This is a genomic window from Gardnerella vaginalis (assembly GCF_040427915.1).
Taxonomy (GTDB): domain Bacteria; phylum Actinomycetota; class Actinomycetes; order Actinomycetales; family Bifidobacteriaceae; genus Bifidobacterium; species Bifidobacterium vaginale_C.
On record NZ_JBETXJ010000002.1, the window covers coordinates 1,153,428 to 1,211,098 of the forward strand.

The window sequence follows — 57,671 nt, forward strand, 5'->3', positions numbered from 1 at the left end:
GTTTTATGTCCGCTATTTTGATCAATCGCACGAAATAGAGTTTGGCATATTCTAAAAATTCTTCGGAATGTTGGAGTATTAGACTTGGTGGTTTTTAATCCAAGTGTAAAGGTCATTTTCATTTGCCTAGCCAGATGCAACTTTGAGAATAAAAAAGTTCCGTATTGGAGATAAGTAATTTATGAAAGTTGGTCAGCTTCGTAATAAGTAGTAAATGAGCGGGTTAGGTCTGATTTTAATATTTTTTCTCATAATATTTGTTGATAAAAAACATGATTAATGGAGAAAAGGCAATTGAAATAGCTAAAAGAGCAGCTGGCAAATATGCTTTTGTGATAAATGCAATTATGGCAATTATTCCCATTAGGTGCATCAGTATGAATGCCATTGTTGCATTTACTTTATCTTTGATTTTCTCGTTTCTTTCATCGTTCACGTTTATTTTGTAGTTGTGGTCTTTTTCCATCATCTTATAGTGCATGATTTTTACGTGTGAAAGTGAGATAATTGCAACAAAAACAGCTGACAGTGCAATTTCTACGGATTCGTTCAGTTTAAGAGTCAGTGCAAGAATTAGTCCGCAAACTCCTATTACATATCCTATGTACCAAAAATTCTGTGTTTTTTGTTTTTTCATTTTTTATCTTCCTCGTAGATAAATATTTCTTCGATTGTTAAATCAAAGTACTTGGCAATTTTGTATGCCAATATGATTGACGGGTTGTATCTTCCATTTTCCAAAGAACCGATTGTCTGTCTTGATACTTCAAGTGCGTCTGCAAGTTCTTCTTGTGTTATGCCTTTTTCTTTTCTGATTTGTTCAAGTCTATTTTTCACATTACATTCTCCTTCCTAATGGAAAGCTAGCTTTACATATAAGATAATCGTTTCGAAAGTAAATGTCAAGTTTGCTTTCCATTGGATTTAATTTCGATAATATTGTTTGCAAAGTTTCATAGTATTCAAGAGAGTAAGAAAAATAGAAGTATAATTTTCTTTCAGATACTATTTCAGATAGTATTGTTCTTATGGGTAACAGTAGTGAGCTTTCTGCAAGTAACAGTGAAAATGAATTAGTAGATTTTACTGAAAAACTTCTTGTGGATGTTAAAGATTTTACTAATAACAACAATAAAGTATTAAGTGTTCCAGTATCTGAATTATTGAATTTTGGATCTGGTTTATCGTCATTAATTCCTGCATGTAATACAGTTACTCAAACAATAACCATTCCTACGGATGGTATTTATAATATTGCTAATAAAGCTGCAGGTGATACTCTAAAATACGCAAAAAATGGGAATCTATGGGGATCTTTAAGAAAATCTGACGGTGGCTCTAGAATGATGCAGATTTCAAAGATGGAGTCTTTGCAAGGTTCTATGAAAACAGTATCTGCGTTTAATCCTGCTCTTTTAATGATGGCTGTGGCTATTTATTCTATTGAAAAAGATATGAAAAAGATTAAAGAGACGCAGGAAAAGATACTTACCTTCATGGAAGTTGAGAATGAGTCACAGATTGAGGCAGATGTTGAGTCATTGATGGGGATTGCTTCTACTTATAAGTGCAGTTGGGATAATGAAATTTCTGTTACGAATAATCATAAGCTTGTTATCGATATTAAGAATCGTGCTAGAAAGAACATTATTGCTTATCAGAAAAAGATTACTGATATTCTTCTGTCAAAGAAGTTTATTGTGTCTAAAAATAACGTAAATTCGACGTTGTCCGATTTAGGAAAAAAGTTTAAATACTACAGATTGTCGTTGTATATTTTCTCTCTATCAACTTTGATGGAAATAATGTTAAGTGAAAATTTTGCGGAAGAGTACATTAGTAATGCAGAAAATGAGATAAAGAAATTGTCTGATGACTACTGTGAGAAATTTGAAAAAAGCTCTTTATATTTAGAAAAACTTGGTAATTCGGAAGTAGAAGTCAACGTTGTGAAAGCTATAGGTACTGCTGGTACGGCTGTTGGTAATTTAATTGGCGGTATTCCTTTAGCTAAATATCGTTCTGTTGGTGAGTCTTTACAAAATAAAGGAAACGGATTACATGAAAATGCTAATGCAATGGGAGTAAAAGCAGTGAAGGAGTTTGCTGTTTTGCGTGATCCGGAAACAAAAGTGTTTCTGGAAAAAATGGAGGATATAACTCAAATCTACAATCGTACTTCGCAAATATGTGTTGATAAAGAAAAAATATATTTGTTGTAAGTTATATATTGTTTCGTGTTGTGAGAAAACGTTGTGTTGATGAGAGTAGAAAAGAAGTTCAAATACCCGCGATTATTTACGCTAGAAGAGAACAGACTAAGCGACTGGAACAATTAGAACAATTGTAAATCGTAAGCGCAATATAGGAATAGAATATATGGATAGAAAAATGTTAGATTCGTCGACGAAAGAGAAAGAAAAGCAGGAACATACTCTTACAGATGAGAAAAATCCTCTATATTGTGAATCACATGAGCAAATATGTGAAAACCTTCACGGTGCAAATAAGGAATTGTCCAAGTATAAGGTTTTGCAGCCGAGTGCGGAAATCTTTTCCATCTTAATGATTATTGGAACTGTTTTTATGGCGTCCAATAAGCTACAGCTTTTTGGATGGATCACTTATTGTTTTGCAATTCTGCTTCTTGTTGTAGTTTCTCTTATTTGGGTTATTGGTGTTATTTGGCAGCGCAATATACACAGCCGTTTTAGTAGTGCAAATGTAGAGCGTAATAAATCTTTTATTGGCTATGGCAAGCAATGGGGAAAGGGTAGACTCTCGCTGATTCTTTGTTGCTTTTTTGTGTTAAGTGGTATTCTAACTGCATTTTTTGAAATAACTGCGTTGCATCTTCCAAATCAGTGGCTTTTGCAGACTTGGGTATATGTTATATGCGCGGCAATGCCAGTTGTTTGGATGATTACGATTGCTCTTGTATGTGTCTTCTATAATCTCTATCTTATCTCACTCGTACGGAAAATAGGTATAAGAATTGTACTTCGTTATCTATCTGTTCTACTTTGCGTATTGATTATCTTAGGTCTTGGATTTTTTGACGTTTTATTTATTGTTGGAAGATATTCTGTGAAACAAAATGATAATGGTACATACACAGAGCACGTGGACGACATGTATGCTCCTTTTGAGTATTATCTTTATAAGTCTGAAGGCCTATTTTTCCTTAAGTATCTTCGACCAATGAAAGATTCAACTGATACTGATCCAAAAATAAGTGAATCTGAGTGGTATCGCAGAATTGATCGTAATAACAGGAAAGATACAAGATTAAAGGTTGAAGAGACAGATAAAAATTCCGATTTGCATGATGCCGCTGCGCGTGATTTAGCATTAGAGAAGGAAAGAAATGCAGCGCTTAAGATATTCGATAAGTATTTTGCTGCGGAAGGCTTTACGTTCAAGGAGAACTATACTGCCAAGGGAGATATGTACTTTGTTTTGAATGAAAGCCGTTCGGACATTACCTATCTGCAGTATAACAGGGACTCTCAGGATGGAAAATGTGGTCTTTATATTCTGTTTAAGGCTTCAAAATCTTCAAATGGAAGCTGGTCGCCGAGTGATGCTCATATGCAGAGCACCTACACGTATGAATATAGCACTGGACTAATTGCAAAGAGCAGTAAGGCAGAGTGGTAGTAGGGCAGAGTGGTTGGATGCTAGAATCGAAGAGTGTCGGAAGATTGCTAGATAGTAGCATCCATAGTTGTGTGCTCTAGTTGTTTATGTTTTGGGGAACAAAATGGTGCAAAAATTGTAAAAAAGTTCCCTACATTATTTGATTTCTCATGGTAAAGGCTTGTTGGTTATTCCGGAAAATAAGGTTCCTGAGTTTAAGAAGTTGCTTGTTGAGTATTATGAGGGTGAAGATTTGCAGGTGATTGCTTTGTTTATGAGGGAATATTGTTGGAGGCATTAAACGCGCGCGATTATGTTGGTTCTTCTGTTTCTTCGAATCTTGCTGTTTATGAAAGAGTATAGTTTGCTAGTAGATGAAGAGATTAGTGTCGATAGTCTAGACAAATTAATAAAAAAATAGGATATTTATTAAGATTATTACAGTAATCAGATTGAATGGTAGATATTGTTTACTTAATAATCTGTTCTATATCATTTGATACAGAGTCGTGTTAACGAAAAGGAGGCTAGTAGTGTTATGAGGAGTAAAACTATTTTTTGTAAAAACATTTTTCAAAGTTGTCTTGTTATGCTTCTGTTGCTAGGTTCTCTCTTTTCTCTTGCGGGATGTGCTGATGATGAGGAGAAGGCGGAGCTTGCGTCGTATCATTGGGAAACGGTAGCGGTGTCTCGGGATGAGTTTCGTATACCAGAAAACTATATGAATAAAGATGAGTTGTATCTCTTTGTGTCACGAGACATTCTTGATTCTCATTATGATTTGTCTAAAGTCACCCTTGGATATAAGCCCATCAAACTAGTTGACTCACAGTTTAATTTGCCTAGTTCAGGGTATAAAGCTCTATTTTTAGTTGGTAAATTTGATTTAAAAGACAAGCCGGGTTCTGATGTTCTTAAAGTACCAGGACTTAATAAAACAGGTAATGTTGCTGTAGGTTATAAGAAGAAATAGTAATATTTTGCACTCAATTTGAAGCGTTTCCCTGATGATGAATTAGTTAATGAAACTTGTAGATTAGAGGGTTTGGAATGAATATGTATGTTGGAGATATATGTTAAATAGGGTTGTATCTCATTATGATTCGTTCGTTGCGAATCATCAACGTACAAAAGGTGCTTTAGTATATTTTATAGTTCTTATGCCGCAGGTGTTATCAGTTTTTATTACTGGTTTGATACAGCTTGCTGGAATGTTGCTGCTTATTTATACGATGGGATCGTTGCATTCTGCTTCGACGCTGCTTGAAGGGTCTGTTGCGTTTAAGTTGGCGTTATCTTTCTTCTTACAATTGCTAAAGATAGTTGTGAGATGCTTCTTATAGCTTTGTTTCGTCAGCTTACTTTCCATCGTTTTGTGCGTTTATCTGTTCAGAATAATGATGATGAAACATTGCAGTCTTCGGCATTAACATATCCAAATCAGATAAGTCAGATAGCTTATGGTGTTGATTTTGTGTTATCAATATTGCAGTTTATTATTCTTTTTGCTATCTGTGTTGTTCAATATCACGAGAATAGTATTGTAGCGGTTTTACTATTAGTTCTCTTATGTGTTGGTAATTTGTTCCTTATACGTTGGATTGGTGTATTGTGGAAGAACTATGTGGATTTAGAAGGTAAACGTCGTAATCTTCTCAGTAAAATTATTGATAAACTTCCTCACGCTTCAAGAGTGTATCGTTATAATCTTGGTATTACGGCGATTAGTGATGTGCGTAAAACAGAAGAACGAGTGTTGTATAAACGCATATTTCCTCAATTATTGAGTAATATTATTGAGCAAGGTGGGTTGACATTATTACTTGCTGGTGTTGTTCTTGTTCATGTAACCATTTTTCCAAATGCGTTGTTTAATGTTGGAATTCTTTTTGCGATTAAATATTTGTATGGTGCCATGCAGAATAATATTGTGAATTGTCGCGTGATTCGGCTTGCTCTTCCAATGGACAAGGATTTAGTGCAATTAGAGCAAAATGCTATGAAGAATACTCGTGCGGATGCTACTAATATTTCTGATTCTGTCGTATTTGATAATAAGTTCGCTCTTTTGGCAAAAGAAACTCGCTCGGCTTTGGATGCGTATGATTCTATTGTTAGCAGTAGTAAAATATTGGTGCCTTGTAATCCTATTATGTCGCAGGGGCTTATTGAAGCTTGGTTTGATATTGCGAGCGATGATACTCGTCGGAAGTACGAAAACTTCTTGCGTTTATTTAACGTGTCGCGTGAGGTTGCGGATAGGTTTTTGCATAATCCTGAAACGTTATCTGTTGGTGAGCGTCAACGCGTGGTGCTTGCTATGGCGTTTGCTCAAGACGTGGAATATTTGGTGTTTGATGACGTGTTTTCTGTGTTAAATCCAGAGCTTCGAGAAACAGTTTCACAAGCCATGCTAAGTTCTCGAGTTCATCATATTGTTTTATTCGCACGTAACCCAGAGTATATTCCTTGCGTGTTTTATGGTAACAACTCTAAGCAAGTCACGCATAGTGTGGTTGAAGAAAATCATTTGCAGAATACTTGTAGTGATAAAACTATGCAAGCGGATTGTGTGGAATCGAAAATTCCTACAGGTGCAGAATCGCGTGGTAAGTTCATTAGAACTGTGCGCGAATTATTCTCAGCGAGTATTATTTGTTTGCCGATAGCAACAGTACTCATAGTTCTTGCTGAGTTAATGTTTGTAGAGAATATTGCTACGAACACCAACTTAAATATTCTTAAGTCTTCTGCATTACTTGCAAGCTTGCTTATTGTCGTTGGCATTATTGCTCTTAATTTTCCTGTATATGCTGTGCCAATTGTGCGGCTTACAAAACTGCATAATCGTTTAATTATGCATTTGCATAAGTATTCAAATATTGATAATAAAGGTGATGTTTTAGGTAGGCTTGGGGATGATTTTTCTGACTTACAGATGAGTATTCCTAGTGCTATTGCACACGTTATTTTTATTATTGTTCAAACAGTAATAGTTCTTGCTATGACAATTGCTGCAGTACCACAGTACGTATACATAATGATTATTATGGTGCCGTTATCTTGTCTAATATGGTACGCTGGTTCGCGATTACTTAATACGGCTGCGGATAAACAAGCACAATATCGCGATAAGTTTTTAGGAGCATTATCGTCGTTATTATCAACGCGAAGCTTACCGCAAGGTGCTATTTTTGATAGTTCGCGCAAGTATCATTATGCTTCGTCAGAAAATAAGTATTGGCAACGTATGTGTCGTTTTATCAATATTTACACAGTGAGAAATTGCATGATGCAAAGTCTCTCTTTAATATTGGAATTTTCAATACTTTATATGCTTACAGTATCATCAATGAATTTTGCTTCTGCTAGTGCTGTGTTGTATTTTGTGGTAATGCTGTCGTCAAGCTTGGAAAATGTGATTGAAACTTTGCAAGATTCAGGTGTTTTGACTCAGACTGCTCAACGAGTTTTCAGTTTGGAAAATTATGAGCGTAAGCAGCAAGCGTATAAGAGGAATGAATTAGCATACCAGAATCTTAGTAAGACCATTGCTGATAGTGGTATTTCTTCGGTTGCTATTATTGGCACTAGTGGTGCTGGTAAATCAGTATTGTTACGAGATTGGTTTGATCATAACAATACTCAGAATTGTATGCTGATTGAAGATTACTTATTTGATGATAACGGTGCTATTGTTGCTCCAGATTTTACGTCGCTCACAAAGTGTATTGGTTCTCAACAGCGAACTGTTATTATGTTGGATGAGACTTTCAAAAGTGTAACTGATGCTGATGGTTGTAGTGAACGTGAAATAATCATGCAAGCTATCAGATGTGCTAAAACGAGGAATAACAAGCTTGTAGTTGTGTTGCACGCGCAAACTAATTGTGATGTATTCGATAAAGTGATTAATTTTGATGAATATTAAAAATCCAAAAGTACTGTTAGTTGCGTTCGTTGAGACGTTACTGATGGTGGATGTGAGAATACAAGAAAATATTAAGCAGCAGGCGGAGCAGATTTTGGAAACTATTGGAATTTCTAGGGCTACTGCTATTGATACGTTTTATTGAGAAAACGTTTAACGCGTTGATGGCTAAAGGTTATGATCAGGCGGCTCAAAGTGATAGTTATCCGATAGATGATGTTTTTGAAGAGCTTGAACGTTGATTGGAAGCTGTGGGGTAAAGCTTGGTTTTAGAAGAATACGCGTAAAAAATTATTACGTTTATTTTTGTGTTGATGAGAAAGGAGAAATTAATGAGCTTAGATGAATTGAGGAATGATATCATCATAAAGCAGAAAAAAGGTTTGCCGTTTATTCTTACGTCCGTCGTAATATGGTTATTGATTACGTTTGTCGCAGCATTGGATATAAATATTGCGATGAAAAATATCTTGGTGTTTTGTTGTTCGATGCCTATGCTTCCGCTGTCATGGCTGATAGGGAAGAAAATTGGCGTGGATATATTTTCAAAGGACAACGAGCTGGGAAATTTAGGGTTTTTATTTACAATGAATCAGATTTTATATCTTCTCATTGTAATATGGGTGTTTAACTCCGTACCTGATAAAATGATTATGGTGTATGCAATGGTATTTGGTGCACATTTACTGCCGTATTCATGGCTGTACAAATCAAAAGCCTACCGGGTTTTCGCAATTATCATTCCTGTTTTATCGCTTGTTTTAGGAAATCTTTTTGGTGGATTTGTTGTTGCAGGAACAGCTGCAGCTGTCGAAATTGCCTTTGTCTTTATTTTGCGAAATGAACTGAATGGTATATAGATAAGTAAATTGAATTCTTTATTGAATATGTTCACAAACGCAATATTGCTCGGAATTATGGGATGCAATCAGTAGTTATATCTATTCCGGCCTACAAGGCGGTTCCATAATGAAAGGCTGGATGGCAAAGGAAAATGAAATGATAGCCTGCTGTTCTGATGAAACAAGACCGGTTATCTTCAAGATAGAACGGATTGATTACGAAGACTAATCCCGGTTAGTAAGGATACTTAAGCTCAAAATTATACCTTAGATACGCACGTTCCAACGACATTCCCATTGCCATCTTCCATCATGCAACGAGCGTTAAGATCAGCTTCTTGATGGATGGTTATCATCAGGGCAGTCTTGAAACATGTGAGACTGTAGTGTTGATGTCAAAGGCTGATTAGCTGGGTGCAAGTTTGCCCTTGTGTAGCAAGGCTTAGCGAGGGCTATCGTTAAAAGGTTTAATGCGAAGTGGCTTTAAGCCGGGTTCTCGCGGTTTTTGAGTGCGATTTTGCTGTTTGAGGGAAGATATCAACGCTCTAGGGTTGAGTGCACAGGATGTTAACGTACTTCGCTTGCGTTGAAAGCACACTGTGCTTTCAACTTTGAGCAAGCTCAGCGAATCGAAGTGCATTCGCGCGCATTATGCAGCTCGAAATCGTCGACTCGCACGCAGGTTAGCTGCGCTCACGTCTTCGCCACGCAGAAGCAGTGCTTCTGCCTTGAGTGGCTCAGCGCTCCGAATTACCTTTTCGCGCTACGCTCTAAGCGAAAAGGCAGGTCGTCGCGCACGGCTATTAGTAGCCGTTCGGCTGATTTGGCATGTAAAGTCCACTGGACTTTACATTTGAGCCAAATCACGCTTTGAAGGAGCTTGAAATGCGTTATGCAATTTCAAGCTCTGTCAAAGCGCCCATTCAAGTCGATTCGCCACTTTGCACCCAGCTGGTGAAGTGGGAAATTGAAGTCATAAAACAAAAATAAGGTAAGATTTCACATATAAGGTGTGGTCGTACCTTATTTTTTGGGTCTATAACCCGATAATTGAGAAAAATGAGCAATCGTAATAGAGGATAGTCTGCATATTTTCATGTGAATTTTATCTTCAAAATCATACATAATTCGCGATAATTACATGAATGCCATGATGAAAGTTGGTGGAAATATCTGGTATATATGTGTTATAACATTTCCGTTACAGTGTATTAACAAGACATCATAAATGCTTTACAATTATGGTGAGAGTTGAGAATGCAACATTCGTTTATGATGTTGCGGATTTAGCTCTATAAGAGGTTTTTTACCTGAAAGAGAAGAGATGATTATTATGAAGGAGCCAACGCTAGAAGAATCTCGTTTGATTAGAGCTGGATGGATGTGTGTTGTCTGGGGTTTCATCTGCTGGGGATGATTCTCTAGTTCTGCATATGATTATATTACCAGATTTCATTACAACAGTATATTAGGTTAGTCTCATTATAGTGTTCTAATTGTAATCTATTTGCGTAATTTAGTATTTGAGAAAATTGATTTGATTGTATGATGCTTTTTAACATTTGTGATTAAATCTGTAGCGTGGAGGCTATGATAGCCTCCACGCCTTGAAACTTTGAGGAGCTCAATAGATGGTGGCTTATCCTTACAATATGCAAAATTTGACTTCAGATTGCGGTATTGCAGTTATCAAATCATTGCTAGAAAATTATCATAGATTTAATGAAAGAAGTTTTAAATCGGTTGTTTCTAGTTTAGATATTGAGCAAGGTTTATCTTTGTTTAATATTGAAGAGGTTTTGAAACAATGAAGATTTTTATAGACAAAGTCTTGGAGTTAAAAAAGACTGCGATGATTTTTATTGTTACTCATGATGCAATGTTCGATAAAATTGCTGATGAAATAATAGATTTGGATGTGATTAAGAAATGAAAAGCAAAAAATGGATATTTGCAGCTACCATAGTAATCCTAGGTCTTATCAGTCTGCTGTATGTAGGGTATAAGACAAATAATGTTCGTTTTGGTATGGTTCGTGATGATTTGCCAACACTAGTTTCAGGAGATTATAAAAATAACGATAACTTATCGTTAAATCCAGGAGTGTATGCTATTTATGCAAAGAGAGGCAAAGGAGAGATACGCTTTGCTGGAAAGCTGTACAAGCTTGATGATGCTCTTTTTGTGCGTGCTCAGAAACAGCCAGGAAATGTTAAAAATGCTGTTATCTACGAAGAGAGTCCTAAAATTTTTATTGGTGAAGATAGTAAGATTTCTGTAAAAGGAGATCGGAAATTTTTAGTTTCATTTGTTAAGAGGTAATCTTATGAAGATATCTCATTTGAAAAAATCATATGGGGGAAAAGTCGTTTTAGATGACATTTCTTTGGAAAGCAGTGCTGGGCAAATTATTGCGTTAGTAGGCAATAATGGTTCAGGAAAAACCACGTTAATGAAGTGCATTGCAAATTTGATAGTTGATTATCAAGGCAATATTGAATTGGATGGTTCACTTTCATTTGCTATTGAGAATCCATCTTTTTATGACGAATTTTCTGTACAGGATAATCTTAGAGTGTTTGCTGCTTTGATGGGGAGAAAAGACTTTAATTGTGATAAATTATTGCATCAGGTGAGTCTCGACGAAGCAAAAAATAAAAAGTTTAAACAATTGTCGCTAGGTATGAAGCAAAAATTAAATATTGCTAGAATATTGCTCTCAAATAGTGAAATTATTCTTCTTGATGAACCTTTCAATGGATTAGATGTTCTTACTATAAAACAGTTAAAAGACACTATCTTGTCATTGCGCTCACAAGGTAAAAGCCTTGTAATTTCAAGTCATATATTAGATGAGTTAGGTGAAATTGCTGATATTGTATGGTATTTAAAAAAAGGGAAAATTCAAAAAATTGTTAATTTTAATGATAATCTAAGAATTTATAATGTGATTGTTGTAAATGATGTGGATATTAGTGAATTGCTTTCTAACAGATATGAGGTTTTTTGTCGTAGCAAAGATAACAAAGAATCAACTTTTAGAATTAAATTGCCTAGAGAGGATATTGCCAAGGTTCTTAAATTGCTGATTGAGCATGGGGTACAAATCGTGGAATACAGTGATATTACGCATGATATTAAAGATTTTATGTTGGAGGAAGATGATGATGAAGTACTATATAAAATCAGAAATTATTAAGTTTAGTCATCAGAAGCTTTTCTTATTGTCTTTTGTTTTGTATTTGGCATGTTGCGTGTTTATAGTATTTCAAGCTAAAAGAGGTGCATTTTTATCACAATATAAATTCTTTTCAACGATAACTATACTATTTTTAAGCCTATATCAGATATTATCAATTGGTGAATGGCAAGAGAAGAAAATTATTCATCATTATCTAGAGTATATTCCTAATAGGATTAAATTATTGTGTTTTATATATGGTGAATACGTAAGCATTTATCTAGTCGTAAATTTGGTATTTTTGTCACTAAATTACTCGTCTCTAGGGATAGTTGTGCATCAACTGCTCGTATATCCGATAATTTTCCTTTTGTATATTGCTATAAATATGAATCTGTTGATATATTTTGAAAAAGTTGGTGTTACGATGATTCTTTCCTTTATATTATTATGGATATTGCCGAATTTGATAAACATAATATTGTCTCAAACATCCGTGTATTCTTTTCAGATATTTTATTATTTATCACCAGACTCGTTCACCGCTCTTACGTCTGCAACTTGTATTATTGCTCTAATGTATATTGTTCTGTTTTTCCTATTGTCGTTATTACAATTTACGAAAAAAGAGTACTGAGTTATGAAAAGTGTAGTATCTCGTATACTTCCAGCTATTGTCATAATGTTATTCGTTAGTTTCATTAGAGTATTCTAATTGTAGTCTATTTGCGTAATTTAGTATTTTTTTTGGGGGGGGGGGGGAATAACCCTATTTCTAGTTGTTACAAGTAAAACTTAGAACACCTTATACATTTTATATGTTATCAAAAATAACAACAACAATTGTATGGCAAAAAATTATTGGATAGAATGAGTATTAAAACTATTTGGTGTGCGACTCCGTGGAGTGAGTGAGGAGGATATTCTCATGTACAAGGTTCTTATGTTCGTGCTGAAGTTGGTTATGTTTACAGCTGTGAATTTTATGTTCCTTTACTTGTCGATGGTGGTATTCGGCCATGATTTTGGTGTGATGTTCAAAACGTATGGAAATGCGCTCGGTCCGCTTATGTTTATGCTTGCTTTGATGACAACGATGTCGTTGCCTAATGAAGGAACTATTTTTGAGGGTAAGCGGCAAAAAGTGTGCTAAAAAACCGAGTTTTCGTTGAAATACCAAGGAAAACTTGCTGTAGTTAAGCTGAAAAGCTTAACATTTAGTATTACTTGACATTGAAAACAAAAGGGGCTTAGGACAATTTTTAGACATTTTGTGCAATCATACCACGATGTTCCATAATTGTCTTTTAAGCCCCATTTTAATTCTGTGGTTGTTGTAAGAATCAATATAAGTATTAAATTTTAGCTAATAGATACCTCTGGATTAATGTTAACTATATTAGATTTATATAGATATGCTTAGATACGTTTAGATATACTTAGATATACTTAGATATACTTAGATATACTTAGATTAGATAGAAAAGTTTAGATATTCAAAAGTAGTTAAACAAATATAAAAAAGAACGGCTTAGAGTGTGTGAAGCCGTTCTTTTTTATTCTTGATTTATTATTTGAGTGACTTATTACTTTACTTAAGAAGCTCGCGAATTGCTTCGATTTGATCGCTATTAACTTGACTTGCAGGCTCGCGAACAAGCGTACTAATAGGCAATCCTTTAAGATTTACAGCAGCTTTAATAGCAGAAATAAACAAGTCGGTAGTGTTGTAAACTGCCATCAAATGGCTGATTCTTTTAGCACATTCAATAAGATGCGCAAAATCGCCAGCCTCATACGCTTTATGCAAAGATGCAAAAGTCTCTGGCTCTACATTAGTAAGTCCACAAATCACGCCATTTCCTCCAGCAATCCTGTTAGGAGTGTAATACTCATCAAAGCCAGAGAAAACAACGAAATCTGGGTTTACGCGTCTAGCGGCTTCAATCATTGCGCGAGTATGGCTTATAGTATCTACCGTATCTTTAATACCAACAATATTCGGGTATTTTTCAGCAAGACTTGCAACTAAGCTTGGTGTTAAATCGCTGCCAGTTCTAGCAGGGAAGTTGTATAGAATAACAGGCAAGCTAGTTGCGTTAGCAATTGCACCAAAGTAGCGTTCTGCGGTTGGTGCAGTTGGTCCAAAGTAGTATGGAGACACGGCTACAACAGCATCTGCTCCGCAACTTTCCGCAAACTTAGTAAAGTCAAGCACTTCGTTAAGATTCGTGTTTCCAACTCCTATAAGAACTGGAACTCTGTGATTAACGTGTTCAATAGCAAACTTAGCAGCTTCCTTTTTTACGCTAAGCGGATATGCATAAAACTCGCCAATGCTGCCAAAAATCAATATGCCATTAATCCCAGCATCAATCAGATGGTCTAAGTGCTTTGCCCATAAGTCGTAGTCAATGCTTCCATCATCTTTGCTTACAGTTATTGATGGGCAAAAAACGCCTTTAAAAGCATGCAAATCGAGCTTTGCACCATTAGAAGTAGTCATAAAATTCATCCTTTTATTTAATTATTTTGTGTATTTAATTATTCTATGTATTGAATTATGGGGTATAAGACTTTAACTGGCAAAATCTTACACCCCATAAGCAATGATTATTCAAATCGACTATTCAAATCGACTATTCAAATAACTCAATTAATTACAGTTTAATACCATACGCCTTCTTTGCATTATTCATGAAGAAATCTTCGTCGTCGCCGAAAAGTTCAACCATTAAGTCAAGATGCTGCTTAAGTGAAGAATTCAACTTAACAACTGGCCAATTGGAGCTAAAGAGTAGGCGATCAGGGCTAAACGTGTCGCGTACAAACTTAACAATATCTGGATTTACTGGATTATCTCCAGAAATCTTAATATAGCTGTGTGGAAGCTTTGCAAACGCACGCAAAGCATTGCAAGAATCATCGTCTAATCCTGGAACATTGCCCAAATGGTTTAGAACAACAGTCACTTCTGGAACTTGCTCAAAAGCTTTAGCCATGTCTCCAAGCTCTTCGCCACGATTGCAAAGCTCAAAAGGCATGCCTTTCTTTGCCATTGCCTTAAGACCACCAATAAATGAAGGCTCTAGGCAGCGTCCGCGTGGTTCGCTTGGAATGTGAAGAGGTTCGCGAATGCCAGTTGCGTGAATTGGCACGCGCATAAATGGATCCAATGTAACCCTAAGCATTTTAGCCAGAATCTTTGGATTAGGATTTTCGCCAATAAGCCTATCTTCTAGCTCGTGGTCTGCAGCATCAACCTCAACGTATACGCCACCGAGGAAGTCAACGCCCAAATCTGCATACTCTTTTTCCAGCTGCTCTAGAGTAAAAGTGTGGTTTAATTTGTCTAAACCATCAAGCCAAGGTAAGACTTGCTTTGTTGGATCCCAAATATGAAAATGGGAATCTAAAATACGAAGTTGAGACATAATAAATTTTCCTTTCTAAAGTCTTTCTAAAGACTTTCAAATAAAGACTTTGTAGTTATTCGCGAATTACTTAGCTTCTACAAGACCAATCTTGGAGCCCCAAAGAGCGTACCAAGCAACATACAAGAAGCCTGGAACGGTGAGTAATACGGCGGCTTCGATTCCAGCAAAATCTTGTACCAAACCGAAAACTAACGGAATGATTGCAGCGCCAACAATGCTCATAACGAGTGCAGAAGAACCAGTCTTTGCTGCTGCTCCATGAATTCCCTTAAGAGTAAGAGAGAAGATTGTTGGGAAGCCGATAGAGATGAACAAGTACGCTACGATGTAGGCGATTACAGAAATCTGACCAAGTCCAAGGAATGCTACAAACATAAGCACTGCGCTCAAAGTCATGTACAATCCAAGAATCTTTCCACCATCAAACTTTGCCATCAAAGGAGTTGTAATAAAGCGGCCAATCGTAAACATTAAGGAAACGATTGCAAGCATAGAGGCAGCAACACCAGTGGTGATTCCAGTACCCCAATGCTTTAAAGCAAAGTCGGAGAACATTGCCATTCCAGCAACCTGAAGTCCAATAAAGATGAACTCTGCAATAATTCCAAGAGTAAAGTATGGTTTGCTCATAAGATGAATGAAGGAAGAATCACCCTTGCTTTCTTGGTCTGCCTCAACGTCTCCTGGAGGAGTAGGGAGCTTGAAGCAGAAGAAGATTGCAATAATCGCAATAAGAACAATGCCAATAACAATGTAAATCAAGCGAGTATCGCCAAGGAACTTTAGCTTAGCAACGTCGAAGCCTGGCTCATTCTTTGCAACAGTCTTGCCTAAAATTTGACCAAGAATAAGAGGTCCAACAATGTTTCCAACTCCGTTGAAGCTCTGTGCCATGTTGATTCTAAAGGATTCGCCCTTCTCATCGCCAAGCTTAGTAATGTAAGGGTTGCAATTCGTTTCCAAAGTTGCTGCGCCCAACGCTATAACAAACATTGCAACTAGGAACATTGCGTAGCTTGCTGTAGCTGTAGCAGGGATTACTGCAAATGCGCCAAGAGCAAAGAGTGCAAGACCGCTTATAACGCCGCCCTTGTATCCAAAACGCTTTGCGATTAAGCCTGCAGGAATTGCCATAACAAAGTATGCGCCAAAATATGCTACCTGCAGCAATGCTTTTTGAGTGTTATTCAGTTCAAGATAATTGCCAAATGGTGAATTCAGTGCATTGACCAAATTCATGGTCAAGCCCCATACAAAGAACAAGGATGTTACCAATACAATGGCAATCATAGCTTTTGAGCTACTTTTGTTATTGTTAACGACCGCGTTGTCGTTCTCGTTTGTAATCATCGTCACTCCAATGTGAGAATAATTTTGAGAATAGTCTATAGAATACTTATGGAATTTTTTTAATATTGTTGTGCTAATGGTGCGTAAGCGTATTAATTCAGATTACGCACCATTAAACAGGTGATTTATTGCACTAGATCTTTAAATCTTAAAGCTGAAGTTTAGAACTTAAGACAAAGCGCGATCAAGATGCACGTAGCCACCATCGATGAACACCCACTGACCTGTGGTGTGCGAAGAGCGATCCGAAAGCAGGAATGCAGCTTCGTTGCCAATTTCTTCCGTGGTAGTCATGCGATTTTCCAGAGGAATCTTGTCGGTAATAACCTTCAAGCGAGCCTGCTGGGCAGCTTCGTCGCCAAATGTCTTGATCCAATCGGCGTATAGTGGAGTCCAGCATTCAGAAACAACAATTGCGTTTACGCGCACGCGATCATGAACAAGAGCTGCAGCCCATTCACGAGTCAAGCCTAAGATTCCGCCCTTTGCAGCAGCGTATGCACTAGTCTTACCCTGACCAGTTAGAGCAGTCTTAGAAGAAATATTCACAACAGCTCCGTGGCTTTCCTTCAAGTACTTTACAGCAGCATGAACAGTCTCGTAGTAGTGAGTGAGGTTTCCGTGAATCGACTTCTCGAAATCGCGCCAAGAAGTGGACTCCAAATCCTTGTTATCATTAACGCCAGCGTTGTTCACAATACCGTCAATATGACCGTACTTCTTGTATGTTTCTTCAACAATTGGGGCAATCTCGTCCGTGTCGTTCAAGTCGAGAATGTAAACATCGTAATTCTTTGTGTATTGCTCAATATCCTTGCGGAATGTTTCTTCTGCAGCGTCCGCTCGGTTGATAACTACTGGAATTGCGCCTTCTTGTGCAAGCTGAAGCGTAATTCCCTTACCAATTCCCTTGAATCCACCTGTTACGATGAAAACCTTGCCTTCCAAATGCAAATCCATAATGAACTCCTTTGTTAAATGATGTGGTTTGCTTTTAGTTAATTTTTAAATTATAAAATTTTATGATTTATTTTTTACAAGTGGCTAACCGTTAATCACTATGCGACTAGCCACTTGTTTTTTATTATTTTTAGCCGCGATAAAGGTACTTTTCGGCTGTTTCCAGCGTCATCTCAGTGCCATTACCTGGGGCAGTTGGTGCAACGTAATTGCCATTCTTGATTTGTGTTGGATGTACAAAGTGTTCGTGCTGATTGTCTACGTATTCAATCATGCGACCCTCCTTTGTTCCAGAAACTGCAACATAATCAAACATTGCAAAGTGGCATACGGCTTCGCACAATCCAACTCCGCCTGCGTGTGGGCAAACTGGCTTGTTAAACTTACGAGCAAGCAAGTATTCGAGAACAACTTCTTGTGGACCTGCAACTCGAGTTGCGTCGATTTGCATGATTCCAAATGCGTTTGCTTGCAAGTATTGCTTGAACATGATTCTGCTTTGCATTTGCTCGCCAGTTGCCACTGGTATTGGGTTGATTGCGCGGGCAATTGTTGCGTGGCCAATAACGTCGTCTGGGCTTGTTGGCTCTTCTACCCAAGCCAAGTCAAAGTCGTGGAAGCGATTAATCCAAGTGATTGCTGTTGGAACATCCCACACTTGGTTTGCATCTACTGCAAGACGAACATCTGGACCGATTGCTTCGCGTGCGAGTGCGAGTCTTCGCAAATCGTCGTCTACATTTTGACCAACCTTAAGCTTAATTTGCTTAAAGCCTTTAACTTGCGATTCTTCCTTAGCGATTGCAACCATTTTCTCGTCACTGTAACCGAGCCAGCCTGCAGCAGTGGAGTAGCCTGGGTATCCGTTTGCAAGCAAGTCAGCAATTCGATCTTCCTTGCCTTTTTGACCATCTTGCAAGAACTCGATTGCTTCTTCTGGTCTTAATGCATCGGTCATGTAGCGGAAGTCAAGGGTAGAAACTAATTCCTCTGGATCCATCTCGGCAAGTAAACGCCACAATGGCTTCCCAGCTCGCTTTGCTTTAATATCCCACAATGCGCTTAAAATCGCGCCAATTGCCATGTGTTCTACGCCTTTTTCAGGACCTAGCCAGCGAAGTTGTGAGTCGTGAACAAAAAGATCCCATGCAAGTCGCATGTTGTCTAGCAATTCTTCCACGTTCCTGCCAATAAGCACTTGAGACATGGAGTCGATTGCTGCGCAAACAACATCGTTTCCGCGACCAATCGTAAATACAAATCCAACGCCTTTAATGCCATCGTCTAGACTTGTTTTGATTTCTACGTATGCTGATGAATAATCTGGATCTTTGTTCATTGCGTCGGACCCAGAAAGCGTTTGCGACGTAGGGAATCTAAAATCATAGGTTTTTACTGATGTGATTGTACTCATAACGATTCATGCTCCTTTGCTTTAACATCGTTGTGACCTACTCCTATATTCTATAACTAAATAATAGAAAAATGTTCTAATCGTTAGGAAATTTTCGTAAATAATTTTTTGCGAATTTTTCCTAATCTCATGTTTTGTGATAAATGTCATATTTCGGATTTTAAGAATATTGAAAAATTGAGCTTTTATCTTTTATAACTGTTAAAAAATGACCACTTTTGGCATCGAGGTTATCTTTTAAATTCTGATTATTCGGCGTGTCGTAAGAAAATTTCTCGACTTTGTGTAGTCTGTAGCGAAATAACATATGATACTATTTCTATTAGGCCTGATAAGTCAAGCAATAATGCGATTTTTCTATTTTTTGAATTTTCGCATTGCTGCGGATTAATGCAAAATTAAGCAAGAAATTTTCTCTGCATTTGTTTGTGGTTTAAGAAAAATCTTGCGGCTTATAAGCATATGAGCATAGGAATTAGGAGAGTGCATATGCCAACTCGTAGTCACGCAACTAGCATTGCTGAAAATGAATCTTCAAAACCTCGAATAACGGAGTTGGCTAAAAAGGCGGGGGTATCGCCTTCTACAATTTCAAAGGTTATTAACGGTAGAACTGGCGTTTCAGACGAGACTCGCAAAAAAGTAGAAGAAGTTCTTTTAAAAAGTGGGCGTGAGTATTCTCTGGTAAGCACTAAGATATCTCCGACAATTGAATTATTAGTAGATTATGTGGCAAATAATGGCACGATTGAGATGATTACTTACGCATCTCGTTGGGCGCAAAGAGAAGGATTAGCTCTTACAGTTGCTCAAACTGATAATGGTAAAAAACGTGATGAGTGTTTGCGTGGAATTGTAGATAGAAATCCTCTTGGTGTTATAGCTCAAATGTCTGATCTTACGCAGAAAGATAAGGAATTTTTGCGTATGCGAAATATTCCGTTGATTATAATTGATCCTGTGTCTCTTTCTAATGGGGAAGATCACACGATTTCAATCGATAATTGGACAGGAGCTTATGAGCTTACAAAACATTTGATTAGTCTGGGGCATAAGAGAATAGGAGTTATAACTGGTCCTCTTAATGTTCAATCTGGTGTTGCGAGATTTGCTGGTTATAACGCTGCAATGGAGCAGTCTGGCTTGACGATTGATAAAGATTTGGTTAAAGAGGGGGATTATCTTCCTGAACGCGGCTATGAAATGGCTTGTAAGATTTTGGATTTGCCTGAAGAAAAGCGTCCTACTGCTATTTTTGCTTGCAACGATATTACAGCTGTAAATGTGTATCGCGCTGCTCGCGAACGCGGTATTAAGTTAGGATCTGAGCTTTCTGTAGCTGGGTTTGATGACGTGTATCCTGCACAGTATTTGATGCCATCTTTAACAACTGTTAATCAGCCTTTTGATTCAATAGCAAAGAATGCCATTAGAATGATTCTTGAGATTAGGGAAGGTAAGGAGATTGAGAATCAACTGGTTCTTCCTGCGCATATTGTTATTCGAGAAAGCACTCAGACTGTTGTCGATTGATAGAAGAGTTGTTAGATATAGAATTTGACTTATGTTTTATGGCTTATGACATAAAACAAATAAATGTGGACGCAGCTTAAATCAAGAGCTTAAATCAAGATAAGTTGCGTCCACAAATATTGCGTATTTATTTATTATTTGATTATTTCAGAAGACTACATCAAGCTTGTGTAAATCTTGCGAATGTCTTCCAAAGTGGCCTTGCGTGGGTTTCCTGGAGTGCAAACATCTGCCAAAGCATCTTGGCTTAAGCCTTCAATATCTGCCTCGCTAGCTCCAACTTCGCTAATCTTAGTAGGATTTCCAAGCTTAACAGTCAAGTCGTGAACTGCTTTTACAGCAGCATTGCGTACCGCTTCGAGGTCATCGGTGTATGCGTTTGGAACGTCGAATGCTGCAGCAATATCGCGATACTTTTCGCCACTATAATCCTTGTTATATTCCATAACAGGAGCGAGCAAAATTCCGTTTGCAACGCCATGAGCAACGCCAAGGCGACCGCCGAGTGGGTGAGCCATGCCGTGAACCAAGCCCAAACCAACGTTGGAGTATGCCATGCCAGTTATATAGCTTGCGTAAGCCATTTGTTCGCCTGCTGGAACATCTCCATCTGCGCTCTTTGCAAGGTTTTGTGCAATCATGCGGATTGTTTGCAAAGATAAGCAATCCGAAAGGCTCCATGCGCCTGGAGTAATGAAACCTTCGATTGCGTGGGTGAGTGCATCCAAGCCAGTTGCAACTTTAAGCGAGCGTGGCATGGAATCGGTTAAGTCTGGGTCTACGAATGCAACGATTGGAATATCGTGAGGGTCTACTGCAACGAACTTGCGAAGCTTAGCAGTATCGGTAACAACATAGTTGATTGTTGTTTCGGATGCGGTTCCTGCCGTTGTTGGTACGCCAAAGATCGGAACAGAAGGATTCTTTGTATCTGCAACGCCTTCTAGAGAAAGAACATCACCAAACTCTGGGTTTGCTACGATAATTCCAATGCCTTTGCATGTATCTTGTGGAGAGCCGCCGCCGAGTCCAATAAGGAAGTCTGCGCCAGATAGCTTGAACTTTTCTACACCGTCTTGAATGCATTCAACAGGTGGATTTGGCTTTACATTGTCGAATACTTCGTATGGAAGACCAGCGGATTCTAATACATCAGTAACTTTCTTAACGGTTCCAGTTTTTACAAGAACTGGATCTGTTACAACAAATGCTTTTTTGAAGCCGTGTGCTTTAGCAACGTTTGGAATCTCTTTGATTGCTCCGCGACCGAAGTAAGCAGTCTGATTGAAAATCATTCTATAGACCATGCGAAAATCTCCTTTGAGTTTCTTGTTGGCTCATGCCAAATTTTGGTAGTCGATTAATATTTTACAATATTGCATGACATTTGGCGAGTGTGTTAAATAAGTATTTTGTTACTAAAATTAACAAATAAACAATTAAAATGAACATAAACTAACTAATTTTATGCATTTTTATTTATTTTAGATATAAATAAGCACATTTATAAAAATTCGAGCACATGATTTGCAATGAATATGTTGAAAGAAAAATATTAATCACGTTAAGAAAAATTCTTTAATTGATTGGTGTTTTAGTTATCTAGTTGATTTATTTTGAATTAAATAATCTATTTGGAATGCAAATTTAGATCTGTAATATTATGCCTGTGAATTTAAGCCTATAATGCTGGTTCTCATACTAAAGTATGACGATTTTATATAAGAGCATTTTTCTATCAAAATTTAATAGCAAATTCCCATTATTTCAATGAAAATATCAGCCTTACGCACTATAGAGAATGCGTTTTTAATCACGTAAATTGTAATTGTAAGGTAATCACAGAAGTATGTGAGGTGCAAAATGAGTGTTGAAAATAGTCAAGATACGCGTTTTACGCAAATGAATTATTCCGCTCAAGAAGGTTTGATTGGCGAGACTGCGGTTGCAGCTTTGCACGTTGTAAAAGATTTTGGCAAGGGCGCAGGCATTGTTCACGCTTTACGAGATGTAAGCGTTAGCTTTGAGCGCGGCAAGTTTACTGCGATTATGGGTCCTTCTGGTTCTGGAAAGTCAACTTTAATGCATTCTTTGGCTGGTCTTGATAGCGTTAATTCTGGAAAAGTTTTGGTTGATGGTCTAGATATTACAGGCATGAGCGATAAGCAGCTTACGCTTATGCGTCGCGAGATGGTTGGATTTATTTTCCAAAGTTTTAATCTTCTTCCAATGTTTAGCGCTGAGCAAAATATTCTTATGCCTCTTACTTTGGCAGGCAAAAAGCCAGATAAGCAATGGTTTAATACTTTGGTTAATACTCTTGGCTTGCAAGATCGCTTAAAGCATAGGCCTGCTGAGCTTTCTGGCGGTCAGCGCCAACGCGTTGCAATTGCTAGAGCTTTAATCTCTAAGCCTTCCGTAGTTTTTGCAGATGAACCTACTGGCAATCTTGATTCTGCTTCCAGCTTGGAAGTTTTGCATTTCTTGAAGAAGTCTGTAACGGAGCTTGGTCAAACTGTGATTATGGTTACTCACGACGCTGTTGCAGCGTCTTATGCAGATCGAGCAATCGTGTTTGCAGATGGTCAAATCGTTGAAGACGTGCAAAATCCTACTGCGGAAGGCATGAGCAAGATGCTTATGGAACGCAGCGAGGCTGGCGTTAATAATCAGCCTAATCAATTGCAATAAAAGGTGGTGAAGTTAGAATGTGGAAAATCGCACTAAAACTTATGCGTAAAAGCGTGCGCATGCTAATTGCCTCTGGAATTGCAATTCTTATAGGCAGCATGTTTATGAGCGCTACTTTGCTTTTTGCAAACAGCGCTGATGACTTGATGGTTCGTAACGCAACAGATGAATTCGGTAGCGCAAATTATGCAATCTCATTTAGGAATCCTAACAGTTCTCCGAGTAGTGAAATTCATTATAAAGACCTTCATTTAGACGAAATATCGAAGATGCCTGGCGTTAATGGCATTCGTAGTGACGATGCGACTGCGCTTGTAAGAGTAGAAAAAGGTGATAAATCAGTTACGAGTATCGCTTGGTCTAATGGTTTGTATGGAAATCTTCCTGTGTATAAATCAACAGAAGGTAGAGATCCGCAAAAAATAGGCGAAATCACTCTTATTAAAAGTATTGCTAAATCAATACATGCAAACATTGGCGATACTATAACTTTGGTTAAAGTAGATGACACTGGCGGAGATAAAGAAAAATCGTACGATGTTCGTGTGGTTGGTCTTGTAGACGATGGAGAGCATTCTCAAATACCATTTTCAAATCGCGGCACGTATCTTGGTGGCATAACGAATGATTTTTGTGCAAAACTCGAAAATCTTAAGAATTCTGACAATGAAGTTGTGCAAAGCAAAGTGTACATGAGTATTGATGAATCTAAAATAAACGATTTATCTCCTAAGATTAATGCTTTGCTTCCAGAGCAATTTTCTCTTATGTCTAGGCACGAAGTTGGTGTAAGAGCTGTTCGAAATATGTCCAACGGCACTAATTTTGTAACCATGTTCTTACTATCGTTTGGTGTTCTAGCATTGCTTATTTCTTCGCTTGTTATTGCAAACACATTCCAAGTTTTGGTTGCTCAACGCAGACGCACTCTTGCACTTTTGCGCGTAATTGGCGCACAGTCGCACCAGCTTTATGCTGCAGTTTTGCTTGAAGCTGCAATACTTGGAGTTATTTCCGCGGCTGTTGGTGTGCTTTGCGCAATCGGATTTATGGGCGCAATTAGTAACGTGAATATTAATTCTGGACCGTTATCTAAGATTCCTTTGATTGTCTCGCTTCCAGCGGTTGTCTGGCCAATAGCAATTGGCATGATTGTAACAGTTCTTGCGTCTATGAGTGCTGCGCGATCTGCTACAAAAGTAACGCCTATGGAAGCGCTACGACCAATGGATTTGATTAAAGATAAGCGTGCAAGCATTATTCGCGCTGTTTTTGGCGTGATATTTATTGTTGTAGGTATTTTAGCTACGGCTTTAAGTGCTACTTCTTTAGCAAGCATGATTGCGGGGAAGTCTCCTACTGCTGGTTCTGATTCTTGGATGACTTTGCTTGGAGCAATGTTTGGATGCGCGCTTGTGTTTATTGGAATTATTATTACTGCAACATTCTGGATGCCGTTTGCTATGAAGGCAACTGGCGCAATCATGGCACTTTGTGGGCCTTCTTCTAAAGTTGCTAACGCAAACGTGCAACGAAACCCTAGAAGAGTTGCAGCAACTGGAACATCTTTGCTTATTGGGGTAACGCTTGTTTCAACAGTAGTAACTGGTGCAATGTGCGGTAAAGCAACTCTTAAAGGTGTTGTTGATGACCGTTACAGTGTTGACATTATTATTCAAGGCAAGAATGTTGATGAATCTTTAGCTGCCGACATTTCAAAGATTAGTGGAATAAAGCATACTGAGTTGCTTCCTGCAGTTCCTATGACTTTTAAGAACGCTAAGGGCAAAACTGAGTACGCTATGGCAGCTGGAGTTGATAATGTAAATCAACTTAGAAATGTAATGCACACTGACCTTGATGGCGTTAATATAAACAAAGATTCTGTGCTTTTGCCTAAGTTTAATAACGAAGGTGGAGAGCCTTTTGATCTTAAAAAAGGAAATCTTAATCTGCAAGCTTACGTAGAAAAGTACAGTTCTGGTGAAGATAGTGTAGAAAATGTTACTCCATTTACTGGCATGAATACAGACTCTAGTAATAACGATAAGAGCATTACTGTAAAGCAAGTTCAGTTTAAGACGTATCGAAATGTTGGTGTGTATTCAAATAATACTGCTTTTGTGAGCAAATCCTACTTCAATAACTACCTTAAGCCTACAACGCATATTTTGCTCATTTCGGTAGACTCTAGCAAAGCTAATCTTGTAGATATTGCTAAAAACATTCGAAATGTTACATCTAGTTATGCGGAGGTTATGGCTACTGGAAGCGTGTTTGAGCGAGCAAAGTGGGAGAGTACTATTGACATAATGATGATGTTGCTTGTTGGCTTAATAGCAGTAGCTGTTGTGATTGCTTTAATAGGCGTTGCAAACACATTAAGCTTGTCTGTTATTGAGCGAACCAAAGAATCTGCAACTTTGCGCGCAATAGGCATGACAAGAGGCCAGGTTAGAAGATCTCTTGCGTTGGAAGCAACGTTGATCTCCCTAACAAGCACTGTTTCTGGCTTGATTGTTGGAACGGTGTTTGGATGGATTGGATCCTACATGGTATTTAGCACAATTGGCAAAGTTCCGTTTGTAATTGATTGGACTATTTACGCGGTTCTTGCTCTAATCGCTTTACTTGCAGCGCTTCTTTCCAGCGTGCTTCCAGCTCGTAGAGCAGTGAAGTCTTCGCCAGTGGTTGCGCTCGCAGAAGAATAAACTGTATGTTGTTATAACATATATTAAATTAATTATAAAAACAGAAATAATGCTGGTGTAGTTGTGCATCAGCATTATTTTTTTCTACATAACGTGCGACACGCAGAAAAAATAATGTGATGTACGTCAAAAAAATAAATAAATTTTATGCATAAAATACAATTGTTTAGATATTATTAATATTGATTAATATTTTTTATCGGGAAAATCGAAAAAATTAAGTATTAAATATTTGTTATAACAACTTAATCGAAAAATTTTTCGATTATTTGACGTTGGAATCTTATTTATTTCTCTGTTATGCTCTTTGGTTGACTGCTGACATAAGCATAAATTAAATATGAGGCCGCTACGAGCAAGGAGTAGAAGAATATGGTAACGGTCAATAAAAAATCTGCCGCAGTGATTGCAGGAATCGTGTTGTTATTAATGCAAAGCCCAATGCCAGCGTGGGCGCAAGAAGCTGTAAGTGGATCAGAACCAAATAATGTTGTCGATGCATCTGATAACAAATTCGGTAAATTAGAAGATTTAGATTTGGGTGCTAAAGATCCAGAGACACAAGACGAATTAATTGGTAGTCGTAAAAGTGCAAAAAATAATTTAAAGATTTATGAAAACAAGTTAAAAGAATTAGAAATAAAAGTTAAGATTTTAAATGAACTTGTAAAAAAAGAATTGGAAGATAGTAATAATAAAACTGATAAAATTGAAGAATTAGAACACAGAATGGAATCTGCTTCTGAATCTGATTTTGATCGTCTTAATGGAGAGAAAATAAAGCTAGAAGCAGAGAGAAAAAATATAGAAAACAATCTTAGTGACAATGATAAGAAGTTGAATTCTGCTGACGAAGATTTGAGAAAATATAATATATATTTACAAAATGCAAGGCAACAAGTAGCAGAATATGAACGAAAACTTAAGGATAATTTTGGTGTAAATATTGATGATCTTGATAAGGAAGAAAATAAGGTTCAAGAAGAAACAATGAAGCCTGATTCTCCTGCACCAGCTCCACGTACAGAGTCAGATACTACAGTTGATGCACCAAATGACTCTACTAAGTCGAAGGAAGAAGTTGAGAAGTCCATTCCAGAAGTAAAATCTCCAGAGACTAAAGTTACTGAAGAAAAGGCTACACAAGAAAAAGATTCTGTGCAGACTAAACCGAAGGATTCTAAAGTTGATTCGCGGTCTTCAGATAATAAATTTGCATCTTCTGAATATAGATCTTCGCAAGTAGAATCATTAGAATCTAAGAAATCTAAAGCGAAGAGTGTTGAAGCTGAATCGACTCCTTCTTCATCTGTAGCAGCACGCCCAGCAGAATCCTCTGTAACACCATTTGCTCCAGTTTCTGAACCAAAAGTTGTTCCACAGAATGCTACATCCAAGGAAACTCCTGCGGCTTCTGTTGAAAACTCACAAAATGCATCTACTGTTTCTACTGCGTCAGATGTTACTGCTGCTTCCACAAATGTGAGCACTCCTGCGGCTTCTGTTGCACCTGCTACACATGCTGCATCTCCTGCACCAGTTGCAGCGCAGCCAGCATCGCCGGTATCTCATCCAGCAGAATCCGAAGCAAATAACGCTTCTAGTAGCGAAAAGGCCGATACTCAAAATAATGAAGAAAATAAAAAAGACGAAAATACAGAAAATGAAGATGTAAAAGAAGATTCAAAAACTGTTGAAGAAGCCGATAAGTTATCTGAAGCTAAAAGCGATAACTCAAAAGCACCATCGAACAACAATAATCTTGTAGTTGCTGGCGCTGTTGTAGGAACAATGGCAATCGGTGGTTCTGCAGCTGCAGGTATTTATATGAGTCGCGGTGGCAAAATTCGCTTTTCTAAATAAAACTTAGGATTGCGGATAATCAAATACAGATAGCTAAAATAGCTTAATGCGAACATAAATAGCACAAATAATATAAATAAAATTAAAATGCGGTTGCAATTCGATCGTTCAATGAAGAATAGATTAATTTTGCAGCCGCATTATTTTATAAGAATAATTAAACAAGACTGTTTTCGTAAGCAAACACAACAGCTTGAACTCTGTCTCTTGCTTTGATTTTTCCTAAAATATGAGCAACATGCGTTTTAACTGTTGGCAAGCTAATAAACAGTTTATTAGCAATCTCTTGGTTAGATAGTCCGTGAGCAATTTCTACAAGAACTTCGCGCTCGCGATCTGTTAAATCATTTAAGCAATAATTGTAAGCGTTTGCGCTTTGCTCGTTTTTAGTAGCAATCTCTTCTTTTGATTTTTCTTCATCGTTAGGCTTAGAGATCATTGACTCAATTAAGCGCTTTGTAGCAGTTGGAGCAATAATTGCGTTTCCTTGATACACAGTCCGTATTGAATTAAGCAATGTTTCTGGCTCTGTGTCTTTAAGCAAAAATCCCGATGCGCCCGTATGAATCGCAGCCATAACATATTCGTCTAAATCAAAAGTAGTTAAAATAATAATGCGCGTATTGGCGTTAGTGTCTTCTTTTAAGATTTTGCGCGTAGCTTCCAAACCGTCCATGTTAGGCATGCGCACGTCCATCAAAATAACGTCTGGATTTTCCTTTGACGCAACTTCTACAATTTCATTGCCATTCGCTGCTTGCGCAACAACTTGCATGTCTTTTTGCGAGTTGATTACCATAGTAAATCCTGCGCGCACAAGCTCCTGATCGTCTGCTATTGCGACTCGAATTACTCCATTGTTTTCCATATTTTCCATAGTATCAACTTACTGTTGCTTATTTAATGTGTTGTGTTGAATTTGTTCATCAAGCGAAGGAGCAGGGCGAACCGCAATCTTAGCTACATTTGCACTATTATTTGATGAATCAACGCTCGAACCTGTTTCTCGCAAAATTCCAAGTAGTTTTCGCATGTACCTAAGTGCTGAGCGACCTTCATCTCCAATGTTTTTAAAAGCTTTACTAATCGCTTCAATTTGTTCTTGCTTTGTCTCTTGCTCTAGTTTTGTTGACTTTAGCTTTTCTGCATTGCTATTTGATTTTTCGTATTCATTTAGCATATCGATTCCACTATTTGCAGCATAAATTACTTTATGCAATGTAACAGCAACTTTTTGCTGAATATTTGAGCTAAGTCGCTGCCGCTCGGCGTTCGCTGCAAGTACTTCTAGCTGTTTTTGTTCTTGTTCTAATTCTGTTCTGCGCGCTTTTAGAATCAGCAAATTATTATCATCGTTTCTGCGGTAATAAGCAAATGTAATAGCAGTAAAACAAATTAACGCAACTATAAAACCAAAAACTAATCCTACGGACGCCGTTTGCATAATATCATAAAAATTGGTTGTGTACGCATTAGATGCAAAAAATCGTATTGGAGTTTCATTTTGTGGAATATTTTTTGATGCAACACCAATTTTTACAGCAAAAATAGCAGATTCGGCGAGCACTACTGCGCTAACCCATTGCCATGCGTGCTTTTTGCCATAGAGCACAGCCGCATAAACAATGGTTGGTATAAAGAAATTAGCAAATAAAATATTAGGCAAGCATATAAGCTGTATTGCAGAAAATACTGCTGCAACAATTGCGCATGTAGTTGGAGCTTTTCTACGAAACATGAATGGCACCATGGTTGTAAGAGTAAATACTCTATAAAGTATTTGTAATGAAAGCGAGCTTGAATATTGCGAAGTCATTCCAGTTCCAACAATAAAATCGTAAGTTGGTATAAAAAGCATTAGAACAGTCCAAGTCGATGCATAAATAACATCGCCAATAAGCCAATGTTGTTCAAACCATTGTGATACTTTCTCAATCCTATTTTGTGAATTATTTGCTGCTGGCAAAACTTTTGATGAGGTTTTATTGCTTGTATTTGCTGGTTTTTCTTTCGTTGATAATGGATTATTAACTTTTATGTTCTTATAAGTAGCGTTAGTAATACTATTTAATGCAAAAGCAGTAGTGTTTGATTGATCTGTACTGTAAGAGTATGGAATAAAAGCAGCAATACTAAATGTTCCATCGTTTTGTATTCCATAATCAAGTGTTCCATGAAGATTTTCAATGCGCTCTTTCATGCCAATTAAGCCATAACCATTTTTATGTGGCACACCACTATTTTGCTCTTGATTAGCTTCAAGCTTGTGTACTTCATTTGTGATTTTTAGTGTTAAGCCTTGTTCGTTCCACTGTTCGTGAATGTTTATTTTAATGCCATTTCCTGCATGCTTTCGAATATTAGTAAGAGATTCTTGAACAACGCGGTATGCAACGGTTTGTGCGTCCGTGTTAAGTCTATTTTGAGAATTTATGCCATCAACGGTATGCCAAAAAATATTTTTAGGAGATGCAATTTTTGCTTGCTCAATAAGAGAAGGTATGTGATTGAAATCCAATTGAGCGGATGGAGCGTCTGTTAAAGCTTCTAGCAGTCGACGCATGTCGTGAACGGCGCGCTCTGCTTCGTTTTTAATAATATGCATTGTTTTTTTAGCAAGAGAAATATCTTGTGTAGCGGCATAACGACCACCGTCTGCTTGAACAATAATAATAGAAAGCGTGTGAGCAACAATATCGTGCATATCCCTAGCGATTCTAGCGCGCTCTGCAGTAATGGCAATATGCTGAGCTTTCTTTCTGTACGCGCGAATAGCGTTATTGTTCTCTTGTAAAAGTTGAATAGTGTGCACGTGAGTGCGCTGCCAGTAGCCAATAATAACCGTAATTGTAGTAATAATAATCGCAAAAATTATAGTAGGAATTGCACAATCAAGTATAATTGAAACGCAATTTTTTATGTTACTACTATTTATATTTTTTACGCTGCAAGAATAACTAGCTTTTGAATGATTGATGCCATATATTGGCCCCATTGCAATATTCCACGATATTGCTGCGCAAGATAATACTGTTGTTATGTAAGCTGCAATAACAAAAGCTTTTGAATGTTCTGGATTTCCGCGAGCAATAGCATTAACAAGTAGCACGAAACCAAAGAAATCAGCAAAAAGTTGAGTAGGGCCAAATATTACTTGTACGATGCATGCAACAATAAAAATAACAGCTGTGTGTTCGGGCCATAGTTTTCGTACTGAAAGTAATGATGCAATAACAATATTTATAAGATAGGTTGTAATTAGCGAACTTTGCGTCAAGAATCCGTCAACATTGCTTATAGTATATCGATTGGTTGAAAGTATAAAAAGAATAAGCGGAATAATGCCCCACAATATATCGTTTAGCGTAAGCTCAGTGCGTAAGCGTTGTATAGCTCTGTTAAACGTGTGAGATATTTTCATAACTACTAGGCTAGTACACGGCACTTTATAGAACAATCGAACTTTAGTATGATTTATATAAGAGTGTGTATTTTTGTATGTGATTTGTTATTGCAATGTTGCATGCGAGTGCAGAAAGGAATGTTTACAATGGCACTGCTAGCAAAGTATTACGTACCAGGATTGTATGTAGAAGAGCGCGCAATCGATGTTCCTTTAGACTGGGAGCAAAACACTCCAGGCGATTCTATTAAAGGGGAGACGATTCGCCTATTTTGCAGAGTTATTTGTGCTCCAGAACATGCGCATGACGATTTGCCTTTGCTAGTGTTTTTGCAAGGAGGCCCAGGGGGACAGTGCCCTCGTCCGCTTTCGCCGTCTAGCGATGGTTGGATTCAAGAGGCAATTAAGCATTTTCGTGTTGTTCTTCCAGATCAGCGTGGCGTTGGGCGCTCTTCTAGAGTAGATGCTTCTACGATTAAGCGCATGGCAGACGACGGAGTGAGCGTAGAGCGGCAAGCATGGTACTTAAAGCGATTCTTAGCAGATTCTATTATTCGCGATTTTGAGCATTTGCGCTTAACTGAGTTTAATGCAAAGCCGTGGGTTTCTTTGGGTCAAAGCTATGGTGGATTCTTAACGCTTACGTATTTGTCTCTTTTCCCACAGGGCTTACTTGCAAGCTTTACAACTGGCGGTATTCCTCACATTCCAGCTAATGCTATAGAAGTTTACGAGCATACGTTCCCGCGTATGGCTAGAAAAACTGAGCAATTCTATGAGCGTTATCCGCAGGATGTTGCGCGCGCTGCAGCTATTGCAGATAGGATTTCTCAAGGAGATGTTTTCTTGCCTAATGGCGAAAAGCTTACGGTTGAGCGCTTTCAGACTCTTGGTTCATCTTTTGGCATGAAGCCAAGTTTTGAAAGAGTTCATTGGCTTATTGACTCTGCATTTTCGGATGGAGATGGCTCTCTTAAGGCGTTTAAACATGGTGGTGGAACAGCAGACGGCTATTTAAGCGATGAGTTTCTTTATGGTGTTATGGATGCAACGTCTTCTAGTCCGCTATATTGGCCACTGCAAGAGTTCATTTATGCGGATGGTGAATTAGATCATCCAATTCGTTGGGCAGCTCAGCAAGTTCGAGAAACAATGCCAGAGTTTGCTGGCAGTGCGCGTCCGCTTTTGTTTACTGGCGAAGCTATGTTTCCGTGGATGTTTGATCAGCAAAAAGCTTTGCAACCGTTCTTGCCAGCTGTTGATTGCATGATGAACGATATGCAATTTGGCAAGATTTACGACTTAGATCAACTCGCAAATAATGAAGTTCCTTTGCAAGCAGCGGTTTATTTCGATGACTTGTATGTTGATTCTGGTCTTCAGCTAGACACTTTATCTCATATTTCTAACTCTCATTATTGGACTACTAACGAGTTTGAGCACGATGGTGTTCATGGAGACTTTGTGTTCCGTCATTTGCTAGAAGAGGCAAAGAATCGTGGAGATTTAGAGTCTATATATAAGTGATATAAGTAATCTAAGTTATATAAGCGATAAGTAACTTTTGATTAAAGTACCTAACAAATGATTAGATATACAAGTTGTATGTACAAACGATTAGATGCTTAATAGAAAGTTAGTATTTAGTTTATTGTTTACTTATTAGGGAGATTGGTTAATGAGTTCTAACTCAATTGGAACCGTTGGATTTATTGGCTTTGGAAACATGGCTCAAGCGATTGCACAAGGTCTGATTCGCGCTAATGTTTTGCAAGGAAAAGATATGGTTGCATGTGCAGCCCACTTTGAAAAACTTGTTAATACTACGAGCAAATTTGGTGTAAAAGCTTTAAAAAGTGCGTGTGAAGTTTGCGATGCTAGTGATATTTTAATTCTGGCTGTAAAACCAAATCAGATTGAAGAAGTTCTGCAGACTATCGCAAAAACTATTGTGGATAGAAAAATAGCAATTATATCCGTTGCAGCAGGCTGGACTATTAAGCATTACCAGAATCTACTTGGAAAAGATGTTCACGTGCAATGCATTATTCCAAACACGCCAATCGCAGTTTGCCAAGGAGTCACTTTAGCAGAAAATGAAAATACGCTAACAGATAGTCAACTAGAAGCTTTTAACGCGATTTTTGAGCCTATATCTTTAGTTGAACGAGTAGATAGCGAGCACATGAATATTGCAATGTGTGTTTCTAGCTGCGCTCCAGCTTTTACAGCTATGTACATGGAAGCTTTAGCGGATGCTGGCGTAAAGTACGGTCTAAAGCGAGATTGCGCATATCGTTTGGCTGCAAAGATGATTGAGGGAGTAGGTGCTCTGTATATGGATACTCGCATTCATCCAGGCGTTATGAAAGACGCTGTATGTTCTCCTGGAGGCACTACGATTCGAGGTGTTGCAAAGCTCGAATCCTGTGGTTTTAGGGGAGATGTTATCAGCGCTGTTGATGCAATTCAACAAAAATAAAACAATACGAGTATAGTGGAGTCGTCAATTCCTCTAGCTGGTCTAAAGTAGGTAATTATGTCTTTAACAATTGGAATCGTAGGTTTACCTAACGTTGGTAAATCGACTATGTTTAATGCTCTAACAAGAAATAACGTTTTAGCGGAAAATTATCCGTTTGCAACAATCGAACCAAATACAGGTATTGTGCCTTTGCCAGATAAACGTTTGCCTGTTTTAGCGAAGCTTGTTAAAACCGAGAAAATAGTTCCAGCAACCGTTACATTCGTTGATATTGCAGGAATTGTTAAGGGTGCTAGCGAAGGTGAAGGTTTGGGAAACAAATTCCTTGCTAATATTCGTGAAGCAGATGCAATTTGTGAAGTTGTTCGCGCATTTAATGATGATGACATTGTTCACGTTAATGGCAAGGTAGATCCAGCAGACGATATTGATACAATCAACACGGAGCTTATTCTTGCGGATTTGCAAACAATCGAGAATGCTTTGCCGAAGTTAGAAAAAGATTTACGTGGCAAAAAAGTTACTCAAGAATACGTAAATGCTGTAAATAAGACTAAGGAAATTCTTGAATCTGGTAAGACGATTGATCAGGCTCATAATGAGAAGTTGATTAATAAAGACGACGTTTACGATTTGCACTTACTTACTGCTAAGCCTTTTATTTACGTGTTTAACGTTGACGATTCGGAGCTTTCGGATGACTCTTTGAAGTCTAAGCTGGCGGCATCTGTAGCTCCAGCAAAGGCTATTTTCTTGAATGCGCAATTTGAGTCGGAGCTTACTGAGCTTGATGAAGAAGATGCTCGAGAAATGTTAGCTGATGCGGGCTTGCAAGAATCTGGATTGGATCAGCTTGCTCGAGTCGGATTTGATATTCTAGGCCTTCAAACCTATTTGACTGCTGGAGTTAAAGAAGTTCACGCATGGCAAATTCATAAGGGTTGGACAGCTCCGCAAGCTGCAGGCGTTATCCACACTGATTTTGAGCGTGGATTTATTAAAGCAGAAGTTGTTTCTTACGATGATTTTGTTGAGGCTCAAGGCTCAATGGCTAAAATCAAGGAAGAAGGAAAGCTTCGTCTTGAAGGACGCGATTATGTTATGCAAGACGGAGATATTGTTGAATTTAAGTTTAATGTGTGATTGTCTAAACAATTCGTCTAAACAATAATCATATTAATGTGTAACGGCGCTGCTTATGTACTGTAGTATAGTATCAAGGTAGCGCCTTTTTATTTTGTTTATTTATGGAGATTTTATGAATATATTTTGTGCTTTAAAAAGCGTTCTAAGGTCACTTATTGCGCGATTAGTGAAATATATTATTAGCTTAAAATCTCCAGAAAATCGCAAAATTTTCTATAAGCGCGTTTCTACTGTTTTAGTTATTTTAATCTTTTTCAGCTTTGTTGGTTTTCAGGTATCTCACGTAATTGAAGAAGTAAATAATAGAATCTCTAATAACACAAAATCTTATTATTCAAAACGCAAAAACAATAAGAGTAATAAAAGTAATAAAAGTAATAAAAAATCTAAAACAAAGATAGATTACTTAAATAATCCTATAATTAAATCTTCTGATTTATGGAAAATTCCTACAGGAGGTCAGTATCCGAATCTTTCTGGTGTCGATGCAAATCATTTACATGTAAATGTAGACCTTAAAAAACAACGTGTTTATATTTATGCGAATAATAATCTTGTTTATACGATGATTGTTAGTGCTGGAATGGATGAATCAACTCCTAAAGGTGATTATAAAATTGGTGCACGAGGTGACCATTTTTATAATGATAGAGAAAAGATGGGTGGCGACTATTGGGTTGGTTTTATAGGTTCTGAATATTTATTCCACTCTGTGCCAACTAGGTTTAATTTTGGTGATTATATTGTTCCAGAGGCTCAAAAGCTGGGTGTTCCTGCGTCTCATGGATGTGTTCGGTTAAGTGTGCCTGACTCTAAGTGGTTCTATTCGTATATTCCAGATGGGACTTCTGTACACATTGAATAACCGACTTTAATATTCATTGATTATATATGCAAAGAGGATTCCCTTGAAGGAATCCTCTTGTTTCTTTTATGATGACTGTTCTATTAGAAGAACAAAATACTTGCGCAACAAGCTAACGCAACTAAAACAATAGAAGCTAAGAAGCTTGCTAAGAATGCTGCTTTTCCTTGCTTAAATATAACTCTAAAGTTTACGTTGATTCCAAGAGCAGCCATAGCCATTCCAAGGAAGACGTATCCTGCGTCAACAAGGAGGGATGCGTAAGACGAAACAAAAGGCACATACGTACCAATAACGGATGCTGCAATAAATCCAAGCATAAACCATGGGAAGTTGATTTTGCGCTTTCCGTTATCTTCTACTTGACTGTGACGAGCATTCCACCAAATTGCAATAAAGATTGATGTAGGAACAAGCATAAGAACTCGTGTAAGCTTCATGATTGTTGCAATGTCAATGCTTCCAAAAGCTCCGCCTGCTGCAACGGCGTGTGCGATTTCGTGAAGGGACGCTCCAGCAGCAATTCCAAGTTGCTGCTTAGTCATTCCAAAATGAGGAAGAATAAAGATTTCAGCCAAAGCGTAGATTGTGCCCATTATTGCAACTGTTGCAACAGCCATAACTTCGTTTTGTTCTTTTTCATCCTCTTCTTGTGGAGGTACAGGCATGGAGCCAGAAAGACCCATAACAGCTGCCGCTCCGCAAATGCTCGTTCCACCTGCTGTTAGCATTGCAAGCTGAGGACTTACTTTAAGAAGTTTTGCAATGTTATAAGTAACGCAAACCATAACAGCAACGAGTACAGCTGCGATTGGTAGGCACTTTAAACCTTGAGTAAATAGAACGTGCAAATTTAGCTTAAAGCCTAGCAAAATAATGCCTAGGCGAAGAAGCTTATTTGCAATTAGACCAGCAGAAGATTTAACTCCAGCTCTTCTAGAATCATTATTCAACTTGTATACGTGCAAAGGCAGCTGCAGAGCCATACCAATAAGCAACGCAATAATAAGTGCTCCCAAAAGGCTTAAGCCTGGGAACTGCTTGAGCCAGCTACCAATTAAGGAAGCTAGAAGAGTCAACACTGCTATAAGAGCCATGTTGATGGTGCAGATTTTCTTTTTCCAAGTATCAAAGAAATTAACCATTTGGCTAATTATTCTCCCATAATCGGACAAAAGAGAACAAAAATTCAAAAAAATTTAAACATTTATTTGCATTTCGGCTTGATTACAAGCAACACGCTAAAAATAAAAATCACATAATAAAACATATTCGATAAAAATCTATCGTAGTTTTGTATTAGTTCAATTCATATTGTTCTTAATTAAATCGTGTTGAAAAAAATCATAATTGTGTAATCATTGTATGTAGTTAAAGAGGTAATTATGTGCAATATTAATATTCAAATTAAACGTGTTTATGAATCATTTGATGAACATGATGGCTTGCGAATACTAGTAGATAGATTGTGGCCTAGGGGCATAAGTAAAGAAAAGGCAAATCTTGATTTGTGGTGTAAAGATATTGCTCCATCAAGTGATTTACGAAAATGGTTTAGTCATAAGCCTGAGCGCTTCAAAGAATTTTCTAATCGTTATGTTGAAGAGCTAGACGAGAATCAAGATTGTGTAAACCAAATAGTAGATATATGTAGAAAAAATAAAAAAGTAACATTTTTATATGGAGCGAAAGATCCGCGTATAAATCATGCAATTGTGTTAAAAGATTATATTCAAAATGTTTTACAAAATTAAGATTGTAATAAGTAGATCTAATCCATAAGCAAAAGTTTATAAGTATAAACTTTTATTAGCAATAATTAGTTGTGTTTTATCTGTTTTCGACACACCGATTTTCCTTGATATTTCAATGAAAATAACATGTAAGTTTGTTATTTTTAAAATTGCCTCGACACTTTATGATTAGTACATTAGAATGTCCACTTGGCTAAGGGGCGGCGGTTGATGGCGACCTCTGCGGAAGCTGCCAAACCTGCGCTCGAGTAGTGCTTGTTTTTTTTTTAAGCTGGCGCTTGTTTTGGTGGTTGTTTTTCAATCACAAACGTATATATAAACTTGTTTTATGCAAGGAGAAAACGATGAAATCGTTGTTTACATGGCAGCTTCATGGTGACGGAAAAACTTTGAAGCCAGGAGAAGTAGTAGAGCCAGATGAGCGTTTAACTTGGACTCGTACTGCTGGTATTGGCGCTCAGCATGTTATTGCTATGTTTGGCGCAACATTCTTAGTGCCAATTCTTACTGGCTTTGATCCGTCTACTACTTTAATGTTCACGGCTCTTTCCACGGCACTGTTCTTACTTATCAACGCAAATAAGCTTCCTAGTTATTTAGGAAGCTCTTTTGGTCTTATAGCGCCTGTTATGGCTGTAACTTCAGCACATAAGGGCATTGCTGTAGCAAGCTTTGGCATTATGTGCACTGGTTTGCTTCTTGCTTTAATCGGTGTGCTTGTGCATTTTGCAGGAGCAAAGTGGATTGACATTATTATGCCTCCTGTTGTTAACGGTGCAATCGTTGCAATCATCGGCTTTAACTTGGGCCCAGCTGTTTGGGGTAACTTCCAAAAGGCTCCAGACACCGCTTTGGTAACTTTGGTTGCAGTTATGCTTATTGCAGTGATTTTCCGCGGTCTTCTTGGACGATTGAACATCTTGCTTGGTGTTCTTGTTGGCTACGCGTATGCATGCTTCCAGGGTCAAGTTGACTTTAGTAAGATTGAGCAAGCAGCTTGGATTGGCTTCCCTAAGTTCCACACTCCGCAAGTCGACTTCTCTGTTTTGCTTATGTTCTTGCCAGTTGTGCTCGTTCTTATTGCAGAAAACGTTGGTCACGTTAAGTCTGTAGCTCAAATGACTGGCCGCGACTACGATTCCAAGATTGGTACAGCTTTGTTTGCAGACGGCTTAGGCACTGCAATAGCTGGTTGCTTTGGCGGTTGCGGTACTACAACTTATGGCGAAAACATTGGCGTTATGGCTGCAACAAAAGTGTATTCTACTGCCGCTTATTGGTGCGCTGCATTCTTTGCATTCGTGTTAAGCCTTTGCCCAAAGTTTGGTGCAATTGTAAACTCCATTCCAGCAGGCGTTTTGGGTGGTGTAACCACTTTGCTTTACGGCATGATTGGCATGATTGGCGTGCGCATTTGGGTAGAAAACAAAGTGAACTTCGATAAGCCAGTTAACATTATGATTGCTGCAATCGTTATGATTATAGGTATTGCTAACTTCCAATTTGCTGTTTCTGGAATTCAGTTCAATGGTATTGCAATCGGCACTGTTGTTGTGTTGGTTGTTTACCACGTAATGAAAGCAATTGGAAAGCTCACTGGAACAATCGCTAAAGACGATCCAGATGTTGCCTAGCTTAAATGCTTATATGATTTAATTTAATCAAATTAGGCGCGTTCGCTACTTTGCGAGCGCGCTTTTTTGTAATTATTTTTGATTACACAACAAACGCAACAAACACAACAAGTAGATTAGGAATAATTAGTATAGTACTATTAACCTTATGTTGAAAGTCATCATAGAAATAATCATTGGCGTTGCATGGGCTGCTTTTGGCGCGTATATGGCTAGAAAACCTAAAAACACTAAAGTGCATAAGCGTTCTGATTATTCAAGCGATGGAAAGAAAAAGAGCAATCAAAATAATGATTTTGCCGATACTTCGTCCGATACTTCTACGGATGATTCCAGCGATCAAGATGTAGTTATCGAAAGCATTGATGAAGATAATAGCAATGCAAATGTTGTTGCAAATGTTGTTGCTAAAGATGAGTCTAAAGATGAGTCTAATAGTAAAAACAAAGACAAGAATTTTTCAAGGTTTACAAAAAAAATAAAAGATTGGGCAGACTATTATACTGACGATGATGACCTCGGTGACATTTTTAGTGATCTATTAGAAGCTAAGAAAAAACTAGAAGACGAAGGCGATTCGTCAAAAAATAGCGATGCTAGCAAAGATAGCAAAGATAGCGAAAATAGCGAAAATAGCGAAAGCAATACTAGCAATATTAGTGAAAGCAATAAAAGCGATAATAAAAGCTCAAATAGTAAGGAGAATAATCGCTATATGAGAATAGATTTTGATGTAAATAAGTTTGTTGGAAAATCAAGAAAATGGCGTTGGATTATTGTTGCAATAGTAGTCGCAATAGCGTTTATATGCTCAATTATTTTTGGTTTTTCTACTTTTATTACAGATTGCATGTGGTATGCGCAACTTGGATTCGAGAGCGTAATCTGGATTCAACTAGCCGCTAAAATCGGCGTTTGGGCTTTGTATGCTCTGCTTATGGCTGCGTTCGGGTATTTGTCTGCATATATTGCGATTAAAAAACGCCCTGGAAGCGAAGATGGCGTATATGTTAAAGAAAAAGGCAATATTTTAGACACTAAAAAGGGAATAAGCTCTAAGTTTGCAATGCATGTTGCAGGAGTTGTGTCTTTGATTGTAGGTGCTGTGTTTGGAATGCAATTCTATAGTCATTGGGTGCAAATTTTGCTTATGTTTAACTACCAATCGTTTGGTATTAAAGATCCACAATTTGGATTTGATAACGGTTTTTACGTGTTTACTTTGCCAGGCTTGCGACTTTTTACAAGAGCGTTTATTGTTCTTCTTGGTGTTTCTTTGCTATTTAGTGTTATAACAAACGCTTTGATGGGAGCTGTAAGAATTACGCTTCCTGTAGGTGGCAAAGGCATTTTTAACATAACTAAAAGCGCAAGGCGTCAAATTTCTGCATGGTTTATGCTAGTTGTTATTTTCTGGTCCATTTTGCAAATCTTAGATGTGTTTGCGATTGTAAATTTGGATGGTTCTAAGATTACTGGCGGATCTTACACAGATATGAATGCTGGTGTTCCTTCCAGCATTGCAATGGCTGTAATAACACTAATTGTTGGAATTGTTATAACAGCGTGGTTGCTAAAATCTCATGCTCTTAATGGGAATGTAAAAATTGGCACGCGTTTTGTTGTAGCTGTTAAAGCTTGGCGCACGCCTGCTATAGCTGTTGCGTCTTTAGTTGTATGCGCTATGGTGTTGTCTTTTGCTTGGCCTGCTCTTTTGCAACGTTTTAAGGTAGCGCCTAATGCTCAAGAATTAGAAGCTACTTATATTCAGCGAAATATAGATGCAACTAAGTTTGCGTATGGATTAAATAATGTTAAAAAAGAATCGTATAACGCTACTTCGGAAGGAAAGTCGGGAGCGCTTGCAAAAGAAGCAGAGTCTACTGCACAAATCAGGCTTTTAGACCCTCAAGTAACTTCTCCAACATTCCGCCAATTGCAGCAATCTAAGCAATACTACACTTTTGCAGATACTCTTTCTGTAGATAAGTACGACATTGATGGCGTGAGCCAAGACACGGTTATTGCTGCAAGAGAGCTTGATTTAGCTGGAAACGATAATCGAAATTGGGTTAATGACCACACTGTTTATACGCACGGCTATGGCATTGTTGCAGCTTACGGAAATAAGGTTACTGCAGACGGTCAGCCGCAATTTATGGAGTATGGAATTCCAACTCAAGGAAAGCTTACAAAGTTGAAGAAGTATGAGCCGCGTATCTACTTCTCTCCAAACGCTCCAAAGTATTCGATTGTTGGTTCTCCAAAAGGCTCTGCTCCTTGGGAATTTGATTATCCAACTGGTTCAAATGGTGCTTTAACAACGTTTAAGGGAAATGGTGGACCAAGTGTAGGAAACTTTTTCTCTAAGTTGCTACATGCTATTCGTTTTGAGTCAGATCAAATCTTATTCTCGGATAGAGTTACTTCTGATTCTCAAATCTTGTATGATCGCGACCCTAAGACTCGCGTTTCTAAAGTCGCTCCGTACTTGACTTTAGATGGGCGCGTTTACCCAGCGGTTGTTGACGGACGAGTTAAGTGGATTGTTGACGGATATACAACGTCCGACTCCTACCCATATTCACAAATGACTGATTTTGGGCAGGTGACTCAAGATTCTACAACAACAACATCTCGTTCGATTAAAGGCTTAACGAATCAGCGAGCAAACTATATTCGCAATTCAGTTAAAGCTACTGTTGATGCATACGACGGTTCAGTTGACTTATATGTGTGGGATAAAAAAGACCCTGTGATTAAAGCTTGGAGATCAATATTCCCAGGTCATTATCACGATATTTCTAAGATTTCTGGCGATTTGATGAGCCATATTCGATATCCAGAAAGCTTGTTCAAAGTGCAAAGGCATTTGCTAGCGAAGTATCATGTTGATAGTGCAAGCCAGTTCTTCTCGGGAGAAGACTTCTGGCAGACTCCAGTTGATCCTACTGAATCTCAAAGTCTTCAGCGAGAAGATATTTTGCAGCCTCCATACTATTTGACTTTGCAAACCAGAGGGGCCAACAAGCCAGTATTCTCGCTTGTTTCCACATACATTCCTGCTGGAAAAATCACTCGAGAAATCCTAACTGGATTCTTGTCGGTAAATTCCGATGCTGGAAATGTTGCTGGAAAAGTAAGCGAAAATTATGGCAAACTAAGACTTCAAGAGTTGCCTAAAGTTTCCAATGTTCCAGGCCCTGGTCAAGCGCAAAACAATTTCAACGCTAATGCAAATGTTTCTAAAGAGTTGAATTTGCTTGAATCTGGCTCAACTAAAGTTAAGCGTGGAAACTTGCTTACATTGCCACTTGGTGGAGGATTAGTTTACGTAGAGCCTGTTTATGTACAATCTAGCGGATCTACAAGTTATCCTTTGCTCAAGAAGGTGCTTGTTGCTTTTGGAGACCAAGTTGGGTTTGCTGACACTTTGGATGAAGCATTAAACCAAGTGTTTGGAGGAAACTCTGGCGCAAACGCTGGCGATGCTTCTAATAATTCTGGCTCAAATGAAAATGTCTCCAATAAAAATAATGCAAATAATTCCAATAAGGGCGATGCTAAAAATAGTGCAAATGCACCTGCAAAATCTAATTCTATTAGTGAAAAAGCTAGGATTGCACTTAAACGAGCAGCTCAAGCATTGAAGGATTCTGATTCTGCAATGAGATCAGGGAATTGGCAAGCATATGGAAAGGCTCAAAAAGAGCTTAGTGATGCTATTAATGATGCAATGAGTGAAGAAGCTGTTAAGTAGAATTAGAAGACAGTTTTGGAACAATAAAAATTAATGCCGAACATAATCGATTACATTATGCTCGGCATTAATTTTATATCTCAGTTTTACAGTTGATTATCTGGATCTTCATCGTCTTCCACAGGGCCTAGAAGAAGTTTTTCGGCTGCATTTATAACAAGCATTAGAAGAGCTGTAAGAATTATTATTGCTATAGTTGCTGAAAAAATAAGTGGAGTTCTAAAAGAGTTATATGCGGATTGAAGCCAAATGCCCAAGCCGTTTCTAGCTCCTAAATATTCTGCTGTAGCAGCTGTTCCTAAAACATATGCTGCGCTAATTTTAATTCCTCCGAAAATTTGCCTAGCTGCTACGCGCAACTTAACATGCCACAAAGTCCAAGTAGCATTAGCTCCACAAGTTAATGCAACATCGGTATAAAAACTAGGAACTGCGTCTAATCCTCGAACAGTTTGAACAGCAATAGGAAACATGCTAAAGATCATTACTATTACTATTTTCCCAGACATTTCAAATCCAAACCAAATCAAGAAAATTGGTGCAATGGAAATTAAAGGCATAGTTTGAGCCGCGCACAGTAATGGGAATAAAGCAGACTTAACTAGCTTAGAAACGTGGAAAAATACGCCCAGAAGAATTCCGCATATTATTGCTAATGCAAAGCCAATAACTGTTTCTTGAGTTGTTATTAGTGCAGCAGGCAATAGAGTAGGGAATGATTCAATTGTGTCTTGCGCAATAGAAGTTGGTGCAGGAATAAGATTCGGCGATATCTTATAGTATTGGCAAGCAAATTGCCATAGAATCAGCACAATTGCTATTGATATTACAGTTGGCAGACACTTTGCAAGCGTAGTCTTTAAACGCGATTGCGTCATTTATTTTCAATCCTTTTCTTGAATATTAAAATAGTGACATAAAAATAGCGATTGCTGCCCCAATCGCATAAATTCAGAAATAAGAATAGCACGTGTATTCTATCAGAATCTTATGTTTGTAACATGATTACTAATTTGTCGATTGAATCGTGCATAATCAAAATGTTTCGTGAGTCAATGTGTGGCAAACCTAGTCAAACTCTTAGAGCTTGATAGGGGGCATTGAACGGCGCGGGCTAGGCCCTTGATACCGTTTTCTGCCAAGTCTGTGCTGCATTTCCCAGAAAATGGTAAGTAAAAACAAAGTAGGGAACTCATGAATATGCGTGTTTTAAAGCGTAGTCTTGCGTTTATTCTTTCTGCATTTTGTGCATTATCTCTTTCTGCATGTGGATTTGAGGGTAATAATCAAAACTCGAATCTTCGTAAAGTATCTTTTATGCTTTTTTGGGCACCAGATACTAATCACATTGGTATCTATGTTGCAAAGCATAAAGGTTGGTTTAAGGATGCAGGATTAGATGTAGATATGCTTGCTGTTGCTCCAACTGGTTCTGAACATGCTGTAGATAGTGGTGCAGCTGATTTTGCTCTTACTACATTAACTAATGTTGCTGATACTTCTACAAAGGGTGCTAATCTTGAGCAGGTTATGCAAGTGCAGCAAAAACCAAGTGCTATCTGGTGTGCTCTTGCTAAAAACAATAAGATTCATTCTCCTAAAGATTTTGATGGAAAAACTTATGCGTCTTTTGGTGCTGCAGAAAGTGATGTTGTAATTAACAGAATGATTCAGCATGATGGCGGCAAGGGTAAATTCGATAAAGTTACTGTTGGAACCTCAACTTTCCGTACTCTTGAATCTGGTAAAGCTGATTTTGGCGGATTCTATGGCACTTGGGAAGGTGTTCAAGCAGATATGTTCGGTCCTAAGCTTCGTTGTTTTAGATCTAGAGATTATGGAGTTCCTGGTCAGCCAGATACGATTGGTATTATTACTAATAAGCGAACAATTAAACGTGATCCTAAGCTTGTTCGCGCATTCGTTAAAGCTGCAAAGCGTGGTTATGAATACGCGTATTCGCACCCAGATGAAGCATCTGACATTTTGGTTAAAGAAGCGAAAGACGCAAATCTTAATCCAAAATTTGTTAAACGCAGCATGAAACTGATCGTCGATGGGCAGTATTGGGGAAACCATGCAGATATTAAAAGTGGCAAGTTTGTGTTTGGTACAAGTGATGTTAAAGGTGCTCAAGACTACTTTGACTTCTTAAGCCAAGGAGGAGCTTACACTGATGCAAAAGGTAAAGTAACTCATAAAACTCCTCAAGCTAAAGAATTATCCACCGACGAATTCTTAAAGTAGTTTTTGCTAAAGTTTTAAACAATAACCGCATTATTTAAACAATGACCGCCTTATTGGTAGAATAGTGCGCAGTATATGAGGGCGTATCGAGAGTCTACGTATTTAAGTAGTATTCAATCGGTACGCCCATTTCGTTGTTGAGTTTATGAGTTGGAGTGTGCGCTATGGCATCGGATTTTTGGCTGATTGTGGGACTTGGAAATCCTGGATCGAAGTATGAAGGTACACGTCATAATATGGGATTTATGGTTGCAGACGTGCTAAGTGAGCGTTGGTCAATATCTTTTTCCGACCATAAGGGCTTGTCAAAATTAGGCAAGGGAGTAATGAATTTAGACGGTAAGTCGGCGAAGTTTTTCCTCGCTAAGCCGCTCACATTTATGAACGATTCTGGTGCTGCTGTTTCGTCAATAAGCTCGTATTATCAGATTGAAACTGACCATATTGTGATTATTCATGACGATATGGATTTGGATTTTGGTCGTATTAAAGTAAAATCTGGCGGTTCGGCTGGAGGCCATAATGGTATTCGTTCTATTGATCGCAGCCTTGGAACTCCGCAATATGCTCGTGTGAGAATGGGTGTGGGGCATGCTCAGCGCGGAGCGCACGCTCATGATAATACTGTTAATTGGGTTTTGGGCGGTTTTGCTGGTGCGCAAAAATCTGAACTTCCTAATTTTTTGGCAGATGGCGCTGATGCAGTAGAAAGTGTGATCTTCCGCGGACTTAGCGCCACTCAGGAGCATTTCAATGGCAAATAAATCTGATTTTTTTGCTAACAATATGTCAGATTCTAAAGATTTTATAAATTCTAACGTTTCTTTTGAAAATATACTTAAAGATATTTTAGATAAAAACGAAGCGTTTAAATCTTTAGTTTCTAACGTGCTAGATTTTCCAAATCCGCTTACTGTTGCATCTCCTTTAGGTTCTAGACCTGCTATAACCGCTGCAATATCAAAGGGTAGTCATGTTGTACTAATTACTCCATCTGGTAGAGATGCTAGTGATGCTGTTTCTTCAATACGAGATTGGTATGACGGAGATCCTCAGGATATTGCCGAACTAGAGGCTTGGGAGACTCTTCCTCATGAGCGTCTTTCTCCTAGAGCAGACACTGTGGCAAGTAGAATGTCGGTTTTTAGAAGATTAAAACATCCTCAAAGTGGCAAGAATAGAATGTTTAGCCCAATTCGTGTGCTTGTTATGCCAGTTCGTTCTATTATTCAGCCAGTTGTTGAAAATATTTCAGACGTGGAGCCTCTTGTTTTTGAATGTGGTAAAGAAGTTCCTATAGATTCTGCTGTAAAACGTCTTGTTGAAAACTCTTATAATCGCGTTGAGTTGGTTATGAATCGTGGAGAATTTGCGGTTAGAGGTGGAATAATAGATGTTTTTTCTCCAACGATGAATCATCCTGTTAGAATCGAATTTTTTGGAGACGAAATCGACACGATTAAGCAGTTTCACGCATCTGATCAACGCACATACGGTGAGAATATTAATAGTATTTGGGCTACTGCTTGTAGAGAATTACAGCTTACAAAAGATATTCAAAATCGTGCAAAATCTTTGATTGGTAAAATTCAAAATGCTGACGACATGTTGGAATCCATATCGAATGCAATACCAGTAGAAGGTATGGAGTCTCTGCTTCCAGCATTAGTTGATAAAATGGAACCAGTAGAAAATCTGCTTCCAAAAGATTCTATAATATTGATTTCTGACCCAGAAAAATGTAGGCGCGCAGCTCAAGATTTAAGTAGAACTGCTAATGAATTTTTGGCAGCAAGTTGGCATGTAGCTGCATCTGGTAGAGGAGCAGGTGCTCCAATCACATTCGATCAGGCGAGTTTTCTTGATTTTGATGAAACTTTAGCAAGCTTAGAAAATAAGAATCATCAGGTAATAAATTTAACGAGTTTCGGATCTGATAAGTCGCCAGCAACCGTCGATTTTAAAGAATCTGGCGAAAATAAAATTGTAAAAAATAGCCGTCTAGAATTGAGCATTAAATCTCCTCAAGAATTTAGAGGAGACAATGAAAAGATTTCTAGTGGAATATCTGGTCTTATAGAAAACGGATTTAAAGTTTACATAATTGCATCCGCATATGGAACCTTATCAAGACTAAGTCGCGCAATACAATCAACTGGAATTTTTGATTTTATACCGATTCAATCGCAAATAGTGGACGGTTTCATAGATGAACAAAGTAAAATCGCTATTCTTACAGAAAGAGATTTGACTGGAAAAACATCTTCTGCAAGCGCGCTTAAAACCCCTAGGAGAAGACGAAAATCAATAGACCTTCTAGATCTTAAACCAGGCGATTTTGTTGTTCATGATCAGCATGGAATCGGCAAATTTATAGGCATGAGGCAGCGAAATATAAAAACTTCAAGTGGAGAAGCTACTCGTGAATACTTGGAAATTGAATACGCGCCAAGTAAACGTAATGCGCCTGCCGACAAGCTTTTTATTCCAACAGATCAACTCGACTTGGTTAGCAAATATATTGGGGCTGAAATTCCAAATTTAAACAAACTTGGAGGATCAGATTGGGCTGCTACAAAGGCAAAAGCTAAAAAGCATGTTCAAGAAGTTGCAGAAGATTTAATCAAATTATATTCAGCCAGAGCATCTACTAAAGGTTTTGCCTTCAGCTCTGACACTCCGTGGCAAAAAGAGCTGGAAGATGCGTTTCCGTATCAAGAAACGCCAGATCAGCTTACTACTATTGACGAAGTTAAACAAGATATGCAGAAGCCAATTCCAATGGATAGGTTGATTTGCGGAGATGTTGGGTTTGGTAAAACGGAGATTGCTGTTCGAGCTGCATTTAAAGCTGTTCAAGACGGTAAACAAGTAGTTGTTCTGGCGCCAACCACTCTTTTGGTTCAGCAGCATTACGAGACTTTCACTAACCGTTTTTCTGGCTTTCCTGTAACAGTTGCTGCAATGAGCAGATTCCAGAGTGCAAAAGAAATAGACGCTACAATGCAAGGAATAGAATCTGGACAAGTAGATGTTGTTGTTGGAACTCATAAACTTTTAAACCCAAATATAAAATTTAAAGATTTAGGATTAGTGATTATAGACGAAGAACAACGTTTTGGTGTTGAGCACAAGGAGACTTTGAAAGCTTTGCGCACAAACGTAGATGTGCTTAGCCTTTCTGCAACGCCTATTCCTCGAACGCTTGAAATGGCTGTTACGGGTATTCGTGAAATGTCTACGCTTGCTACGCCTCCAGAAGATCGTTTACCAGTCTTGACTTATGTTGGAGCATATGAAGATGCACAAGTTGCAGCCTGTGTTAAACGTGAATTATTGCGTGGAGGACAGGTATTTTACGTGCATAATCGAGTAGAAGATATTAGTAAAATTGCCTCTAATATTCAAAAACTTGTGCCAGATGCTCGAGTGGCGATTGCGCACGGAAAAATGGGTGAGAAGCAACTTGACACTATTATTCGTGATTTTTGGCATAGGGATATTGACGTTCTTGTTTGCACTACGATTATTGAAACAGGATTAGATATTTCTAATGCAAATACGCTTATTGTAGATCACGCTGACAGATTCGGCTTAAGCCAGCTTCATCAATTACGAGGACGAGTTGGCAGAGGTCGTGAGCGCGCATACGCGTACTTTTTGTACGATCCTACTAAACCTATGACTCAGCAGGCTCACGACAGGCTTGCAACAATCGCTCAATATACTGCTCTTGGCTCTGGTTTTGATGTTGCTATGAAGGATTTGGAATTGCGCGGAACTGGCAATTTGCTTGGCGATGCTCAGAGTGGACATATTGAAGGAGTCGGATTCGATTTATATGTTCGGATGGTATCTGAAGCTGTTGAAAAATATAAGGAACCAGATCATAAAGAGTCCATATCTGTTTCTATTGATTTGCCAATAGAAGCCTCAATTCCAGTATCTTATATTGATTCAGATAAATTACGTTTGGAAGCTTATAGGAAGCTTGCTGAAGCTCAGAATGATGAAGACTTAAAAGAGATTTTCAATGAGTTAAGCGATAGATATGGGAATCCTCCTAAATCCTTACAAACATTATTTGATGTTGCAAGATTGCGTTTTAAAGCTAAACAAATGGGTGTTAATCAAATAAGCATGCAAGGTAAAACTGTGCGCGTTATTGGCGTAGATCCAGCTCAATCTGTTTGGATGCGTTTGAGTAGGATCTACAAGGGAGCACAGTTTAAGCCTGTAACCCACACAATGATTTTTCCATCTCCTTTTGCGTCTGTTCTAGGAGATTCGTCGTCTATGAGTGAAAAAGAGATAGTCGAATGGACTAAACAACTTTTAGAAGACATTGATTGGTAAAAATTAATCGGTGAGTTTTAAATAGTAGACATGTCACTTTAAGGCAAGTCTTAAATCATCTTCAATAGAAACATGATTTGTAGGTCTTCCTTGCGAATCAACACTGCTTCTATCGATATTCCATTGCCTTGATATTACGCCATTTTGAAGCATTAGAATACGATCTGATAATCTTACGGCTTCCGCAATATCGTGAGTAACCATGATTGTGCTCCAGCCGTTTTGTGTTCTTAGCTTAGCTAGAAGATCTTGCATGTCTAGTCTTGTTAAAGCATCTAATGCGCCGAAAGGTTCGTCTAAAAGCAATAGCTCTGGGTTTCTTACTAATGCTCTAGCTAAAGAGACGCGTTGAGCTTGACCGCCAGAAAGTTGAGAAGGCCATTTATCGGCGTATTCTTCTAATTGCATTTTGCTAAGAGCATTATTTGCAAGTTTTTTAAGATTGTTTTTACTGTCCGAAAGACCAAAAACAACATTTTCACCAATTTTTAGCCATGGGATTAATCTTGCATCTTGGAATCCTATAGCCTGCATATCTGTAACGTTTATACTGCCGCTTGTAGGTTTTAGTAAACCAGATATTACTTTAAGAAGAGTTGTTTTTCCGCAACCTGATCTGCCAATAAGAGAGACAAACTCGCCTTGCTTAATGTTTAAATTAATATCTTTCAAAACCTTATAAGTGTCGTCAAACGCTACTTCGATATGTGTTAAAGAAACACAGTAGGAATTGTTGCCATTATCAGCATTATTTCCATTGTTTTGAATGTTCATATTAACTCCTACTGTGTTTTGATTTTGAAAATTATTTATCGTATTTTAAAGGTTTAGGTTATTTGCTGCAATCCATTACGGAATCATCCAAGTTTGTTGGAGCTTGCTTAATTAAACCATATTTTACGTATTCTTTTGCCTGAACCTTCATCATTTCTAAGCCTTTCTTATCGATTGGCTTAATTGTTGGATTATCGAATTTTTCAATCTGCTTAATGATTGTATCGCTTGCTCCAAGTTGCTTATAAGCATTCCCGATAACATTCTTTTCTTTATGCGACTTATTAGCTTCGCGAACAAGAGCGTTATACATTTTTTTAACGAGTTCAGGATGTTTCTTAGCAAATTTTCTAGAAACAATGTGAATGGTAACATTCATGTTGCCATACTTTTTAGCGTTAACAAGTAATTTTGACCCAGGGGTTGTCATCGCTGCAGCAAGATTCTGATCGAATGAGGAAATTGCATCAATCTGTCCAGATGTAAATGCTGCTTGGAAGTTCTTAGGGCTCATCTCTACTTTATGCACTTTAGAAACGTCTAAGCCGCTTTTATCGAATGCGCGGTGAAGCATGTAATCGCCAGTGTCACCGTTGTGAATGATAGCAACTTTCTTTCCATATAAGTCTTTTAGTGTTTTTACGCCGCTTTTTGCGGATGCAACGATTCCTTGAGAATCACCATTGTAATATTCGAGCGCAAATGCAACCCAAGGTTGACCTTCTGCAATCAAATCAATAAATCGTCCAGTTCCAGTAGTTGTTGCATCAGCGCTTCCGCTCATAACTGCGGTAAGACCATCAACTGGAGTATATGGTCCAGTATAGGTGACTTTTGCTTTTCCAAATTCTTCTTGAAGGAATTTTTCATTTTTTAACGTTGTCAAATAGTTTGCTGTAGAAAGATAAGCAACCCTCATTATTCCCGTATCTTTGCTAGAAGATTGGGAGTTATTTGCAGGTTTTTGAGCTCCGCCGCAAGATGCGAGAGCGATAGTTGCGCAAAAAGCGCATATTGCCGCAATAGAGCGTTTGCTAGCAATTTGTATTTTGAAATTAGCCATGATTTGGCTCCTTTATCTTTATTTTGTGTTTTTCTTATTTGGTTTATTTGGTTGTTGGTTAAATTTTGTTGATTAAATTTTTATAAAAATTGACTTATTTTTAAAAGTATCGTTAAAAGTATCTTTAAAATTCACAGAGGATTTTATAAATTCTTTATTTACGTGAATTCCTAAAATCAACTCTTTGTTAAGATTCTCTATTTACTCTGCGTTCTGGCATAAGCCAATATTCGAATATGTTTGCAGTAACTTCTGATCCAAGTCCTGCAATCGCATATAAAATAATGCATGCCATCATTTGATCTGGTCTAAAGAATTGTTGAGCTCTAGAAAGAATATATCCAATTCCTATTGAAGAATTAACTGTTTCACAAGTAACTAACGCAACCCATGCTACGGAAATTGAAAATCGCAATCCTGTCATAAAGTTAGCTAATGTTCCTCGCATAAAAATTGTTGTAAAAACAGTAGATTTTTTAACGTTATAAGCTTTTGCAAGTTCTATTAGTTTAGGGTCAATGTTCCTTACTCCATCTCGAATATTTACATACATTGGTCCAAAAACACCAAGTGCTATAAGCATTATTTTCATCATTTCGTCCACACCGAGAAAAATGATCAATAAAGGTGCTAATGCTGGGAATGGTATGGATCTAAGCATGTGACTTGGTTTATTTATTACTGATTCTCCTATTTTGCTTCCGCCAGAAATTATTCCAGATGGCAAAGCAAAAGCAATTCCTAAAAGAAGACCAGCTACAACTCTAAATATGCTTATTGCAAGAGACGGTAGTAATATTCCTTCGTTGTTTAAGTCAACAAATGCTTTTATTACCTCGCTTGGAGATGGCAAAGCGCGATTTTCGACGGGAGTTAAGGTTATTAAAAACCATAAAAAAAGAATCGCTATAGTAGAAAGCCAAGCTTTTAAGGAAGCAAAAGCTTTACGATGCAGTTTTGCAATCGCGCTAAAAAGGTTATTCATAACGACATTCCCTTCGATAGTTTTAGCTATATCAGGTTCGACGGGTATGATCTCAGCAATTACAATTAAATAACTGCACCCCGTGTCAGTTTGTTATTATCGTATAAAGGCATGGACAAATCGCGAAACGCTTAGATCATATAGTCTTATATGCTTGACGACTTACATTATGAAATAACGTCCATAAAACGCATTAATCTTGAATATGTTACACAACCAACAAAATGAATAAGGAGTAGTTGTGGCAGCTATTGAAAGCGTATATGCACGCGAAATTTTGGATTCTCGTGGAAATCCTACCGTTCAGGTTTATTTGGAGACCGAAGATGGTGCTCAGGGCATTGGCTTAGTGCCTTCTGGTGCTTCGACTGGTGAGGCTGAGGCTTGGGAGCGTCGTGATGGCGACAAGTCCCGTTATCAGGGCAAGGGTACTTTGGAAGCAGTTAAGGCTGTTAATGAAGTAATTGCTCCAAAGGTTATTGGCATGGATGCCTCTGACCAGCGTGCTCTTGATGAAACTATGATTGAGCTTGATGGCACTCCAAACAAGGGCAAGCTTGGCGCAAACGCTATTCTTGGCGTTTCTCTTGCTGCTCTTTATGCAGCTGCTGAATCTGCAGAGCTTCCATTGTATCGTTACATCGGCGGAACTAACGGACATATTCTTCCAGTTCCAAACATGAACATTATGAACGGTGGTGCTCACGCTGATTTTGCAACTGATATTCAGGAATACATGATTTCTCCATACGGTTTCGCAACTTACAGCGATGCTTTGCGCGCTGGTGTTGAGGTTTATCACACCTTGAAGAACGTTTTGAAGAAGGAAGGCTTGGCTACTGGTCTTGGTGACGAAGGTGGCTTCGCTCCAAAGATGAAGTCTAACGAGGATTCCTTGAAGTACATCATGGATGCAATCGAAGCTGCAGGTTACGAGCCAGGCAAGCAGATTGGTATTTCTCTTGACGTTGCTTCTTCTGAGTTCTACAACAAGGAAACTGGTAAGTATCGTTTCGACGGCGAAGAGCGTGATTCTGCTTATATGCTCGATTACTACGAGAAGCTTATCAACGAGTATCCAATCGTTTCCATCGAAGATCCATTCCAGGAAGAAGGATGGGATGATTGGGCAGCAATCACCAAGCGTCTTGGTGATCGTTTGCAGTTCGTTGGCGATGACTTGCTCGTCACCAATCCAAAGCGTTTGGCTAAGGGTATTGAACTTGGAGCAGCTAATTCCTTGCTCGTAAAGTTGAACCAGATTGGTTCCGTTACCGAAACCCTCGACGCTATTGAGCTTGCAACCAAGAATGGCTTTACTTCTATGGTTTCTCACCGCTCTGGTGAAACCCCAGATACCACCATTTCTGATCTTGCTGTTGCTAAGAACACTGGTCAGATTAAGACTGGTGCTCCTGCTCGTGGTGAGCGTATCGCTAAGTACAACCGCTTGCTTGAGATTGAAGAAGAGCTTGGCTCTACCGCTCAGTATGCTGGTTACAGCGCATTCAAGGCTTGCAAGAAGTATATGAAGTAATATACTAGGGCTTTTATAAGTTCTTCATAAGGCTTGTTTAAGCTTTTTAAGCTTTGAGCTGAAGTTTATTTTCGGTCAGTCGCAATAAAATGCGGCTGGCCGTTTTTGTATATTTTCAATGATTTCTTAAAATTTTAAAAAAATTTTTCTAAAATTACTTTCATTATCTCCAAAATAGTGCTATTTTTGTGAAAAACTAAAAACAGAAGGAGATGTTTCATATGAGAAAAGTCGCTGTTATAGGCATGGGTAATGTTGGTGCTGCAGTAGCCCATCAGCTCATTATTGGTGGTCACGTTGACGATTTGTATCTTTATGATTCAAATGAAGCAAAAGTTAAGGCTGATGCTCTTGATTTTGAAGATTCAATGGATAATGTACCTTTTAACGTTAATATCACAGTAAACGACTATGAAGCATTAAAAGACGTAGAAGTAATCGTAAGCGCCTTGGGCCATATAAAACTTTTGGATGTTCCTCATCCAGATCGTTTTGCGGAGCTTAAGTATAACCGTAACGAGGTCGCAGAAGTTGGTGCAAAAATTAAAGCTTCTGGATTCCATGGCGTTTTGATCGATATCACTAATCCTTGTGATGCTATTTGCCAGCTCTACAAGGAAGCTACTGGACTCCCATACGAAAGAGTTATTGGTACTGGCACTCTTCTTGATTCTGCTCGTTTGCATCGTGCTGTAGGAAAGTTCTTCGGAGTTCATCCTAAGGCAGTTAAAGGTTATAGTTTAGGCGAGCACGGCGATTCACAGTTCGTTGCATGGTCTACGGTAAAAGTGTTAGAGCAGCCAATTACTGATCTTGCTGAGGAAAAGAACATTGACTTGGATGCTGTTGATGATGAAACTCGCGAAGGCGGTTTCACTGTGTTCTATGGAAAGAAATATACCAACTACGGTATTGCTGCAGCAGCTGTTCGTTTAGTGAATGCTGTAATGACGGATTCTAGAGAACAGATGCCTGTATCCAATTATCGTGAAGAATATCATTCTTATCTTTCTTATCCAGCGATTGTTGGTCGAGATGGCATTGTTGAGCAGTGCAAGCTCGATTTGACTGAAGAAGAGTTGCAAAAGTTGCAGCATTCTGCAGATACGATTTTAAGCAAAGCTCAAATGGAATAGTTGGAAATCTAAGTTTTAAAAGAATTTTAAGTATGATTTTGTGACCAGCTCCTATATGGATAGCTGGTCACAATTTTTGTATTTTAGCGTGTATGTTATTCATATTGTGTAATAATGATTTTTTAGGCTAAAAGTAAATATAAGGTGTATTTACACGTCGAATATTTAAAGTAACTTAGAAGTATGGTTTTGAGAAATCGCCGCACGGCAACAAGTACAGTTGATGAATCAAATCAGCCAAAGAAAAAAAGGCTGTTTTCTGGTTCGTTCGTATTTGTTTTTATGATAGTAGTGGCGTTTCTTTGTTCTATAGAATTTGTTTCAACAATTCGAAATTATGCGTTAAGCTTGGCTGAATTACACGCTTTGCAAAGAGATGAGTCTGCTCTAAAAGACAAAAAACAGGAGTTGGATAATAATATTGATCGTTGGAAAGATAAAGCGTATGTTACCGCACAGGCTAGGGATAGGCTAGGATTCATATTCCCTGGAGAACAAGCTGTTAGAGTTGAACACCCAGAAGCTGTTACAGGAGTTGTACCAGAATCATTTAATAAAGATGAATCACAGTATGAAGAAAGAAAAGCTCTTCCTTGGTATAGTGATTTGTTCTATTCTCTTCATAAAGCAGATAAGCCAGATGATATGAGTATGAAATATCAAGACGATGACGTTAACGATTCTAATAAGGATAAGACTTCTAAGCATAATAAAATGGATAAAAGTCGCCAGCAAAATAAACATCGGGAAAATAAAGCGCCAAAATCTACAGATAAGAAACAGAGTAATACAAGTAGACAGTAGTAAGAAAATATTAAAGTACTTTATTTTAAAATCATGCAAATGCATAGGGGAGTTAAAAACATGGATTTGAATATACAATCCTTAGTAGATAGTTTGTTGGAAAACTCTGCAAGTGATGCAGATAGGGATATTGTTAAACGTCAATTGGGAAGATTCCCTAGGGGCATGGTTGCAGTTGGAGCTAGATGCGCTTGCGGACGTCCTCTTGCTGTTATTACAAGACCATGCTTAGAAGATGGAACTCCTTTTCCAACTACATGCTACTTAACAAGTCCAGAAGCTGTTAAAGCAGCTTCGCATCTTGAAGCACAAGGTTTTATGAAGGAATGCAACAATTTATTGAATAATGACAATGATGTTGCTAAAAAATATGAGCAGGCACATAAATACTATTTAGAGTTTCGTCACGAATTAGCTATTCGATTGGAAGATAGTGAAGAGCATATTAAAGATATGAGTGCTGGGGGTATGCCTGTTCGTGTTAAGTGTTTGCATGCCTTGCTTGCGCAAAGTCTTGTAATGGGTAAGGGTGTGAATCCTATTGGCGATATGGTGTTAAGCAAGGTAAAAAATGAATTTGACCCTAATGTTTGTAAATGCACTACTCCTTGGAGTGATGATGCTAATGAAATTGAAACTGAGAAATTATTAAATACAAAATCTTTGAACACCAATACAATCGTTGGAACTAATAAATCGGTTTGCGTAGCTGCAATTGACTGTGGCACGAATTCGATTAGATTAAAAATTGCAAAAGTTAATGCTAATGGTATGCGCGATGTTGTTCCTAGAATGCTTAGAGTTGTAAGACTTGGTCAGGGAATTGACGAAACGCATATGTTTGCTGAAGATGCTTTGCAGAGAGTTAAATCTGCTGCCAAAGAATTTGCAAAAGTACTTAGTGAACACAAAATAGATGCTATTCGTTTTGTAGCAACATCTGCAACTAGGGATGCGTTAAATAGAGACATTTTTGAACAGATGATGTTTGATGAGCTTGGCGTACGCCCTGAAGTTATTAGCGGAACAGAAGAAGCTGCTTTGAGCTTTTTGGGAGCAACAAGTGTGGTTTCTAGGAAAGATTTGCAAGCCCCTTATGTTGTTGTAGATTTAGGTGGTGGGTCTACTGAGGTTGTTCTTGGTGGAGATGGTGTGAATATTGCAGAAGATAAAGTAGATTCCGCGTATTCAATGAATATTGGTTCCGTTAGAATGACTGAGAGACACTTGCATACAGACCCTCCAACAGAAGAAGAAATTTCTTGTGCTATAAAAGATATTGACAAGAATATAGACGAAGCTTTTAAGCATGTTAACGCTGGTAAAGCTCGCACAATTATTGGTGTTTCTGGCACTGTTACAACTATGGCAGCCCTTGCTATTGGATTAAAACATTATGACCATAAGGCTGTTGATGGAGTAAAAATCGCGTTGGATCAGGCGTATACAGTTAATGACAGGTTCTTGCATATGACAAGAGAACGTAGACGTACTTATGCCACTATTCATCCTGGAAGAATTGATGTTGTTGGTGGAGGTGCAGTTGTGTTGAGTCGTGTGCTTGAACGACTTGCAAAAGCGGCGTATGAAGACCATGGTGGTGTTCTAGATACTTTTGTTGCTAGTGAGCATGGTTTACTAGATGGAATCACGTTAGATTTGGGTCGTAGAATTCTCGCCACACGCTGAGTTGTTTTTAATTGTATTATATGGCATAATAATTGTCTGTTGCCTCCGTGGCGGAATTGGCATACGCATCAGACTTAAAATCTGACGCCCTTACGGGCTTGTGGGTTCGAGTCCCACCAGAGGCACAAATATTACGCTGCGAATTTATTTTTTACGTATTTGGTGTTAATTTTTTGTTGCAATTCGTAAAAATTTTGGTTTAATTAATCTCTTTTCTATAAAAATATTTGTTTACAGTCTTGCGTTAATCGAGAATCGTACTAATCTATACCATTAATTGCAATAAAAGCAATAATAAAAATACAAGTAATATCGCAAATTAGGAAAAGAGACATAATGGCTGATTTAGAGGTTGCTCCAGACTTTAAAAATGCCTATGATTCTTACGATCATAGTGATTCTGCTCTGTTGAACAAACTGGCTGGCAATTTTACTGTTTTGCCTAACGATAATCCTGTTTCGGATGCAAAGCGAGCAGAGC

General features: G+C 38.1%; 47 protein-coding genes, 1 tRNA gene, 1 pseudogene and 1 riboswitch (1 of these 50 only partly in view). Of the genes and pseudogenes, 34 read left to right on the forward strand and 15 right to left on the reverse strand.

Translation table 11 applies throughout. The features are described 5' to 3' along the window. Window positions 1-235 precede the first annotated feature (235 nt). A complete protein-coding gene (locus ABVC65_RS04640; protein ID WP_353582700.1) occupies window positions 236-637 on the reverse strand; it encodes a DUF2178 domain-containing protein in 402 nt (133 codons plus the stop codon). Next, window positions 634-837: a helix-turn-helix transcriptional regulator gene (locus tag ABVC65_RS04645; protein ID WP_019261341.1), complete on the reverse strand. Its 204-nt coding sequence runs from the start codon at window positions 835-837 to the stop codon at window positions 634-636. Before ABVC65_RS04645 ends, ABVC65_RS04640 begins: the two co-directional genes overlap by 4 nt. 191 nt (window positions 838-1,028) lie before the next feature. Here ABVC65_RS04645 and ABVC65_RS04650 point away from each other — a divergent pair, with 191 nt between their 5' ends. From ABVC65_RS04650 to ABVC65_RS04715, 14 genes and pseudogenes are all read left to right on the forward strand, one after another. After that, on the forward strand, window positions 1,029-2,222 hold the full coding sequence (locus tag ABVC65_RS04650) for a hypothetical protein (protein ID WP_004123702.1): 1,194 nt from the start codon (window positions 1,029-1,031) through the stop codon (window positions 2,220-2,222). A gap of 169 nt (window positions 2,223-2,391) precedes the next feature. After that, entirely contained in the window at window positions 2,392-3,660 is a 1,269-nt protein-coding gene (locus ABVC65_RS04655; RefSeq protein ID WP_042904276.1) for a hypothetical protein, read from the forward strand. Window positions 3,661-3,799: 139 nt separating this feature from the next. Further along, window positions 3,800-3,940, forward strand: a complete 141-nt coding sequence (locus tag ABVC65_RS04660) for a hypothetical protein (RefSeq protein WP_353582701.1) — start codon at window positions 3,800-3,802, stop codon at window positions 3,938-3,940. A gap of 237 nt (window positions 3,941-4,177) precedes the next feature. Continuing rightward, window positions 4,178-4,612, forward strand: a complete 435-nt coding sequence (locus tag ABVC65_RS04665) for a hypothetical protein (protein WP_353582702.1) — start codon at window positions 4,178-4,180, stop codon at window positions 4,610-4,612. A gap of 100 nt (window positions 4,613-4,712) precedes the next feature. Beyond that, entirely contained in the window at window positions 4,713-4,982 is a 270-nt protein-coding gene (locus ABVC65_RS04670) for a hypothetical protein (RefSeq protein ID WP_353582703.1), read from the forward strand. Continuing rightward, entirely contained in the window at window positions 4,970-7,570 is a 2,601-nt protein-coding gene (locus ABVC65_RS04675) for an ATP-binding cassette domain-containing protein (RefSeq protein WP_353582704.1), read from the forward strand. Before ABVC65_RS04670 ends, ABVC65_RS04675 begins: the two co-directional genes overlap by 13 nt. Window positions 7,571-7,613: 43 nt before the next feature. Continuing rightward, a pseudogene (locus tag ABVC65_RS04680) lies at window positions 7,614-7,812 on the forward strand (hypothetical protein). A gap of 90 nt (window positions 7,813-7,902) precedes the next feature. Beyond that, window positions 7,903-8,430 (forward strand): DUF7010 family protein, encoded by a 528-nt coding sequence (locus ABVC65_RS04685; RefSeq protein WP_353582705.1) that lies wholly within the window; start codon window positions 7,903-7,905, stop codon window positions 8,428-8,430. Window positions 8,431-8,455: 25 nt separating this feature from the next. Next, the gene (locus ABVC65_RS04690; protein ID WP_080562098.1) at window positions 8,456-8,641 is read left to right on the forward strand and encodes a TIGR04076 family protein; all 186 of its coding nucleotides are present in this window, start codon (window positions 8,456-8,458) and stop codon (window positions 8,639-8,641) included. 1,402 nt (window positions 8,642-10,043) lie between these two features. Continuing rightward, window positions 10,044-10,223: a hypothetical protein gene (locus ABVC65_RS04695; RefSeq protein WP_004123693.1), complete on the forward strand. Its 180-nt coding sequence runs from the start codon at window positions 10,044-10,046 to the stop codon at window positions 10,221-10,223. A 118-nt stretch (window positions 10,224-10,341) separates the two neighbouring features. Then, the gene (locus tag ABVC65_RS04700; protein WP_353582706.1) at window positions 10,342-10,734 is read left to right on the forward strand and encodes a hypothetical protein; all 393 of its coding nucleotides are present in this window, start codon (window positions 10,342-10,344) and stop codon (window positions 10,732-10,734) included. 4 nt (window positions 10,735-10,738) lie between these two features. Beyond that, on the forward strand, window positions 10,739-11,611 hold the full coding sequence (locus tag ABVC65_RS04705; RefSeq protein WP_353582707.1) for an ABC transporter ATP-binding protein: 873 nt from the start codon (window positions 10,739-10,741) through the stop codon (window positions 11,609-11,611). Then, window positions 11,580-12,230 (forward strand): hypothetical protein, encoded by a 651-nt coding sequence (locus ABVC65_RS04710; protein WP_004121571.1) that lies wholly within the window; start codon window positions 11,580-11,582, stop codon window positions 12,228-12,230. The genes ABVC65_RS04705 and ABVC65_RS04710 overlap by 32 nt, the downstream gene beginning before the upstream one ends. A 291-nt stretch (window positions 12,231-12,521) precedes the next feature. Further along, a complete protein-coding gene (locus ABVC65_RS04715) occupies window positions 12,522-12,746 on the forward strand; it encodes a hypothetical protein (RefSeq protein ID WP_004121569.1) in 225 nt (74 codons plus the stop codon). A gap of 438 nt (window positions 12,747-13,184) precedes the next feature. On the opposite strand, the gene ABVC65_RS04720 is transcribed toward ABVC65_RS04715, so the two are convergent. The 5 genes from ABVC65_RS04720 to ABVC65_RS04740 all read right to left on the reverse strand — a co-directional run bounded on the left by ABVC65_RS04720 (window position 13,185) and on the right by ABVC65_RS04740 (window position 18,754). Beyond that, complete coding sequence (locus ABVC65_RS04720) at window positions 13,185-14,099, reverse strand: dihydrodipicolinate synthase family protein (protein ID WP_004121566.1); 915 nt, start codon at window positions 14,097-14,099, stop codon at window positions 13,185-13,187. Between the two features lie 154 nt (window positions 14,100-14,253). Continuing rightward, on the reverse strand, window positions 14,254-15,027 hold the full coding sequence (locus ABVC65_RS04725; protein ID WP_004121563.1) for an amidohydrolase family protein: 774 nt from the start codon (window positions 15,025-15,027) through the stop codon (window positions 14,254-14,256). A gap of 66 nt (window positions 15,028-15,093) precedes the next feature. Further along, the gene (locus ABVC65_RS04730) at window positions 15,094-16,380 is read right to left on the reverse strand and encodes an MFS transporter (RefSeq protein ID WP_004121560.1); all 1,287 of its coding nucleotides are present in this window, start codon (window positions 16,378-16,380) and stop codon (window positions 15,094-15,096) included. A 168-nt stretch (window positions 16,381-16,548) separates the two neighbouring features. Continuing rightward, a complete protein-coding gene (locus ABVC65_RS04735) occupies window positions 16,549-17,340 on the reverse strand; it encodes an SDR family oxidoreductase (protein WP_004121557.1) in 792 nt (263 codons plus the stop codon). Between the two features lie 130 nt (window positions 17,341-17,470). Further along, complete coding sequence (locus ABVC65_RS04740) at window positions 17,471-18,754, reverse strand: enolase C-terminal domain-like protein (RefSeq protein WP_353582708.1); 1,284 nt, start codon at window positions 18,752-18,754, stop codon at window positions 17,471-17,473. A gap of 489 nt (window positions 18,755-19,243) precedes the next feature. Here ABVC65_RS04740 and ABVC65_RS04745 point away from each other — a divergent pair, with 489 nt between their 5' ends. Continuing rightward, on the forward strand, window positions 19,244-20,287 hold the full coding sequence (locus ABVC65_RS04745) for a LacI family DNA-binding transcriptional regulator (RefSeq protein ID WP_353582709.1): 1,044 nt from the start codon (window positions 19,244-19,246) through the stop codon (window positions 20,285-20,287). Window positions 20,288-20,442: 155 nt separating this feature from the next. On the opposite strand, the gene fucO is transcribed toward ABVC65_RS04745, so the two are convergent. Next, complete coding sequence (gene fucO / locus ABVC65_RS04750) at window positions 20,443-21,594, reverse strand: lactaldehyde reductase (protein WP_353582710.1); 1,152 nt, start codon at window positions 21,592-21,594, stop codon at window positions 20,443-20,445. A gap of 556 nt (window positions 21,595-22,150) precedes the next feature. Between fucO and ABVC65_RS04755 the strand changes: the two genes are divergently transcribed. The 3 genes from ABVC65_RS04755 to ABVC65_RS04765 all read left to right on the forward strand — a co-directional run bounded on the left by ABVC65_RS04755 (window position 22,151) and on the right by ABVC65_RS04765 (window position 27,552). Then, window positions 22,151-22,978, forward strand: a complete 828-nt coding sequence (locus ABVC65_RS04755; RefSeq protein WP_353582711.1) for an ABC transporter ATP-binding protein — start codon at window positions 22,151-22,153, stop codon at window positions 22,976-22,978. A 17-nt stretch (window positions 22,979-22,995) separates the two neighbouring features. Continuing rightward, a complete protein-coding gene (locus tag ABVC65_RS04760) occupies window positions 22,996-25,689 on the forward strand; it encodes an ABC transporter permease (RefSeq protein WP_353582712.1) in 2,694 nt (897 codons plus the stop codon). A 372-nt stretch (window positions 25,690-26,061) separates the two neighbouring features. Continuing rightward, window positions 26,062-27,552, forward strand: coding sequence for a conjugal transfer protein (locus tag ABVC65_RS04765; protein ID WP_353582713.1), 1,491 nt, complete (start codon window positions 26,062-26,064; stop codon window positions 27,550-27,552). Window positions 27,553-27,709: 157 nt separating this feature from the next. Here ABVC65_RS04765 and ABVC65_RS04770 read toward each other — a convergent pair whose 3' ends face one another. Next, on the reverse strand, window positions 27,710-28,429 hold the full coding sequence (locus ABVC65_RS04770; protein WP_353582714.1) for a response regulator transcription factor: 720 nt from the start codon (window positions 28,427-28,429) through the stop codon (window positions 27,710-27,712). A 9-nt stretch (window positions 28,430-28,438) separates the two neighbouring features. Continuing rightward, complete coding sequence (locus tag ABVC65_RS04775) at window positions 28,439-30,973, reverse strand: sensor histidine kinase (protein ID WP_353582715.1); 2,535 nt, start codon at window positions 30,971-30,973, stop codon at window positions 28,439-28,441. A gap of 129 nt (window positions 30,974-31,102) precedes the next feature. On the opposite strand from ABVC65_RS04775, the gene ABVC65_RS04780 reads away from it, so the two are divergent. The 4 genes from ABVC65_RS04780 (at window position 31,103) to ABVC65_RS04795 (ending at window position 35,451) form a co-directional block, all read left to right on the forward strand. After that, a complete protein-coding gene (locus ABVC65_RS04780; RefSeq protein WP_353582716.1) occupies window positions 31,103-32,482 on the forward strand; it encodes an alpha/beta fold hydrolase in 1,380 nt (459 codons plus the stop codon). 151 nt (window positions 32,483-32,633) lie between these two features. Further along, complete coding sequence (gene proC / locus ABVC65_RS04785; RefSeq protein ID WP_353582717.1) at window positions 32,634-33,437, forward strand: pyrroline-5-carboxylate reductase; 804 nt, start codon at window positions 32,634-32,636, stop codon at window positions 33,435-33,437. A gap of 57 nt (window positions 33,438-33,494) precedes the next feature. Then, the gene (gene ychF / locus ABVC65_RS04790) at window positions 33,495-34,583 is read left to right on the forward strand and encodes a redox-regulated ATPase YchF (RefSeq protein ID WP_353582718.1); all 1,089 of its coding nucleotides are present in this window, start codon (window positions 33,495-33,497) and stop codon (window positions 34,581-34,583) included. 115 nt (window positions 34,584-34,698) lie between these two features. Beyond that, window positions 34,699-35,451, forward strand: coding sequence for a L,D-transpeptidase (locus ABVC65_RS04795; protein ID WP_353582719.1), 753 nt, complete (start codon window positions 34,699-34,701; stop codon window positions 35,449-35,451). 83 nt (window positions 35,452-35,534) lie between these two features. Here the strand turns inward: ABVC65_RS04795 and ABVC65_RS04800 are convergent, their stop codons facing one another. Then, window positions 35,535-36,596 (reverse strand): YeiH family protein, encoded by a 1,062-nt coding sequence (locus ABVC65_RS04800; protein WP_020761051.1) that lies wholly within the window; start codon window positions 36,594-36,596, stop codon window positions 35,535-35,537. Between the two features lie 240 nt (window positions 36,597-36,836). Between ABVC65_RS04800 and ABVC65_RS04805 the strand changes: the two genes are divergently transcribed. From ABVC65_RS04805 to ABVC65_RS04815, 3 genes are all read left to right on the forward strand, one after another. Next, complete coding sequence (locus tag ABVC65_RS04805; RefSeq protein ID WP_004121518.1) at window positions 36,837-37,205, forward strand: DUF488 domain-containing protein; 369 nt, start codon at window positions 36,837-36,839, stop codon at window positions 37,203-37,205. 344 nt (window positions 37,206-37,549) lie between these two features. After that, window positions 37,550-38,839 (forward strand): uracil-xanthine permease family protein, encoded by a 1,290-nt coding sequence (locus tag ABVC65_RS04810; protein ID WP_353582720.1) that lies wholly within the window; start codon window positions 37,550-37,552, stop codon window positions 38,837-38,839. Window positions 38,840-38,987: 148 nt separating this feature from the next. After that, complete coding sequence (locus ABVC65_RS04815) at window positions 38,988-42,599, forward strand: UPF0182 family membrane protein (protein WP_353582721.1); 3,612 nt, start codon at window positions 38,988-38,990, stop codon at window positions 42,597-42,599. A gap of 86 nt (window positions 42,600-42,685) precedes the next feature. Here ABVC65_RS04815 and ABVC65_RS04820 read toward each other — a convergent pair whose 3' ends face one another. Beyond that, window positions 42,686-43,477, reverse strand: coding sequence for an ABC transporter permease (locus ABVC65_RS04820; protein ID WP_004121512.1), 792 nt, complete (start codon window positions 43,475-43,477; stop codon window positions 42,686-42,688). 316 nt (window positions 43,478-43,793) lie between these two features. Here ABVC65_RS04820 and ABVC65_RS04825 point away from each other — a divergent pair, with 316 nt between their 5' ends. The 3 genes from ABVC65_RS04825 (at window position 43,794) to mfd (ending at window position 49,202) form a co-directional block, all read left to right on the forward strand. After that, entirely contained in the window at window positions 43,794-44,846 is a 1,053-nt protein-coding gene (locus tag ABVC65_RS04825; protein ID WP_016811592.1) for an ABC transporter substrate-binding protein, read from the forward strand. Window positions 44,847-45,010: 164 nt separating this feature from the next. Continuing rightward, complete coding sequence (pth, locus tag ABVC65_RS04830; RefSeq protein ID WP_004111835.1) at window positions 45,011-45,610, forward strand: aminoacyl-tRNA hydrolase; 600 nt, start codon at window positions 45,011-45,013, stop codon at window positions 45,608-45,610. After that, a complete protein-coding gene (gene mfd / locus ABVC65_RS04835; protein ID WP_353582722.1) occupies window positions 45,600-49,202 on the forward strand; it encodes a transcription-repair coupling factor in 3,603 nt (1,200 codons plus the stop codon). Before pth ends, mfd begins: the two co-directional genes overlap by 11 nt. A 33-nt stretch (window positions 49,203-49,235) precedes the next feature. Here mfd and ABVC65_RS04840 read toward each other — a convergent pair whose 3' ends face one another. The 3 genes from ABVC65_RS04840 to ABVC65_RS04850 all read right to left on the reverse strand — a co-directional run bounded on the left by ABVC65_RS04840 (window position 49,236) and on the right by ABVC65_RS04850 (window position 52,024). Beyond that, the gene (locus tag ABVC65_RS04840; protein ID WP_004121505.1) at window positions 49,236-49,976 is read right to left on the reverse strand and encodes an ABC transporter ATP-binding protein; all 741 of its coding nucleotides are present in this window, start codon (window positions 49,974-49,976) and stop codon (window positions 49,236-49,238) included. A gap of 58 nt (window positions 49,977-50,034) precedes the next feature. Next, window positions 50,035-51,039 (reverse strand): ABC transporter substrate-binding protein, encoded by a 1,005-nt coding sequence (locus ABVC65_RS04845; protein ID WP_019261597.1) that lies wholly within the window; start codon window positions 51,037-51,039, stop codon window positions 50,035-50,037. Between the two features lie 187 nt (window positions 51,040-51,226). Further along, window positions 51,227-52,024, reverse strand: a complete 798-nt coding sequence (locus ABVC65_RS04850) for an ABC transporter permease (RefSeq protein ID WP_353582723.1) — start codon at window positions 52,022-52,024, stop codon at window positions 51,227-51,229. Further along, a riboswitch (TPP riboswitch) is annotated at window positions 52,015-52,117 on the reverse strand. Its footprint overlaps the gene before it by 10 nt. Window positions 52,118-52,265: 148 nt before the next feature. On the opposite strand from ABVC65_RS04850, the gene eno reads away from it, so the two are divergent. The 6 genes from eno to ABVC65_RS04880 all read left to right on the forward strand — a co-directional run. Further along, window positions 52,266-53,561 (forward strand): phosphopyruvate hydratase, encoded by a 1,296-nt coding sequence (eno, locus tag ABVC65_RS04855; RefSeq protein WP_004121502.1) that lies wholly within the window; start codon window positions 52,266-52,268, stop codon window positions 53,559-53,561. Window positions 53,562-53,782: 221 nt separating this feature from the next. After that, on the forward strand, window positions 53,783-54,697 hold the full coding sequence (locus ABVC65_RS04860) for an L-lactate dehydrogenase (protein WP_004124446.1): 915 nt from the start codon (window positions 53,783-53,785) through the stop codon (window positions 54,695-54,697). A gap of 183 nt (window positions 54,698-54,880) precedes the next feature. Then, window positions 54,881-55,501 (forward strand): FtsB family cell division protein, encoded by a 621-nt coding sequence (locus tag ABVC65_RS04865; RefSeq protein WP_353582724.1) that lies wholly within the window; start codon window positions 54,881-54,883, stop codon window positions 55,499-55,501. A gap of 60 nt (window positions 55,502-55,561) precedes the next feature. After that, the gene (locus tag ABVC65_RS04870; protein WP_353582725.1) at window positions 55,562-57,190 is read left to right on the forward strand and encodes a DUF501 domain-containing protein; all 1,629 of its coding nucleotides are present in this window, start codon (window positions 55,562-55,564) and stop codon (window positions 57,188-57,190) included. A 41-nt stretch (window positions 57,191-57,231) separates the two neighbouring features. Further along, window positions 57,232-57,315 (forward strand) — tRNA-Leu (locus tag ABVC65_RS04875). A 211-nt stretch (window positions 57,316-57,526) separates the two neighbouring features. Continuing rightward, window positions 57,527-57,671, forward strand: partial view of a branched-chain amino acid aminotransferase gene (locus ABVC65_RS04880; protein WP_353582726.1) — the beginning only. 1,025 nt of this gene lie beyond the right edge of the window; the window shows 145 of its 1,170 coding nt (coding positions 1-145); its start codon is at window positions 57,527-57,529; the stop codon falls past the right edge of the window.

What these genes read in the sequence shown, in the direction of transcription:
- ABVC65_RS04640 (WP_353582700.1), bottom strand. Translation starts at nt 637, where the DNA reads ATGAAAAAACAAAAAACACAGAATTTTTGGTACATAGGATATGTAATA.
- ABVC65_RS04650 (WP_004123702.1), top strand. Translation starts at nt 1,029, where the DNA reads ATGGGTAACAGTAGTGAGCTTTCTGCAAGTAACAGTGAAAATGAATTA.
- ABVC65_RS04655 (WP_042904276.1), top strand. Translation starts at nt 2,392, where the DNA reads ATGTTAGATTCGTCGACGAAAGAGAAAGAAAAGCAGGAACATACTCTT.
- ABVC65_RS04665 (WP_353582702.1), top strand. Translation starts at nt 4,178, where the DNA reads ATGAGGAGTAAAACTATTTTTTGTAAAAACATTTTTCAAAGTTGTCTT.
- ABVC65_RS04670 (WP_353582703.1), top strand. Translation starts at nt 4,713, where the DNA reads ATGTTAAATAGGGTTGTATCTCATTATGATTCGTTCGTTGCGAATCAT.
- ABVC65_RS04675 (WP_353582704.1), top strand. Translation starts at nt 4,970, where the DNA reads ATGCTTCTTATAGCTTTGTTTCGTCAGCTTACTTTCCATCGTTTTGTG.
- ABVC65_RS04685 (WP_353582705.1), top strand. Translation starts at nt 7,903, where the DNA reads ATGAGCTTAGATGAATTGAGGAATGATATCATCATAAAGCAGAAAAAA.
- ABVC65_RS04695 (WP_004123693.1), top strand. Translation starts at nt 10,044, where the DNA reads ATGGTGGCTTATCCTTACAATATGCAAAATTTGACTTCAGATTGCGGT.
- ABVC65_RS04700 (WP_353582706.1), top strand. Translation starts at nt 10,342, where the DNA reads ATGAAAAGCAAAAAATGGATATTTGCAGCTACCATAGTAATCCTAGGT.
- ABVC65_RS04705 (WP_353582707.1), top strand. Translation starts at nt 10,739, where the DNA reads ATGAAGATATCTCATTTGAAAAAATCATATGGGGGAAAAGTCGTTTTA.
- ABVC65_RS04710 (WP_004121571.1), top strand. Translation starts at nt 11,580, where the DNA reads ATGAAGTACTATATAAAATCAGAAATTATTAAGTTTAGTCATCAGAAG.
- ABVC65_RS04715 (WP_004121569.1), top strand. Translation starts at nt 12,522, where the DNA reads ATGTACAAGGTTCTTATGTTCGTGCTGAAGTTGGTTATGTTTACAGCT.
- ABVC65_RS04720 (WP_004121566.1), bottom strand. Translation starts at nt 14,099, where the DNA reads ATGACTACTTCTAATGGTGCAAAGCTCGATTTGCATGCTTTTAAAGGC.
- ABVC65_RS04725 (WP_004121563.1), bottom strand. Translation starts at nt 15,027, where the DNA reads ATGTCTCAACTTCGTATTTTAGATTCCCATTTTCATATTTGGGATCCA.
- ABVC65_RS04730 (WP_004121560.1), bottom strand. Translation starts at nt 16,380, where the DNA reads ATGATTACAAACGAGAACGACAACGCGGTCGTTAACAATAACAAAAGT.
- ABVC65_RS04735 (WP_004121557.1), bottom strand. Translation starts at nt 17,340, where the DNA reads ATGGATTTGCATTTGGAAGGCAAGGTTTTCATCGTAACAGGTGGATTC.
- ABVC65_RS04740 (WP_353582708.1), bottom strand. Translation starts at nt 18,754, where the DNA reads ATGAGTACAATCACATCAGTAAAAACCTATGATTTTAGATTCCCTACG.
- ABVC65_RS04745 (WP_353582709.1), top strand. Translation starts at nt 19,244, where the DNA reads ATGCCAACTCGTAGTCACGCAACTAGCATTGCTGAAAATGAATCTTCA.
- fucO (WP_353582710.1), bottom strand. Translation starts at nt 21,594, where the DNA reads ATGGTCTATAGAATGATTTTCAATCAGACTGCTTACTTCGGTCGCGGA.
- ABVC65_RS04755 (WP_353582711.1), top strand. Translation starts at nt 22,151, where the DNA reads ATGAGTGTTGAAAATAGTCAAGATACGCGTTTTACGCAAATGAATTAT.
- ABVC65_RS04760 (WP_353582712.1), top strand. Translation starts at nt 22,996, where the DNA reads ATGTGGAAAATCGCACTAAAACTTATGCGTAAAAGCGTGCGCATGCTA.
- ABVC65_RS04765 (WP_353582713.1), top strand. Translation starts at nt 26,062, where the DNA reads ATGGTAACGGTCAATAAAAAATCTGCCGCAGTGATTGCAGGAATCGTG.
- ABVC65_RS04770 (WP_353582714.1), bottom strand. Translation starts at nt 28,429, where the DNA reads ATGGAAAATATGGAAAACAATGGAGTAATTCGAGTCGCAATAGCAGAC.
- ABVC65_RS04775 (WP_353582715.1), bottom strand. Translation starts at nt 30,973, where the DNA reads ATGAAAATATCTCACACGTTTAACAGAGCTATACAACGCTTACGCACT.
- ABVC65_RS04780 (WP_353582716.1), top strand. Translation starts at nt 31,103, where the DNA reads ATGGCACTGCTAGCAAAGTATTACGTACCAGGATTGTATGTAGAAGAG.
- proC (WP_353582717.1), top strand. Translation starts at nt 32,634, where the DNA reads ATGAGTTCTAACTCAATTGGAACCGTTGGATTTATTGGCTTTGGAAAC.
- ychF (WP_353582718.1), top strand. Translation starts at nt 33,495, where the DNA reads ATGTCTTTAACAATTGGAATCGTAGGTTTACCTAACGTTGGTAAATCG.
- ABVC65_RS04795 (WP_353582719.1), top strand. Translation starts at nt 34,699, where the DNA reads ATGAATATATTTTGTGCTTTAAAAAGCGTTCTAAGGTCACTTATTGCG.
- ABVC65_RS04800 (WP_020761051.1), bottom strand. Translation starts at nt 36,596, where the DNA reads ATGGTTAATTTCTTTGATACTTGGAAAAAGAAAATCTGCACCATCAAC.
- ABVC65_RS04805 (WP_004121518.1), top strand. Translation starts at nt 36,837, where the DNA reads ATGTGCAATATTAATATTCAAATTAAACGTGTTTATGAATCATTTGAT.
- ABVC65_RS04810 (WP_353582720.1), top strand. Translation starts at nt 37,550, where the DNA reads ATGAAATCGTTGTTTACATGGCAGCTTCATGGTGACGGAAAAACTTTG.
- ABVC65_RS04815 (WP_353582721.1), top strand. Translation starts at nt 38,988, where the DNA reads ATGTTGAAAGTCATCATAGAAATAATCATTGGCGTTGCATGGGCTGCT.
- ABVC65_RS04820 (WP_004121512.1), bottom strand. Translation starts at nt 43,477, where the DNA reads ATGACGCAATCGCGTTTAAAGACTACGCTTGCAAAGTGTCTGCCAACT.
- ABVC65_RS04825 (WP_016811592.1), top strand. Translation starts at nt 43,794, where the DNA reads ATGAATATGCGTGTTTTAAAGCGTAGTCTTGCGTTTATTCTTTCTGCA.
- pth (WP_004111835.1), top strand. Translation starts at nt 45,011, where the DNA reads ATGGCATCGGATTTTTGGCTGATTGTGGGACTTGGAAATCCTGGATCG.
- mfd (WP_353582722.1), top strand. Translation starts at nt 45,600, where the DNA reads ATGGCAAATAAATCTGATTTTTTTGCTAACAATATGTCAGATTCTAAA.
- ABVC65_RS04840 (WP_004121505.1), bottom strand. Translation starts at nt 49,976, where the DNA reads ATGAACATTCAAAACAATGGAAATAATGCTGATAATGGCAACAATTCC.
- ABVC65_RS04845 (WP_019261597.1), bottom strand. Translation starts at nt 51,039, where the DNA reads ATGGCTAATTTCAAAATACAAATTGCTAGCAAACGCTCTATTGCGGCA.
- ABVC65_RS04850 (WP_353582723.1), bottom strand. Translation starts at nt 52,024, where the DNA reads ATGAATAACCTTTTTAGCGCGATTGCAAAACTGCATCGTAAAGCTTTT.
- ABVC65_RS04860 (WP_004124446.1), top strand. Translation starts at nt 53,783, where the DNA reads ATGAGAAAAGTCGCTGTTATAGGCATGGGTAATGTTGGTGCTGCAGTA.
- ABVC65_RS04865 (WP_353582724.1), top strand. Translation starts at nt 54,881, where the DNA reads ATGGTTTTGAGAAATCGCCGCACGGCAACAAGTACAGTTGATGAATCA.
- ABVC65_RS04870 (WP_353582725.1), top strand. Translation starts at nt 55,562, where the DNA reads ATGGATTTGAATATACAATCCTTAGTAGATAGTTTGTTGGAAAACTCT.